Annotated in this window: 64 protein-coding genes, 1 tRNA gene and 5 pseudogenes (1 of these 70 running past the window's edge); 21 read left to right on the top strand and 49 right to left on the bottom strand. The window is 37.3% G+C overall.

Annotation, left to right across the window (positions count from 1 at the left end; translation table 11 throughout):
* On the bottom strand, positions 1-850 hold the 5' portion of the coding sequence (gene yejK / locus JEP40_RS13935) for a nucleoid-associated protein YejK (protein WP_198624005.1). Its footprint begins 155 nt before the window's first position; the window shows 850 of its 1,005 coding nt (coding positions 1-850); it begins with the start codon at positions 848-850; its stop codon lies beyond the left edge, outside the window.
* 154 nt (positions 851-1,004) lie between these two features.
* On the opposite strand from yejK, the gene JEP40_RS13930 reads away from it, so the two are divergent.
* The 5 genes and pseudogenes from JEP40_RS13930 to JEP40_RS19235 all read left to right on the top strand — a co-directional run.
* Positions 1,005-1,232 (top strand): YejL family protein, encoded by a 228-nt coding sequence (locus JEP40_RS13930; RefSeq protein ID WP_004247042.1) that lies wholly within the window; start codon positions 1,005-1,007, stop codon positions 1,230-1,232.
* A gap of 26 nt (positions 1,233-1,258) precedes the next feature.
* Positions 1,259-2,995, top strand: coding sequence for an LPS biosynthesis-modulating metalloenzyme YejM (gene yejM / locus JEP40_RS13925; protein WP_198624004.1), 1,737 nt, complete (start codon positions 1,259-1,261; stop codon positions 2,993-2,995).
* Between the two features lie 84 nt (positions 2,996-3,079).
* Positions 3,080-3,156 (top strand) — tRNA-Pro (locus tag JEP40_RS13920).
* A 226-nt stretch (positions 3,157-3,382) separates the two neighbouring features.
* Positions 3,383-3,658: a hypothetical protein gene (locus JEP40_RS13915; RefSeq protein ID WP_198624003.1), complete on the top strand. Its 276-nt coding sequence runs from the start codon at positions 3,383-3,385 to the stop codon at positions 3,656-3,658.
* Between the two features lie 77 nt (positions 3,659-3,735).
* Positions 3,736-3,807, top strand: a pseudogene (locus JEP40_RS19235) (SHOCT domain-containing protein); the annotation flags it as partial.
* 72 nt (positions 3,808-3,879) lie between these two features.
* On the opposite strand, the gene JEP40_RS13905 reads toward JEP40_RS19235, so the two are convergent.
* From JEP40_RS13905 to JEP40_RS13795, 23 genes are all read right to left on the bottom strand, one after another.
* Complete coding sequence (locus tag JEP40_RS13905; RefSeq protein WP_198624002.1) at positions 3,880-5,418, bottom strand: hypothetical protein; 1,539 nt, start codon at positions 5,416-5,418, stop codon at positions 3,880-3,882.
* Positions 5,419-5,423: 5 nt separating this feature from the next.
* Positions 5,424-6,080: a DUF2612 domain-containing protein gene (locus JEP40_RS13900; protein ID WP_196560514.1), complete on the bottom strand. Its 657-nt coding sequence runs from the start codon at positions 6,078-6,080 to the stop codon at positions 5,424-5,426.
* Positions 6,077-7,264 carry a baseplate J/gp47 family protein gene (locus JEP40_RS13895; RefSeq protein WP_198624001.1) on the bottom strand — a complete coding sequence of 396 codons (1,188 nt, stop codon included), beginning with the start codon at positions 7,262-7,264 and terminating at the stop codon, positions 6,077-6,079. Before JEP40_RS13895 ends, JEP40_RS13900 begins: the two co-directional genes overlap by 4 nt.
* Positions 7,257-7,601: a hypothetical protein gene (locus JEP40_RS13890; RefSeq protein WP_198624000.1), complete on the bottom strand. Its 345-nt coding sequence runs from the start codon at positions 7,599-7,601 to the stop codon at positions 7,257-7,259. The genes JEP40_RS13895 and JEP40_RS13890 overlap by 8 nt, the downstream gene beginning before the upstream one ends.
* Positions 7,598-8,290, bottom strand: coding sequence for a Gp138 family membrane-puncturing spike protein (locus tag JEP40_RS13885; protein ID WP_198623999.1), 693 nt, complete (start codon positions 8,288-8,290; stop codon positions 7,598-7,600). Before JEP40_RS13885 ends, JEP40_RS13890 begins: the two co-directional genes overlap by 4 nt.
* A 2-nt stretch (positions 8,291-8,292) precedes the next feature.
* On the bottom strand, positions 8,293-9,108 hold the full coding sequence (locus tag JEP40_RS13880; protein WP_198623998.1) for a baseplate hub protein: 816 nt from the start codon (positions 9,106-9,108) through the stop codon (positions 8,293-8,295).
* Entirely contained in the window at positions 9,074-9,391 is a 318-nt protein-coding gene (locus JEP40_RS13875) for a phage baseplate plug family protein (RefSeq protein WP_198623997.1), read from the bottom strand. Before JEP40_RS13875 ends, JEP40_RS13880 begins: the two co-directional genes overlap by 35 nt.
* The gene (locus JEP40_RS13870) at positions 9,391-9,918 is read right to left on the bottom strand and encodes a phage baseplate protein (protein WP_196729238.1); all 528 of its coding nucleotides are present in this window, start codon (positions 9,916-9,918) and stop codon (positions 9,391-9,393) included. Before JEP40_RS13870 ends, JEP40_RS13875 begins: the two co-directional genes overlap by 1 nt.
* The gene (locus tag JEP40_RS13865; protein ID WP_198623996.1) at positions 9,915-12,440 is read right to left on the bottom strand and encodes a hypothetical protein; all 2,526 of its coding nucleotides are present in this window, start codon (positions 12,438-12,440) and stop codon (positions 9,915-9,917) included. Before JEP40_RS13865 ends, JEP40_RS13870 begins: the two co-directional genes overlap by 4 nt.
* 86 nt (positions 12,441-12,526) lie before the next feature.
* Positions 12,527-12,985: a hypothetical protein gene (locus JEP40_RS13860; RefSeq protein WP_196560522.1), complete on the bottom strand. Its 459-nt coding sequence runs from the start codon at positions 12,983-12,985 to the stop codon at positions 12,527-12,529.
* Between the two features lie 49 nt (positions 12,986-13,034).
* On the bottom strand, positions 13,035-13,487 hold the full coding sequence (locus JEP40_RS13855; protein ID WP_193014298.1) for a phage tail fiber protein: 453 nt from the start codon (positions 13,485-13,487) through the stop codon (positions 13,035-13,037).
* A gap of 10 nt (positions 13,488-13,497) precedes the next feature.
* Positions 13,498-14,985: a DUF3383 domain-containing protein gene (locus JEP40_RS13850; RefSeq protein WP_198623995.1), complete on the bottom strand. Its 1,488-nt coding sequence runs from the start codon at positions 14,983-14,985 to the stop codon at positions 13,498-13,500.
* Between the two features lie 8 nt (positions 14,986-14,993).
* The gene (locus JEP40_RS13845) at positions 14,994-15,509 is read right to left on the bottom strand and encodes a phage gateway protein (protein WP_161706920.1); all 516 of its coding nucleotides are present in this window, start codon (positions 15,507-15,509) and stop codon (positions 14,994-14,996) included.
* On the bottom strand, positions 15,496-15,867 hold the full coding sequence (locus tag JEP40_RS13840) for a phage collar protein (protein WP_161706919.1): 372 nt from the start codon (positions 15,865-15,867) through the stop codon (positions 15,496-15,498). Before JEP40_RS13840 ends, JEP40_RS13845 begins: the two co-directional genes overlap by 14 nt.
* Positions 15,867-16,325 carry a hypothetical protein gene (locus JEP40_RS13835; protein ID WP_198623994.1) on the bottom strand — a complete coding sequence of 153 codons (459 nt, stop codon included), beginning with the start codon at positions 16,323-16,325 and terminating at the stop codon, positions 15,867-15,869. Before JEP40_RS13835 ends, JEP40_RS13840 begins: the two co-directional genes overlap by 1 nt.
* Complete coding sequence (locus JEP40_RS13830) at positions 16,325-16,756, bottom strand: DUF4054 domain-containing protein (protein ID WP_099660761.1); 432 nt, start codon at positions 16,754-16,756, stop codon at positions 16,325-16,327. The genes JEP40_RS13835 and JEP40_RS13830 overlap by 1 nt, the downstream gene beginning before the upstream one ends.
* Before the next feature lies 1 nt (position 16,757).
* Complete coding sequence (locus JEP40_RS13825) at positions 16,758-17,099, bottom strand: hypothetical protein (RefSeq protein WP_159363873.1); 342 nt, start codon at positions 17,097-17,099, stop codon at positions 16,758-16,760.
* 69 nt (positions 17,100-17,168) lie between these two features.
* Positions 17,169-18,236, bottom strand: coding sequence for a major capsid family protein (locus JEP40_RS13820; RefSeq protein WP_036937879.1), 1,068 nt, complete (start codon positions 18,234-18,236; stop codon positions 17,169-17,171).
* Complete coding sequence (locus JEP40_RS13815; protein WP_198623993.1) at positions 18,236-18,733, bottom strand: structural cement protein Gp24; 498 nt, start codon at positions 18,731-18,733, stop codon at positions 18,236-18,238. Before JEP40_RS13815 ends, JEP40_RS13820 begins: the two co-directional genes overlap by 1 nt.
* Complete coding sequence (locus JEP40_RS13810) at positions 18,733-19,998, bottom strand: DUF2213 domain-containing protein (RefSeq protein WP_198623992.1); 1,266 nt, start codon at positions 19,996-19,998, stop codon at positions 18,733-18,735. The genes JEP40_RS13815 and JEP40_RS13810 overlap by 1 nt, the downstream gene beginning before the upstream one ends.
* Positions 19,995-20,741, bottom strand: a complete 747-nt coding sequence (locus JEP40_RS13805) for a phage minor head protein (RefSeq protein ID WP_232799295.1) — start codon at positions 20,739-20,741, stop codon at positions 19,995-19,997. The genes JEP40_RS13810 and JEP40_RS13805 overlap by 4 nt, the downstream gene beginning before the upstream one ends.
* A gap of 16 nt (positions 20,742-20,757) precedes the next feature.
* Positions 20,758-22,260 carry a DUF1073 domain-containing protein gene (locus JEP40_RS13800; protein WP_198623991.1) on the bottom strand — a complete coding sequence of 501 codons (1,503 nt, stop codon included), beginning with the start codon at positions 22,258-22,260 and terminating at the stop codon, positions 20,758-20,760.
* A gap of 4 nt (positions 22,261-22,264) precedes the next feature.
* Positions 22,265-23,869 (bottom strand): TerL protein, encoded by a 1,605-nt coding sequence (locus JEP40_RS13795; RefSeq protein WP_198623990.1) that lies wholly within the window; start codon positions 23,867-23,869, stop codon positions 22,265-22,267.
* A gap of 62 nt (positions 23,870-23,931) precedes the next feature.
* Between JEP40_RS13795 and JEP40_RS13790 the strand changes: the two genes are divergently transcribed.
* Complete coding sequence (locus JEP40_RS13790) at positions 23,932-24,408, top strand: GNAT family N-acetyltransferase (protein ID WP_198623989.1); 477 nt, start codon at positions 23,932-23,934, stop codon at positions 24,406-24,408.
* 192 nt (positions 24,409-24,600) lie between these two features.
* On the opposite strand, the gene JEP40_RS13785 is transcribed toward JEP40_RS13790, so the two are convergent.
* Complete coding sequence (locus JEP40_RS13785) at positions 24,601-25,611, bottom strand: terminase small subunit (RefSeq protein WP_198623988.1); 1,011 nt, start codon at positions 25,609-25,611, stop codon at positions 24,601-24,603.
* Between the two features lie 109 nt (positions 25,612-25,720).
* Between JEP40_RS13785 and JEP40_RS13780 the strand changes: the two genes are divergently transcribed.
* On the top strand, positions 25,721-26,170 hold the full coding sequence (locus JEP40_RS13780; protein WP_198623987.1) for a hypothetical protein: 450 nt from the start codon (positions 25,721-25,723) through the stop codon (positions 26,168-26,170).
* Between the two features lie 25 nt (positions 26,171-26,195).
* Here the strand turns inward: JEP40_RS13780 and JEP40_RS13775 are convergent, their stop codons facing one another.
* The 15 genes from JEP40_RS13775 to JEP40_RS13705 all read right to left on the bottom strand — a co-directional run bounded on the left by JEP40_RS13775 (position 26,196) and on the right by JEP40_RS13705 (position 35,857).
* Complete coding sequence (locus tag JEP40_RS13775; protein WP_198623986.1) at positions 26,196-26,639, bottom strand: lysis protein; 444 nt, start codon at positions 26,637-26,639, stop codon at positions 26,196-26,198.
* A 5-nt stretch (positions 26,640-26,644) separates the two neighbouring features.
* Positions 26,645-26,998, bottom strand: coding sequence for a M15 family metallopeptidase (locus JEP40_RS13770; protein WP_198624031.1), 354 nt, complete (start codon positions 26,996-26,998; stop codon positions 26,645-26,647).
* 31 nt (positions 26,999-27,029) lie between these two features.
* A complete protein-coding gene (locus JEP40_RS13765) occupies positions 27,030-27,335 on the bottom strand; it encodes a phage holin family protein (protein ID WP_036908815.1) in 306 nt (101 codons plus the stop codon).
* A 63-nt stretch (positions 27,336-27,398) separates the two neighbouring features.
* On the bottom strand, positions 27,399-28,451 hold the full coding sequence (locus JEP40_RS13760) for a DNA-methyltransferase (protein WP_198623985.1): 1,053 nt from the start codon (positions 28,449-28,451) through the stop codon (positions 27,399-27,401).
* 142 nt (positions 28,452-28,593) lie between these two features.
* Complete coding sequence (locus JEP40_RS13755) at positions 28,594-28,791, bottom strand: TrmB family transcriptional regulator (RefSeq protein WP_198623984.1); 198 nt, start codon at positions 28,789-28,791, stop codon at positions 28,594-28,596.
* A 165-nt stretch (positions 28,792-28,956) separates the two neighbouring features.
* Positions 28,957-29,487, bottom strand: coding sequence for an antiterminator Q family protein (locus tag JEP40_RS13750; protein WP_049210189.1), 531 nt, complete (start codon positions 29,485-29,487; stop codon positions 28,957-28,959).
* Positions 29,475-29,786 (bottom strand): Ref family recombination enhancement nuclease, encoded by a 312-nt coding sequence (locus JEP40_RS13745; RefSeq protein ID WP_198623983.1) that lies wholly within the window; start codon positions 29,784-29,786, stop codon positions 29,475-29,477. The genes JEP40_RS13750 and JEP40_RS13745 overlap by 13 nt, the downstream gene beginning before the upstream one ends.
* A gap of 11 nt (positions 29,787-29,797) precedes the next feature.
* The gene (locus JEP40_RS13740) at positions 29,798-30,391 is read right to left on the bottom strand and encodes a DUF1367 family protein (RefSeq protein ID WP_004250549.1); all 594 of its coding nucleotides are present in this window, start codon (positions 30,389-30,391) and stop codon (positions 29,798-29,800) included.
* A gap of 261 nt (positions 30,392-30,652) precedes the next feature.
* Entirely contained in the window at positions 30,653-31,960 is a 1,308-nt protein-coding gene (locus JEP40_RS13735) for a PIN-like domain-containing protein (protein WP_198623982.1), read from the bottom strand.
* Positions 31,961-32,058: 98 nt separating this feature from the next.
* The gene (locus JEP40_RS13730) at positions 32,059-33,432 is read right to left on the bottom strand and encodes a replicative DNA helicase (RefSeq protein WP_198623981.1); all 1,374 of its coding nucleotides are present in this window, start codon (positions 33,430-33,432) and stop codon (positions 32,059-32,061) included.
* Entirely contained in the window at positions 33,425-34,018 is a 594-nt protein-coding gene (locus JEP40_RS13725; RefSeq protein WP_198624030.1) for an ATP-binding protein, read from the bottom strand. The genes JEP40_RS13730 and JEP40_RS13725 overlap by 8 nt, the downstream gene beginning before the upstream one ends.
* Positions 34,011-34,862 (bottom strand): helix-turn-helix domain-containing protein, encoded by an 852-nt coding sequence (locus tag JEP40_RS13720; RefSeq protein WP_198623980.1) that lies wholly within the window; start codon positions 34,860-34,862, stop codon positions 34,011-34,013. The genes JEP40_RS13725 and JEP40_RS13720 overlap by 8 nt, the downstream gene beginning before the upstream one ends.
* Before the next feature lies 1 nt (position 34,863).
* Positions 34,864-35,088 (bottom strand): hypothetical protein, encoded by a 225-nt coding sequence (locus JEP40_RS13715; protein WP_103004846.1) that lies wholly within the window; start codon positions 35,086-35,088, stop codon positions 34,864-34,866.
* 17 nt (positions 35,089-35,105) lie between these two features.
* Positions 35,106-35,561, bottom strand: a complete 456-nt coding sequence (locus JEP40_RS13710; protein WP_098943543.1) for a toxin YdaT family protein — start codon at positions 35,559-35,561, stop codon at positions 35,106-35,108.
* Between the two features lie 47 nt (positions 35,562-35,608).
* Positions 35,609-35,857: a transcriptional regulator gene (locus JEP40_RS13705; RefSeq protein WP_198623979.1), complete on the bottom strand. Its 249-nt coding sequence runs from the start codon at positions 35,855-35,857 to the stop codon at positions 35,609-35,611.
* 105 nt (positions 35,858-35,962) lie between these two features.
* Here JEP40_RS13705 and JEP40_RS13700 point away from each other — a divergent pair, with 105 nt between their 5' ends.
* The gene (locus JEP40_RS13700; RefSeq protein WP_098943547.1) at positions 35,963-36,655 is read left to right on the top strand and encodes a S24 family peptidase; all 693 of its coding nucleotides are present in this window, start codon (positions 35,963-35,965) and stop codon (positions 36,653-36,655) included.
* Between the two features lie 427 nt (positions 36,656-37,082).
* Here the strand turns inward: JEP40_RS13700 and JEP40_RS19270 are convergent, their stop codons facing one another.
* A complete protein-coding gene (locus tag JEP40_RS19270; RefSeq protein WP_414602282.1) occupies positions 37,083-37,280 on the bottom strand; it encodes an ECs_2282 family putative zinc-binding protein in 198 nt (65 codons plus the stop codon).
* 258 nt (positions 37,281-37,538) lie between these two features.
* Between JEP40_RS19270 and JEP40_RS13690 the strand changes: the two genes are divergently transcribed.
* The 9 genes from JEP40_RS13690 to JEP40_RS13650 all read left to right on the top strand — a co-directional run bounded on the left by JEP40_RS13690 (position 37,539) and on the right by JEP40_RS13650 (position 44,670).
* A complete protein-coding gene (locus JEP40_RS13690; protein WP_036937929.1) occupies positions 37,539-37,871 on the top strand; it encodes a hypothetical protein in 333 nt (110 codons plus the stop codon).
* Between the two features lie 12 nt (positions 37,872-37,883).
* Positions 37,884-39,860 (top strand): hypothetical protein, encoded by a 1,977-nt coding sequence (locus tag JEP40_RS13685; RefSeq protein WP_198623977.1) that lies wholly within the window; start codon positions 37,884-37,886, stop codon positions 39,858-39,860.
* Positions 39,860-40,360: a siphovirus Gp157 family protein gene (locus JEP40_RS13680; RefSeq protein ID WP_072069981.1), complete on the top strand. Its 501-nt coding sequence runs from the start codon at positions 39,860-39,862 to the stop codon at positions 40,358-40,360. The genes JEP40_RS13685 and JEP40_RS13680 overlap by 1 nt, the downstream gene beginning before the upstream one ends.
* 47 nt (positions 40,361-40,407) lie before the next feature.
* On the top strand, positions 40,408-40,587 hold the full coding sequence (locus JEP40_RS13675) for a hypothetical protein (RefSeq protein WP_049199463.1): 180 nt from the start codon (positions 40,408-40,410) through the stop codon (positions 40,585-40,587).
* A gap of 28 nt (positions 40,588-40,615) precedes the next feature.
* Positions 40,616-40,786: a hypothetical protein gene (locus JEP40_RS13670; protein ID WP_166540677.1), complete on the top strand. Its 171-nt coding sequence runs from the start codon at positions 40,616-40,618 to the stop codon at positions 40,784-40,786.
* Positions 40,787-41,200: 414 nt separating this feature from the next.
* Positions 41,201-41,413: a hypothetical protein gene (locus JEP40_RS13665; RefSeq protein WP_099659432.1), complete on the top strand. Its 213-nt coding sequence runs from the start codon at positions 41,201-41,203 to the stop codon at positions 41,411-41,413.
* A 1-nt stretch (position 41,414) separates the two neighbouring features.
* The gene (locus JEP40_RS13660; protein ID WP_198623976.1) at positions 41,415-42,590 is read left to right on the top strand and encodes a tyrosine-type recombinase/integrase; all 1,176 of its coding nucleotides are present in this window, start codon (positions 41,415-41,417) and stop codon (positions 42,588-42,590) included.
* A 314-nt stretch (positions 42,591-42,904) separates the two neighbouring features.
* Positions 42,905-43,408 (top strand): hypothetical protein, encoded by a 504-nt coding sequence (locus JEP40_RS13655; protein ID WP_198623975.1) that lies wholly within the window; start codon positions 42,905-42,907, stop codon positions 43,406-43,408.
* A 674-nt stretch (positions 43,409-44,082) separates the two neighbouring features.
* The gene (locus JEP40_RS13650; RefSeq protein ID WP_198623974.1) at positions 44,083-44,670 is read left to right on the top strand and encodes a hypothetical protein; all 588 of its coding nucleotides are present in this window, start codon (positions 44,083-44,085) and stop codon (positions 44,668-44,670) included.
* A gap of 426 nt (positions 44,671-45,096) precedes the next feature.
* On the opposite strand, the gene JEP40_RS19130 is transcribed toward JEP40_RS13650, so the two are convergent.
* The 3 genes and pseudogenes from JEP40_RS19130 to JEP40_RS13640 form a co-directional block, all read right to left on the bottom strand.
* Positions 45,097-45,510 carry a hypothetical protein gene (locus JEP40_RS19130; protein WP_232799294.1) on the bottom strand — a complete coding sequence of 138 codons (414 nt, stop codon included), beginning with the start codon at positions 45,508-45,510 and terminating at the stop codon, positions 45,097-45,099.
* Positions 45,511-46,419: 909 nt separating this feature from the next.
* Positions 46,420-46,541: pseudogene (locus JEP40_RS19125) on the bottom strand (lysis protein); the annotation flags it as partial.
* Between the two features lie 18 nt (positions 46,542-46,559).
* Positions 46,560-46,771 (bottom strand): annotated as a pseudogene (locus JEP40_RS13640) (integrase core domain-containing protein); the annotation flags it as partial.
* Between the two features lie 13 nt (positions 46,772-46,784).
* Here JEP40_RS13640 and JEP40_RS19230 point away from each other — a divergent pair.
* A pseudogene (locus tag JEP40_RS19230) lies at positions 46,785-46,898 on the top strand (ClbS/DfsB family four-helix bundle protein); the annotation flags it as partial.
* Between the two features lie 275 nt (positions 46,899-47,173).
* On the opposite strand, the gene JEP40_RS13630 reads toward JEP40_RS19230, so the two are convergent.
* Positions 47,174-47,530 (bottom strand): MmcQ/YjbR family DNA-binding protein, encoded by a 357-nt coding sequence (locus JEP40_RS13630; protein ID WP_198623973.1) that lies wholly within the window; start codon positions 47,528-47,530, stop codon positions 47,174-47,176.
* Positions 47,531-48,149: 619 nt separating this feature from the next.
* Here JEP40_RS13630 and JEP40_RS13625 point away from each other — a divergent pair.
* Positions 48,150-48,662, top strand: a complete 513-nt coding sequence (locus JEP40_RS13625; RefSeq protein WP_198623972.1) for a DUF1543 domain-containing protein — start codon at positions 48,150-48,152, stop codon at positions 48,660-48,662.
* Between the two features lie 106 nt (positions 48,663-48,768).
* Here the strand turns inward: JEP40_RS13625 and JEP40_RS13620 are convergent, their stop codons facing one another.
* Positions 48,769-48,948, bottom strand: a complete 180-nt coding sequence (locus tag JEP40_RS13620) for a hypothetical protein (protein ID WP_115351004.1) — start codon at positions 48,946-48,948, stop codon at positions 48,769-48,771.
* Between the two features lie 259 nt (positions 48,949-49,207).
* Positions 49,208-50,143 (bottom strand): annotated as a pseudogene (locus JEP40_RS13615) (5'-nucleotidase).
* 760 nt (positions 50,144-50,903) lie between these two features.
* On the opposite strand from JEP40_RS13615, the gene JEP40_RS13605 reads away from it, so the two are divergent.
* The gene (locus JEP40_RS13605; RefSeq protein ID WP_198623969.1) at positions 50,904-52,325 is read left to right on the top strand and encodes an SMI1/KNR4 family protein; all 1,422 of its coding nucleotides are present in this window, start codon (positions 50,904-50,906) and stop codon (positions 52,323-52,325) included.
* Positions 52,326-52,945: 620 nt separating this feature from the next.
* Here the strand turns inward: JEP40_RS13605 and JEP40_RS13600 are convergent.
* Positions 52,946-53,698, bottom strand: coding sequence for a class I SAM-dependent methyltransferase (locus JEP40_RS13600; protein WP_198623968.1), 753 nt, complete (start codon positions 53,696-53,698; stop codon positions 52,946-52,948).
* A gap of 524 nt (positions 53,699-54,222) precedes the next feature.
* Between JEP40_RS13600 and JEP40_RS13595 the strand changes: the two genes are divergently transcribed.
* Positions 54,223-54,534 carry a type 1 fimbrial protein gene (locus tag JEP40_RS13595; RefSeq protein WP_198623967.1) on the top strand — a complete coding sequence of 104 codons (312 nt, stop codon included), beginning with the start codon at positions 54,223-54,225 and terminating at the stop codon, positions 54,532-54,534.
* A 477-nt stretch (positions 54,535-55,011) separates the two neighbouring features.
* On the opposite strand, the gene lpxL is transcribed toward JEP40_RS13595, so the two are convergent.
* Positions 55,012-55,941 (bottom strand): LpxL/LpxP family Kdo(2)-lipid IV(A) lauroyl/palmitoleoyl acyltransferase, encoded by a 930-nt coding sequence (gene lpxL, locus JEP40_RS13590; RefSeq protein ID WP_198623966.1) that lies wholly within the window; start codon positions 55,939-55,941, stop codon positions 55,012-55,014.
* Between the last annotated feature and the right edge of the window lie 131 nt (positions 55,942-56,072).

The following is a 56,072-nucleotide window of genomic DNA, read 5'->3' as shown; positions in this document are numbered from 1 at the left end:
TCATCAATTGACGTAACGTACTGCGATCAGCAGGGAAAGTATCAGCTAATTCATAGCCCTTCTCTTCGGTAAATTGAACAAAATTTTGATCACCCAAAGAGGGTAATTCTTCAGCAAGCTCCGTTAAGGCAATTTCTTCACCAGATTGTAATTGTTCATTACAATAGCTATATACTTGTTCGCGACAAGTTTGACGTGCTTGCTTGTCCATTTCGGAAGCTTCACAAAAGTCATCAACGGCTTGTAATAAACCTTTATTTTGAACTTTAGCGTTTAAACCTTCTTGAGCACCTAAAAAGTCCATAAAGAAGTCAGAGACTTTGCGTCCTACCCGACCTTTTAGAAAAGTTAAATAGCGCAGAGAATCTGGAGCCGTTTCCCATTCAGTTAAGTCAATACGAGCAATAATATCTGCATGAGGAATATCTAAATAACGTGTTGATGAAACATCAAGACTGTCATTCACCCACATACTATTGCAACTACTCAATACAGCAATTAAAAGATAATCCACCGCTAAATAACGATAATGGCAAAAGAGAACTGTGCCCCCTTCTGCAAAAGGATATTTTGCTAATTCATCTTTTAATCTCACAGTAGCTGCACGCGAAAAACCTAAAAAGTTTTCTTCGCCTTTGCGCTGTAAACGTAATGCTTGCGCTAATTCACTTTCTTCATTAAACAGACCATAAGCTTTATTTTTTGCACTGTAGACACGATGCAACTCTTCAATCATTTCCTGAACAACAGGTTCAATGTCTAATACTGAATCGCGTAACACAACTTCTAATGTCTGCTCATCTCGCTTGATAAGCTGATGTAAGACTAATTGACTAATATCTAGACTCATGGTCGTCCTCTTTATTCCTTCACTTTCTCATGCGCGTATTCAAACACTCCCCACTTTCAGTATCAAGGGAAAATTAATTAATTTAATAGCGGAAAAAGACCCAGCAATACGGTAATATATAGCGTTTTATTCATTTAGTAGGAATTCTGATTTTATGCCACAAAAATCCCGTTATAGTGATGAACAAGTTGAGCAGTTATTAGCAGAACTTGTCAGCGTTCTTGAAAAACATCATACTCCTACAGATCTTTCTTTGATGGTGTTGGGTAACATGGTGACAAACTTAATTAATACGAGTATTGCTCCTGCTCAACGGATGCTGATTGCTGATTCTTTTGTTCACGCATTGCGTGCTTCAATTGATGAAGGCAATATTCACTAATAAACATAGAAAAATTATTTATAGACATGGTAACGAAACCTCAGTCCTATCGTGAAAAAGTATCCCAAATGATCAGTTGGGGTCACTGGTTTGCGCTATTTAATATCATTCTAAGCTTATTGCTTGGTAGCCGTTACCTGTTTATTTCAGATTGGCCTGCAACTTTCGCGGGTCGTTTTTACGCAATTGTAAGTTGGATGGGGCACTTTAGTTTTATTGTTTTTGCTATCTATATCCTTGTCCTTTTTCCGCTTACCTTTGTAGTCGTATCTCAACGACTACTTAGAGTGATCTCCTGTGCTCTCGCCAGTGCTGGACTCACTATCCTTATCTTTGATATGGCGGTTTACCAGCAATTTCAGCTTCATCTGACTCAACTTGTTTGGGATCTAGTCATTAATCCAGATGAAGGTGAAATGGCTCGTGAATGGCAACTTATTTTTATTGGCATTCCTGTTATTTTTCTTATTGAGATGCTTTTTGCAACATGGAGTTGGCAAAAATTACGCAGTTTAAATCGTCAGCGATGGGGTAAGCCATTAGCTAGCGTTTTTATTACTTGTTTTGTCTTATCTCACTCTATGTCAATTTGGGCTGATGCTAATTTTTATCGCCCAATAACAATGCAACGCGCCAATTTACCATTATCCTACCCGATGACTGCACGTAAATTCCTTGAGCGTCATGGTTTTATTAATCAATCAGAATATGAACAACGAGTGATCAGTGAAGGTAATCCAGCAGCACAAGGTATTACCTACCCCCTTGCACCATTGATTTATTCAAAAGAAACGTATTCTTATAATTTATTAGTCGTCGTTGTTGATGGTTTAGGTAATGAAGAAGTTCCTGAATTACCAAGCTTGCAAAAATTTGCACAAAATAATCTCAATTTCACACATCATTATTCATCAGGTATTGATAATGATACGGCGTTGTTTGGTTTATTTTATGGTATCTCACCTTCTTATTTAGATAGTGTATTGAGTAGCAGAAAAAATTCTGCACTATTTGATGCCTTAAGTTATAGAAACTATCAATTAGCAATGTTCTCAACAAATGGCTTTCAGACACCATTATTTAAACAAGCAGTGCTATCAGATTTCTCTATTCCAACATCTCGCAATGGTAATAACGATGCCACCATTGATAGCTGGCGCAATTGGATAATAAAAAATAGCCAAACAACACCTTGGTTCTCTTTCTTACAAATTGATGGTCGCACCAATAAAACGTCTCAGCGCATTACATTAAATCAGCAATTAGAGCTTATTTTTAATACATTGCAAGAAACCAAAGTACTCGATAATACCGTTGTGGTTGTCACTTCTAGCTATCATCAAGACAGTGATAAAAAACAAAATAACCAATGGCTTTCTGATAAAACCACCTTCAACTTAAGCCAATCACAAGTGCCTCTAATGATACACTGGCCAAACATGAAACCACAGTTGATTGATAAAATGACTAGCCATCAAGATATCATGACAACTTTAATGCAACATGTTTTACGTGTTATTAGCCCTGCGGATAACTATTCACAAGGTGAAGATTTATTTGCAAGCACTCGTAATCACCCATGGATTTTCACCGGTGATGACGAAGCATTTGTGGTCTTTTTGCAAGATAATACCTTGTTGATAGATAAACATGGACGATATGCTTTATTTGATAAATCAGGAAAAGAAATTAGCTCTGCAAAACCTGACTTAAAATTATTATTGCAAGTTTTTGCCGAACAAAAACGCTTTATTGAACGCTAGACCTACTAATTGCGTATAAAATTACGCCACTTAATTAGCAAAGGGTTGCTTTAGCAGTCAAAAACAGTAATATACAGGCACAAACGGCATGTAGCGCAGCCTGGTAGCGCACCGTCATGGGGTGTCGGGGGTCGTAGGTTCAAATCCTATCATGCCGACCAACAATATTTAAGAAAACCAACCACTTACGGTTGGTTTTTTTATGCATGAAATTTGCGAGGGGTAAAATAGGGGTAAAACTGGGGTAAAACTACAATGGATTATCACTAAGAATTCCTCTCTTATCTCCGTATTTCCACATGCATAATTTTGCAATTTTAAACTTGCAATCCCACCCATTAGCTTATATAAATTACTGTATAAAAAAACAGTTAAATAGGTGGTACCATGATTAAACTCGAAATCAATAATGCTGAATATATTGCTCAGTTAGAAGAGGCTCGTTTATCTGCAGATAACCCTTATGGCTATCTGTTTATGGATATTATCTTTTCTGATCCAATGTTTGATGAGAGCACGTTTAAAATGAAAGATGTTAGACGGGAGCCTATGAGGACGTATATGACGGAGGATGTAGCAAGGGATTTGTTTGAGAAATTGAAAATGCATTTCAATCATCAAAATATGGTAACAACATCAAAAAACATAAAGAATCTTATGTAGAAAAAAACAACTCATCACCACAACCTTCGAATAATAGTGGCGGTGATGATCTGTTATCTAAATTATAAAAATTAGGTAAATTAAAAGAAAGTGGTGTACTGACAGAAGAAGAGTTCCAAGAACAAAAAAGTAAATTACTTAATTTATAATTATCAATAACGGGCACGATGTTGGTGTCCGTGTAAAACAAAAGTAGATCGTGAAATAAGCATATGCAACTATCAATCTAATACATACACTCCTTTTGCTGAACCATATGTACTATCAGTCATCTTTAGCTTTTTCCCATCACTAGATACTTGAAATTCCCAAAAAGCAGCCGCATGAACAGATACTGCAATCTTAATATTTGCTAACGGGGGAACAAGAAAACCAGTGTATGTATCACCACTTCCATTCCTTTGAACATAAACATACTTACCTAATATATTTTCGCTTAATGTAATCTCTGTTACTGCAGATGCACCATTAAAATCCCCGACTTTTCGCCATTGACGCCCTGTGCCTTTGCGGTCATATCGATTATCAGATTCATTTTTAGTATAGCTACTACCGGCGAGCGCATAGTTACCTTTTGGTTGATACTTACCATCCGATTCCGATTTTGAATAGCTGTAGCCAGAGGCTTGATAACTCCCTTTCGGTTGATACTTGCCGTCGGATTCTGCTTTCGTATATGACGCACCAGCTAATGCATAATTACCAGCTGGTTGATAACTTCCTTTAGGCTGAAAAGCATCCGTAGAAGCCTTTTGGCTCATCACATGAACGGTGGATGTTCCTGTACTTTGAGTTACATTACTTTTATCAAATTTATTATTAAGCCCACTGTTTAGCGCCGTGTTGGTCGCGTAATCACCTGACGGCTGGTAACTTCCTTTTGCTTGATAACGGCCATCACTTTCTGCTTTCGTATAGCTACTTCCTGCTATCGCATAGCTTCCCTTGGGCTGATATTTACCGTCGGATTCTGCTTTCGTATATGACGCGCCAGCTAATGCATAATTGCCAGCTGGTTGATAACTTCCTTTAGGCTGAAAAGCATCCGTAGAAGCCTTTTGGCTCATCACATGAACGGTGGATGTTCCTGTACTTTGAGTTACATTACTTTTATCAAATTTATTATTAAGTCCGCTATTTAGTGCCGAATTTGTCGCATAATCGCCTGACGGTTGGTAACTCCCTTTTGCTTGATAACGGCCATCACTTTCTGCTTTCGTATAGCTACTTCCTGCTGTCGCATAGTTACCTGCAGGAGCATAATTACCCTTTGGCTGATATTTGGTGTCGGTTTCTGCCTTTGAGTAGCTATAACCGGATGGTGTGTAATTGCCTAGTGGTTGAAAGCGTTTATCGGACTCCCCTTTTGAATATGCTCCCACATCGCTTGCCGTGGCATCCGCTTTTAACTCTGCCCATGCATTACCAGCAACCGGTTCGATATTGTTATTCTCAATCTTTGACTGCCAGACTTTATTTTTATGATACACAATAGCGCGTATCGCATATGGCTTACCGGCTTCAGCCCATTTTGGAAAACCAAAAGATTGAATTTCGCCAATTGCTTCTGTGATATCGTGAAATATCCCATTCATTTTTTCACGTTCGATATCTTTTGCAGCAGGGTCTGTGACTTGATCGCGTTCATAATCGTAACCATAGCCTTGTGTATAAGACACAGAGCCGTCTGGTTGGATTTCTACGGGTATAGAAGCCTTATCCCCTTGTGTTGCAAAGGGGGTTTTAAAAATAGTTGTCATAGGAATTATGCTCCGAAGTTACTACCTAAGAAGTTTTTACGGTGTTGACCAACGCCAAAGGCTTTTTTAGTCACAATGCGATATTTGACACCCACACCTGAAGGGCGAGGCATTAAGTCGAAGTTTTCGAGAAGAACACGTAAGCGTTCGTCGGGATTGAAGTTGAAAACGTAATACATGTAAGTCATGTCCAACGGGTCAAGGACAAAAACTTTGCTGTCATCACGCCAAAAGAAGCGTTTTAAAAACTCATTAATATTGGTGACCGTAGGACTTTGTGTCAGATTAAAATAACGCATCCGCACTAACATGCGTTTCTGTTCAACGGTCAGTGACAATGTATAATCCGCATTGCGTCTGAAATTGGCTTTAAAATTGGCCTTCTTTTTACCAAAACCAAACCCAATTTTATTTTTATCACTGGGTGGAATATCAATGCCTAACGGCACATCCAGAATGCGTGACCAGATTGAAAGCCCAAAGTCATTCGCCGTATCGATATTAAACACATCTCGGTACCAGTTGTGCCAAAATGACACCATCGACTTTTCAAAATGAGAGGCTTTAAAACTAGCGAGTTTCTTTAAATTTTCGGCATCTTCATACTGCCAAAGGATCGCTTTTAATAGGTCTGAATGAAACTCAAATTGTTGAACGTTCATACAATCACCACTTGCACCGCCCCTTTTGGTAATCGGGCAATTTGATTAATCGCAATCGGAATTAACGCAACATTCCACACTTTCCCATCCAGTGACAATTCAACTTTAGTCACAAATAAACGAGACTCAACAGTATTTACCGCTGAAGCTATCTCAAAAGGCGATACTTCACGTCCAACAATCAAACCGTTATCGCCGTCCAGCTCTCCGCGTGTCCATTGTTCTATGGCACTAGGGATAATAGTCTGCGCATCAACAGCTGATTTTTTAACTGTCACTCGACAAAAAATGGTGATCTCTTTAGGGCGTGAAAATTTCACTTTATATTCTTGCCCACTCACCGGCTCTACAACACCGATTTCAATCTCACCATTAAAAGCCGATCCAATGGTTTTGGTTCTAAGTAATGATTTAGCAATTTCGTTACTATCGCCCCCTTCCACACAAACGTAAATACTGTGAGGTAACAGAGAGACACCATCAATAGTGAGCACCGCATCGGTGTAGTTCTCTCGAAAAGAAAGTGAGTTAACACCCTCTAGCTCATACAGTGAAGAGGTGATCGCTTCCGCAACACTGACGGTATTTTTAGCCAGTGTTTGCTTACGTCGTCGCCTTGCTTTGATATCAGATTCAGCATAACGGCCAACAACAGCATGAGTGGGATTATTGACTTTTTCCCAACCTAATACTGAACTGGCAACCGAATTAAGTTGGCCAGCACCGCATTCAATAGGGCCATATTCAACTGCCCTCATATCCCCTGTTGCTTTACCTGTATTATCAATAATCAAGGGTGAAACTGTTTCGAAGATAGCACCGGCAACACTGGATGCTAATGAGCCTTTGGGAATAATCGTGCCGGGTACGCCACTAAATTCAACGCTGGAAAGATAAGAGTGAGTGGCATTAATGCGCTGGCCACCCATTAGCGCCCATATTGCATCAAGAAAAACACCACCAGCAATATCAGGGTTTATTTGATTTGCTAACTCGGCATTATTCCGTACCATCGCATCACGATTTTCGACTTCCATCGTCGCCAATACACCTTGTGGTGTTTCAGGGGCAAGGTTAATCGATTGACCAAATACCGCACGAAACTCGCTTTCAACTTCATCACGTATTGTGGCCGTGTCTGGAAGAATAACGCCTTTATTATTGATATAACGATAATCAGCCATTCAATGTAAACCCTCCGTATATCGTGCGAATTGTTGCCTGATACTTCAATTCACCGTTTTCCACTGTGGCGCTAAAATGAGTCACTTCAACCACCTCCTCAATTTCGCTCATACGTTGTCTAAATGCGGTTTCAAACATCGGAACATCCGCTTGGCGACCAAATGTCGTTGGCCAGAAAGGGATACCTTTATCTTTTTTATGTAACATTTCACCACGCACAGCCTTGGCAAAATGCTGGCAAAGTTTTTTAACCGCTTCATCTTTTTCGCTAAATTGTAGATTTCCATCAGGGCCAATAAAGAGATCATTATTTTTATCAATTGAAAAGGTTCTCATAGAGGCTCTCCTGTATTCCCTCGGCCGGTTTCAACACCACTATGTTGGTGTGTAGAACCAATATCTTTCCCGTTATGTCGCATGGTTCCCCCTTGTGAATCGCTATTACCATTTACCGCGTAATTACCGTTCACTGTGACATTGCCGGTAAATATCGTTTCAGGGGCATTGACTTCATACTTTGGCGTTTCTAGCACCACTTTATCGTTATGCAGAGAGAGACAAACCGAACCATCCATTGACTGGATCACCAAAGCATCAATGTTCTTTCCATCAATCACCCATCCCTTAATTGTGTCAGGGAAAAACATCGCATCACTAAATGAATGGAGACGCGCAGTATTGGGTTGATCCTCCAAACCACCACGTTGAAAAATAAGGCTAATATCTCTGTCATTGGCTTTTATCCAGCCAAAATCACCGGGCTTAATCGGTGCGCGAATAAAGAAACCGCCTCCCCCAAATCTAAAAACAGGAATGTTGGCCAACGGTGCTCGCCCGACCGTTCCCCCTTCCGTTGTTACCATCATCACCAGTGGTTTGATAACAGCACGATTGGTTTTATCGTCATAACTGACCACTGTTGCAGGGAGCATGTCCTCTGTATTCATCATCAGGTTACGAAAAGCAGACGAGAGCGCACCTGCCAGCGAACCATCGCTAGCAATATCTGTATTGGGTTTATTCATGCTTATGCTCGTTTACAGGTAGCCTGATAAAAGAAAGGATCATCATGTGACTCAACATCAAATTTCAGTTGTTCAATGATATAGTCGCCATTAAGTGCAGAATTGAATTTACTCTCGAGTCGAAGCATGCCCCCTAGTTCTGAGGCACCGTCAATCAAATAAGTGACAGATAGCCCTTTTTCGGTGGCTTTGGGTATACCGACCATGCCTGATTTCATGCTAAGAATACGCAATCGTCCTTTTAATGCTTTATCGTCATCTTTTACAAATAACGTATCATCATCAATAAAAGCCTTAACGTTTCCCGCTTCCTGCAGTCGCTGTACTTGCTGTAATGCTGAACCGCAAAAATACCAATTAGCAATATTCTTATCGGTAGCTTGAAAATCTAGTCTGACTTTACAGTCTTTCGCTACTGACGATGCGATCTCGCTTATTTTCTGCATGGCCCCACCACTGGAAGAAACAATATCACCTGAACTGGCATTATTAGTTTTGGCTTTAATAGTGAGCGTGACATCTGGCGGTGAGGCAATGTCTGCACTGACAATATCCCCCGTAAAGATACGAAATAATCCCGTATTGACGCGACCGACCTCGAGGTAGAGGCGACGAGTTTGTTTGCTTTTATGATAAGGGCTTGTTTCAGTGAGGAGATAATCTCTCGTGTGGGCGTTTAATCCATCGATGCTAATCGTGCATTCATTTTGTAAAGGATTTGCATATTTAGTGCCATTAGCTTTAATACGCAATCCCTCATACCACTGCAGTCGCTCCGCAACTTCAATCCCCACTCGTATTCGTCGTAAGTCCATCATCACTCCAAATAATTAATGATTGTGTTCTATCGAATGATTCATACCAGGGCAGATCATCATTTTCTGTTATAAAAGCTAAATTCGTGCCATCAATTAGATAGCGATAAGGAATAATAGGAGTGTTTGCAACAGCTCGCATACCAATTGCAATAACCTCACTTTCTCGTTCAATATCGAGATACATCGCATGGCGACCGGCTTTTATTGTTAGCGTCCAATTAACACCGTCTAAATTGACGGATAAGCGTTGGTTTGGTATAGATTTTAAAGGAATAGTTTTCATTAGAAGCTCCAATCACCATCTGCAATACGTGTTGCAACAGAGCCTTTTTTCTTAGTCTCAGCATCTGCCTCTTTTGTTTGCACATTCCCCCGATTTACCGTTGATGATTGAGTCGGTTTTTGTGTAGCTCGAGGCGGTAGTTCTCCATATTCAGGCTCAACAGTACGCCACTCAACAAACCGTAGTGACAGTTTTATTGCATCAATCATGTCGGGTATTTCATCATGATTAAAACCTGTTAATAACATAGGCTGGTAAGTTTTAACTCGGGTTTGAATACCGACCAATTTGTGTTCATCAAAAACTTGTTGCATCGATGAGAAGATGTTTTTTATTTCCCCTGTTAGCACCAAATCCATGCCAATTTCGATGGGATTAATAATCACATGATCACTACGAGTTTCACCGCTTTCAACTTGAAACTGTGTCGCTTTATGCTCATCTCTGATGTTGATTTGAATTGGATTAACACTATCAAACAGTGTAGAAAACGACTCTAAATCAAAGATTTTAACCTCTGTTATCATTTTGCTACTCCCGTTGAGTTTTGCTGATTGAAATCGGCTAGTTGATCTTGCAATGCATCTTTTGTTTCTGATGCAATACCTTGGGCATCCGTTGCTTGCGTTTCAATTTTTATTTCCCCAATACTCAGATTATTTTCATTCTTCACACTGGATCGATTACTGATTGCTTGGCTCGTGATAGGGTTCATCGCATTGTTGGCTATCGCATCTAACTGTGCATTGGCTTGAGCAATAGAGTATCTAACCGGTGGCTGTTGTGTCGTTTGGCTTTTTTCTTGAGGAATGGCATATTCAATCTCACCATTATCATTGACTTTTCGCTCTACGTTTTGATTGACAGTGATTTCTTCATCGTCACCGAACCCGAAAAACTCTTTAGCAGATTTCCAACCATTTTTAACTGCATCAAGCCCCGTATTTACCCAGCCAATGATTTTTTTAACTTGCTCCCACATCCATTCAAAGGCTCCCACAACGGCATCCGTCACCGCAGTAAAAACACCCGCAAAGGACTTCCCCCACCCTGCAATCACTGAAATACAATTGATGAGAAACTTAACATAAGCTTTTAAGCCTGATGCCATTAGATCCCAACCGGCAACAACAATATCCGCCACAACACCGACAATGACTTTTAGATACTCAAATAGCTTTTTGAATGTTTCCCACAATGCAAGAATAACGATTTTTAAACGTGGGTATTTTTCTAGAATACGCCCAATCATCGAATCGTTACCGTCGATAAAGTTCATGATGTCGTCATAAACAATTGCAAAAGCTACGGCTAAGAGTGCAATAATGGCAATAATAGCGATAATAGGCCATGTTGCTGCAAGTGTTGCTGATGCAGCAGCTATCATTGGTGGAACGTAATAAAGTGCTACGGCCAAACCAACAGCAGAGAAAAAACCTATCAATAAGTTTTTATTCTCTTTGCAGAAGGAAATAAATTTAGTTAACCAATCTAACCCCTTCGATAAAGCAGGGATCACCATTTCTAGAAAGGAATTCTTTAACACACCTGATGTTTGTTGAAACTTAGACATGGCTGTATTGAATTTAATCGAACTTTCAATACTCTCTTTGCTAATTCCTGAATATTCTTTTTGAATACCCATTGTGCGCTCTAATTCTTTGCGCCCCTTCATCATTAACTCAATGGTTTTATCGTCCGATACTCCCATACCTTCCAACGTTTTCTTCGCTTTATCAAAGCTCATTCCTTGAACTTTGTCCGCTGTCTGAAGCACTTTTTCCATTGAGTCTTTAGTGTTACCAAACGCATTGGCCATCGCGGATAAATCAGCCTGTGCGGATTCTCTAGAACCGCCTAATTCAGCCATTGCACCAGAAAACGCATCAACGTCTGCAGTCGCAACGCCGATTTTTTTACCCAGCTTATCCAGCGTTTCAATCTCTTGAGAACGAGAAACGGATTCGGCAAAAATACTGCCAATACTCATGACAATGCCAACGGCACCTAGCGCCTTTGTCGCAAATCCTGCAACAGAGCTTCCAGCTTCTTTATACTTTGCCTCTGTTTCTGAAAGTTCTTTTTGTAAGTGATCTTGAGCCTTTGATTCCTCGCCAGTGGTTTTAATCCCTTTTGTACGCATTGTTTCAATAAACTGCGTATAGTCGGCATTTAATGCAGTGAGAATAGCCTCAATGGCTTTCTTTCCCTCCCTGTTCTTTTTCTCTGCATTAGTGAGTGTGCTTAACTCATTATTCAAAGCCAGTAATTCATCTTGCATCTGTTGATATTGTGCATTTAACGCATCAGATGAAACATTGCTGTCATTCATCCCTTGTGATAGCTCATCACGTTGAATATCAAGCAAACTCATTGATGATTTCAGTTCATCAATTTTAGATGTTACGGACGTTATTTTTTCAGGTATGTCATTACTATTAAGATCAAGAGTAATTTCGCCATCCGGAATATTTGATATCTGAGAAATAATTGTTTGAATAAATCCACTAAATTTATTTTCAGTGTTATTTAATCCATTTTGAATGCTTTCAATTTCAGCGATTAAATTTGAAGAAATATCGGCATTATCACCCGTTGATAAAATTGTTTCCTTTAAGCTTTTCAGCTCTTCTATCGTCGACGCTATTTTTTGTTGTGCTTCACTTGTATTGATATCTATATCAAGAGAATCATCTAATTGAATATTCCCAATATTATCAATAACACTTTGAATAACATTAGTTATTTCATCTGCGTTTGTGTTTGCGCTTTCTTTAATGCGTTCAATTTCAGCAATGATGTTATTAGCAACTCCTGATGTGTCACTATTAACATTAATATCGACTGAGTTTGATGATAACTCTGTCAATTGAGCTGATAGATTTTGAATAAATTGCGTAAACCCATCAGCTCCCATTGTTGCCGATTGTTGCGCTTTTTTCATCTCAGCAATAATGTCATCTGTCGATTTACTGACTCGATTAAAAGCATCATCAGCTTGTTGAGTATCAAACTCAAACACTTGTACAAACGTATCTAACAGCGACATGATTAACTATCCTTTCGATGAAGCCAGCGCTTCGTTATAGCGATTAGTAATTGCGATCTCCCACAAATCAAACGCCTCTTCTAAATCTATTGACGTTTTGAGTTCTGTGAGCGTGGCGAAACCGGCTGAGATGATGACGGCAAAGAATCCATCAGCGTTTTTATAATCGACGGGAGTGAACCGGTTATTTTGTTGAGCAGGAATTGGAGGAAACCTTGGCTCCCGTCTTTGCCGAAAAAACTGGTGTTATACTTCAGCATTTCGAGTTCAAGACGGATCAATGCTTCTCCATCGGGCACATGATTATCAATCAGAGTGCTAGTTTTTAAGTAGACTTCTTGCCCTTCTTTTTCTACTGCAACGTAAGCCATCATTTTGAGCATGGCTTCTTTGCTGACTTCATAATCACCAATTTTGGGCGCATTTGATAAAGGGTATTTAGCGAGAATTTCACGCCCTATTGTTGCCGGTAGCCGGCTAATAATAAAAGTATGCTCTTCACGGTCAGCATCTGTGATCGTAATTTCTTTCGGTTTAATCAACATGATTAATATCCATAAGAAAGGCGGAAAAACCGCCTAGAATTAACGTAAATTAACGCGCACGAGTGCGGTCGAAGTCTTGGAATACAAAAGTGTATTGTTTTGATTTGTGGCGTCCTGCACTGGCAACAGAACTACCGCGACTACCGTTCGTAATCTTTCCATTTCGCGCTGTAGTCGTTGAACCGTCACCGTATGAGGCAACCATTGTGATAATGTCGCCTGCATGACGTTGTCCGCGACGAGCAGTATTAGAATCCAGCAAGATAGCGAGGTTTTCATCTTCTTCGCTACCAGCTAAAACGTTAATCGTTACCGTTTGAGGCGTAGGCGCTGACCAACTGACTAGATTGCCATTGATATCCATACCGGTTTGCGCAATATCGACCGCAGGTAAATCTAATGGATCGGCATCATCAGCGAACGTTGTTATTTGAATACCGGTCGGAAAAGTTTTGTGTGCTTGAATAACAATACTCAAGCCGGTTGCTGATACATCATTCATATTGTGTTCCTTACACTAAGTTGTGAGAGCCTTCGACTTTACGAACCCAATCGCCTTTACCGTAAATTAATACGTACTTCATGACATATTCAGGCAAATCAGATGGGCCTGTGCTTTCGACAATTTGAGCGTTGTACCAGTACCCCTTGTTTTGTACATCGTGCCATGCCAAATCATCACCAGAAGCGTCTGTCACTGCGATTTTTTGCACATCAGTTAATGTTTTTCCCGCTAGAATTGTACCGTTGTTAATCGCCTTAGTTACCGCCCCTGCAATCACCATCATTGCTCTAGCCTCACCATCTTTATTAGCGGGTACTCCGCGTGTGGCCATTAACAAACTAAACCACTGTTGTGAGATATAGGCCTTTAACCATTGCTCGTTAGCATGGACACTCATATCTAATGGGTTAGCAACACCACCACATAAGAAACCACGTTGATAGAAACTAATATGCGAACCTGATACGGCCGTTTCTCCGTAATAATTCACTCGTAATTTATCTAAGCGATCTGCATCGATATCGGTCGTAATTTGAGATGGAAATGTGACACCAAATTGACGATACATATAGTTTGTTGTCGCATTGGTTCGGTCATAATCCGTGGCTGACATAATGGCCATAGGCAACGCATGAACAAAGAATTTATCCGCTGTTTTCAGGTTTAAGGCTGTTGAAGCCGTTCCCACCAGCGCCCCACTAAAATCTTCAGCATTTTTGTTAGTCACAGATAAATGAAGCTGATACTTCACGTTTTCACCTGCAACGTATTGAGCCAGCTCTACTGCATGCTCTAATGAGAGTTCTGTTAAAAACGTTGCACTACCAAATGAGTCTGAAATTGCTTCAGACGTGATGAACGCCTGTAATGGAGTCTGAGCAGGATTACCAGCAGATGATGTGCCGTGGCTAATATTCATCGCATCAGCAAGCACCGACTGGCGTACACTAATATCCGCACGCTCTTGTACGCCACCGCTAATAACAAAAGCACTATCTAGGGAATTAAACGTGACATAGGCGCTAGCAAATTGAGGTTCATTTTCTGCATTCAATTTCGCTTGCACAGCTGTCGCAACATCCGCGTATGACGTACTTTCAGAGAGATCAATTCCTGTGATTGTTTTTGTCACTTTTCCAATAGTGATATTGAGTTCACCATCGTTAATCAATTTTAAATCGGCTAAATCCCCTGTTTTATCACCGAACAAGGTAGGCGCTCGACCAACTGGTTCATAAGATGCGATTTGCAGTTCTTTGGGCTTGCTTGCCGGTGCTGGACTGACATAGCTGAAATACTGACGCGCAAAATGCGCTTCTGGCGAATCGGCACCTAGTAACTCATCAACTTGTCCGCTGGCGAACTCTAAAACTTTACCTGCAGGGATTTTAGGGTTAGTTGAAAAAATACGAGCCGTGAGCTTGCGCATCGGTACAGCAGACGCGCCAATCACTGCACTCGCGATATCGACATAGCGAGTTTGTTTGATAGACATAACGTTCCTTAAATACGATAGATATCGGGATACAACGCACTCACGGCGTCAGTATCGGGATGAAGTGTGCGATTAAATGTCACATTGAAATCAAATGAAGGGTTTTGTTCGTAGTTGCCTTGGTCATTCAGAAAATAAGGCGTTCGAATACCAGTTGCACGTTGAATGCCAATACCTTGTTTCCGAAGTGCCTCAACAAACGGTAATGAATTGGCGATCATTCTGACAATCGCGGTAATATCCTTGGCTGTATAATTGCCTAATTGCGTCACGAACGCTTGAACTTGGTACGTATTTTCGGATAACTGGTTTTCTTGGTGATTGGCTTTATTGCCTTGAACATTATATTTTCGCCCTTGCCAACCGAGGCCACTTTCATTGATGGGAAAAAACATCACCATATTATCTTCACGGCCCTGCTTGGTAGATTGGAAACCAGCTTTAACAGGGATCTCAATGCCGACTTCTTTTAACTGCAACAAGAGTTGTTTGCGAATAGCAACATCAACCTCATAATCCGTCATAAGTACCCGCCTCAATACAGATCACCGATTTCCAGCCATCTTGTTCGTACCAGTCTGCATCACCCACAACATCGTACTTCTTACCATTGAATACGAGAAAATCAGGGGATGTACCACGTTGCACAGCTTTAATATCATGAGAGGTATATAAACGCCGGTACACTTGGCTTGTATCTAATCCCATTGATTGAACATCTTGGGTATCGACCGCCTGCCAACTGCCACGAACTTCTACTGGATCGTAATAGTAATTCTGGTCATTCCCTCTATCATCAGGCCCACGTTCTTTAAATCGAAACCAGAGCACCTTTTGCTGTGGAATATAACGTGAAGCAATACGATTTAAGTTACCAAACATTATTTATCCTCCACGACAAATGACACGGCTTGAAGCATTTGACCGGTATCGACTAACGGCTTATCGGTGGCTTTGCCTTTGCTATGTCGACGAGCTCTTGCTTTGACCGTTGAATTATCCAGTGCCGGTGTTGTGACTGCTTTTATTGCCATTTTCACATCGCCCGCAACCGTCGCACCGATTTGTGTCAGCCCATTATCCAGCGTGATGTTTCCCTTAATAGAAGCTTTCACAGCACGAAAAATTAACTGACTATAATCCTGCTTTTTATCATTCATGGTCGGTCTTAAAAATGGGCGAGGAGGAATGCCACCAGCGGGATAGCCCAACTCTTGAATAGAAGCAACATAAGCAATAGGTGTTCCATTGGGGTACTTTGAATGCTCAAAGAAGCCAACACTTAATCGCTTTTTAGCCAATTCATCGTAAACCGCTTTTAATTGCGCTAATTTAGTCATTAACGTAATCGCCCTCCTCGTGTAAACCGCCCTCCTACCCCACGAAATGCTGAACGCTCACCGCCACCACCAAAATATTGAGGAACGCTACAACGCTTAATCAGCGCTAGAAACTGCTGGCCAAAGGTGGTCATTTTAAACCAGTGCGACCAATCAGAACCGGCAGGCGGTGCCGTAAATGACACGCTCACCTTATCAATGGTTACACTGGTCACAACACCAGTGGGCGACTCATCATCAGCAATCATTTTTCTGAGTGTTAGCATGTGTGCAACCACGAGCATCCACAGCTCGTTAGTACAAACACCCTTACAGGCAGAGAAATAGTTCAACGCAGATTGAGCAATGATAAATATTTCATCATCACCCACACCGTCAAACTGCGGATAGAGCACACGGAATGACGTTAAAGGGAATGTGCTCGTATCCATATTACTTACCTTTTTTGTTGGTTTTAGGAACGTCTAACTTTTCAGCTTCTAACGATTCAGGAGTGTCAGGGGCTGATTGGTCGCTAGCTTCCATATCAGTGGCAACTTTTTCGGGATCTTCTTTGCGATGCTCAACGGCAATAAAGCCATTCTCACAATGAAGATTAAAAACGTGATTTTCTTTGAGCTGTTTATATTGCTCGTCAGAAATTTCCGTTACACGGCCACGCGGTGTATACATGTGTTTGGTCATCACATTAGCTTGACCGGCAATAAACACTTTCCCGTCTCTCACGGTATAGTTCTGGTCATTTGATAATGTGCAATATGCGTAAAGAGGCATGGAGTGCTCTCCTATTGTTTAGATATAAAAAAGCCCTCAAATGAGGGCGCAAAAAGAGAAGTGGTAAGATTAAATGCCAGTTAAGCGTGTCACCGCCCACGGACGAGTTACAAACACACCTGCAGTCGCATTGGTTGCATCTTCCATATACCCTTTAATTTGGTTGAGTGAACCTAATAACTGGTATTTCACAGGCACAACTTGCAGGATCACCGCACTGGTTGCTGTTGAACCATCATCAATGCTATCTGCGAACATATAGGCCACATCAGCCCCACCATTTGCGCCAACAAATTCAGGAGAGAAAACCAGACGCATATTAGGATAGTTTTCATTTATCCATTGTTTGACTGTTTCACCGCGAGCCACCGGATTAGCCACATTCAGAGCAGAACGAAAGCCCAACGGTAATGTTAAGGTGATTGGCGTATCATCTTTGATAATACCGCCAGAGCTCGTTTCAATACGCGAGAACATATCGGTAATATCAGCAGTAATATCTGCAAATGTTCCGCCTTTCCATTTGCCTTTTGCGGTTTCATAAGCGGGCAAATTAGGCTCATTCATCAAACCAAAGACGCGCGTTTCAGGGCTATTAAACCCGTAGTAACCCACTCGCTCACGCCCTTGCTCTAATGATTCAGTCACTGAATTGCGCTTTTCTTCCATCGCAACAAAGCCAGCAGAAGATTGGCGCGCTTCTTCTAATTTACCGACTTGGAAACCTAATTCGAAACGAACAAGACCACGGCGCTCTTGGTCTTGCGCATAAGACGCTAATGGCACATTGGTATGATCACCATAAAGCTCTGCTTTACCGGTTGGGGTCGCTACATTCAGAATGATTTCTTCATCATGCCATTCACCTGCATTGACGATACCGGTGATTTCATCTAGCACACGAACTCGCGTTGCGGTACGAATGACACCCGGTAAAACGTGTTGCAACATTTCACGTTGAATTAAACCACCCTGCATTGCACCACCGCTAATCGCGGAGTCCATCGCAGAAAAACCACCAAAGCCAATTTGTGCTAATTCCCCGTATGTCCATTTCTGATCAGGGTTAATATTCAGTTGGCCATGTTTTTTGACATCACGGCCAGACATGTGAAATTTAATGTTACTGACTGGCATTATTCACCTTCCTTTGGAGACACTGGATATGGGATTTCTGTTAAACGAATAATGCCCAAGTGAGCACTCTCTGTGGATTCAAGGTGTCGGCTGATAAAACCAATAACGCGATCACCAGCACTAATGGTGGCTTTAGAAGATAGCGAACCGTCAGCTTCATCGAACACAACCGGTGCGTTGATTTTTCCAGCCACTTCTTTTAGCTCGACGAAAACTTCACCCATTGTCAAGAACTCGCCCTGTGTGCCGTTAAGCGCAAATTCTTTTTCGATACGATAGGCTTTAGGGTTAATCATGATCCCTGCAAAAGCCCCTTTACCGCCTACTTGAACGGATTCCACCGAATCATCTTTGTAGGTATAGGCGCGACCGAAAATATTTAGCTCTTCATCCGCTGAACTAAGAATTGCTGAAACAGCGCGAATAGGGCCTGCATGACTAATTTCACCGACAACGCCGGAAATTAGTCCATTTGCTACTGAATTAGGAATTGCCATTATTTCGCTCCCCATTTATCCATAATTGATTTATTGCTCACTGCAGAGTCCATTGTTGAACTCGTTTTTTGAGAGTCAGGAACACGCCCTTGCATCCAAGCATCGAGAGCAATGGCTTCGGTGCCTTTACTGCATTGAATACCCAGTTTTTCAACACCGTACTCTGCAACTTGTTGTTGAGTCATTGCCGAATGATCAAACACACCAAGGAATGGCGTTAACTTATGCGCTAACGAATCACGCGCACCAATTTGTTTGAGTAATTCACCCGTATCCATTGCTGGTTTTGCTTTCTCTAATCGCTGAATTTTACGTTTCAGTGATGCCATTTCGTCCATCGCAGTGATGTTACGGTTTAGGCGTTTTAAACGACGATTAAAGCCATCAGTAGTTGCTTGGTCAAGATGCTCTTTTGCTTCTTCAATCGCTTCGACTGCAGTTTCAATAGCAACCTCGGCTTTCTCAACTGCCTCGGGTTCACCTGATTCTGCTTCTTCTGTGGCGATTTCAGCCTTTTCTACTGCTTCTTCTGCTTTCTTCTCTTCGTCAGGGTCAGAATCAGTTGAAGGTTTATCTTTATCGCCTGGTTCATCGTCTGTCGCAGGCTTAGCGCTGGTAATTGCTTCTTTGATAATGGCTTTTAACGCTTCCAATTGTTCGGGCGTAAAGGCACCCTCATCATTGGTTGGCGTGTCTTTATTTTCATTTTCAGGAGGATTCATGCGAATAAGTTCCTTTGTGTCTATGGTAATAACGGAATGGTCTTGCACAGCAACATCAGCGCCAGTGCGCCCTTCATCAACTAACGCAAGATGGTTGGCTCTAATATGCCGTTGTATGGCGTCATAACGTTCACCGTTAAATTCGCCCGGTGTGAAATCGTAAACACAGCGATAACCAGGAGATAATTCAATTTTCCCTCCATCAATTTGGTTAAGCGCTGAATTAGACAGGATTTTGATATTGCCTCTGAGGTAGGGATATTCAAAATAAACCCGTTCCCCGATGACTCCTTGTATCCCTTTTTTCTCTGCAGGAGTGCCGTCTTTCCCTAGCATTTCATGCTCATCAACAAAGGGCATTAATTTGAAAGAGTTAATTGTTTCTGCGCTGGCCAGTTCTTCTTGTGGTCGATACACCTTGTAAATCTTTTCAGGTATCGGTGCGCCAATTTCAAACCCTAAATAATCAAAAACCCCAACTTTAGAGATGGGGTTATCTTTTACTTCCAGCCAGCCGTTTAAATCATATTGTCGCTTTGTCATGTCTCCTCACCGAAATCTATTACGGGTGTCCAGAAGCACTTACAGTTTGGTAATTGTCCGGGCAAGCCACGCTCACCTGTCCGTTCATCAATCACAGGCGGGTTATCTAAATCAAACACTTCACCATCCAGACGCAGATGTAACTCACGAGGCTCAGCACTTCCAGCCGAATGATGCCAAACCGCCTTACGAATACCAGCAGATTTCATACGCTCATAATTCACTGCTGTCGTGATTTTTCGTGTTTGATCAACAGCGATAAAATTCGCCCTTTTTTCTAGTTTTTCCTTTTCTATATCAATAAGTGGTTTCACTTCATCAAATAACGTTTTAGCGCCTTCACCACCTTGTGAAATTGAACGTAAAGCAATACCTTCCACTCGTTGATGAAATTGCAGGGGAATGGATTTAATTAACGATACGTTTTCTGCCGTAGAGGCAATAATTTTATCTTTGAGGGCTTCGGGCATATCTGGGGTTTTGATGGTGATCCCCCCGGACAACTGTTTGAGAGAATCATCTAAATTACGCTTTGCGCCTATATCGACTTGGGAAACAAATTTATCCGCAATCTCTGTGGATTTTTGTTTAAAAATCTTATCCCATTTGCGTTTTAGCCGATTAAGCCAGATGCGTGTTTGACTGGCAAAGCTGGCATCCATCGTAAAACCTTCAAAGTCGTCATTTAATTCGCTAAACACTTTTTCATAGTCTTTAACCATTGAATTAATGAGGCGTGACATGTCACCTTGATAACGACTAGAGGGTGCTACCGAATACTGCAGGGGCTTCCCTTTCATTACTGCTTGGCGAGATGTTGCCCATTGCGCTCGCTTCGTTCGTACTCGTATTCGCCTCGACATAATCTGCCTCGTTCACTTCAATGCCGTAATAGCTAGACGTTTTATCACTGGCCAGTTTCTTGCGGATATCTAGCCCATCAATCGCCCCCGTTGTTGCATAAGCTGAATCGGCTTGTGCTTGTTTAAGCTCAATATCCGCACTCTCAACAGCCGTCGGGCTATCAAGTGGTGCCCATGTGATAGAGATTTCTGTCACAGGCAAATCCTCGCTACGCATCAACATGTCGTAATGACGCTGTAATAGCTCTTCAAGGTCGTTTGATTGGATACTTTCAAGCTCTTCGCGGTAATTAGCTTCTTCGTATTCACCCGTTGAGTTAAAGCCTTTCGGGGTAGTACCTAGCAGTTTTGTTGCTGGTACATTGGAAGCCGATGCCACCAGCTGATATTGCGTCATAATCGTGGCATCTAAATCCGCTAATGAGGTGTCGAACTGTTGAACCGTATCTTCACTACCTGTCATTTGTACGCCGTAGTTATCGCGCATCTCCATAAAATAGAGCATGTTTTCGCGAATAATGTCCTTATCAGCGCTTTCTGGGTCTGCAATCCCCATCGTAAGTAAACGCTTGGTCATTGCCAGTTGTGGTGCTTCATTGGCTGTACGTTCTGAGGCATAGACACGCTCATAAATGCGCTCAGGAACAGAAACACCAAAGTAGTTGTACATTGGCTTCAATACATTCGGCACAGGGAACGGTACAAACTTAATAAAGTGAGACTTGTGATACTTACGCCCACCAATCACATAATAGGTCGGCTCGTAGAAATCCATGCTGGCAGGATCTTGAATATTGGCGTCCGTTAAATCAGGTGTTACCCATTGGGGATCAATCTGTTTAATCCCCTTGTACATGCCTTTGGTCACACCATCGATATTAAACGGGTTTTCATACCACTCTTTCGGGTTTGATGTCTCAACAACAAATAACGCTAAACGACCGCCATATACACGCCCGAAATGAACCAGTTCTTTCAGCTGATGTGTAATGCGGTATTTTTTATCACGTTTGCGGAGCTTTTTGCTGATAGCGCGATCATCGTCGTTATCACAATCAATATCGTAACCCTGACGTATCGCATCACGCGTGGGCATATTGCAGGCTTTATCCACCAGCCAATGTTTGGCGATAACCGCACACATATTATTGCCGATAAACATTTGTGAGGCATACCATGAGGCCTGTGACTCAGGCACACCGTAAACCTGCTCACCTTTAAATGAGGGCACATAGCTATCAATGCTATCCATCGCAACACCTGCAATTGTGGGTTGGGGTAAATTAATCCCATCAAAGCCCTGTTCTCGCGCCAGCGCAGGATATAAGTCAGTTGTGAATGCTGACCGTTTAACCGGTGCGAGTGGTTCTGTTTTTCGCCTCTTAAACGGCCACCACATAGAATTACCTCTTAGTTGTGAAGAAACTACCGTTTCTTTTCTCAGGAGATTTAAGAATGACTAAGCCATCAGCACAGTTTGGAGACTTAGCACCGTTAGGTTTTTTATCAACGACGATTTTACCTGCTGAGTTTTTTGTGTACGTTGGCTGGCAGAGTTCGGAAGTTAATCTCGATAAAGATGACATCTTTGAAGATAACGAAATAATCTCATCAGGATCATATTTCATACCATTAACAGCTCTATGGGTATTTAAAAACAATGTCCGCAAATGCCACCAAGATTGAGATTTAAAGTTTTGGAAAAAGTCCTTATTCGTAATATTTCTACCGCTGGCATCTTTCATTAAAACCTTATCCGGATTTAGTACACCAGAACTTCCTTTGTAAGCAGAAAAGGTAACAGGATTTAAACCAGCTAACTTCCGTTCTTCATTGACTTGTCTTGAATCACCACGACAACCGGCACCAATGCCATCAGCATCATATAGAACCTCACTACAACCATAATCACTGGCTAAATTGATTGCCTTAACCACGGTTTGGTAGATATCAGCACCTTTTCCACTCCACTCTTCACAAGCATCTACCAATATTCCTTTACCCGATACAAAGGCATTTTTATCTATACCTTCGTCAGCCACATCAAGAGCACCAAGGCGCTTACCTGTTGGTTCAATTCCCAACTTGATATGTGCGTCTATTGCAGACTGTATCCATGCAGAAGGAATAATCACCCCTTCAACGGATGCGTTGTAATCTATATCTATTTCTTGAGCGACTGTAACGGGATCTAAAACTTCAACCTGCTTGTCGTACCATGCTTGGTCTTTCCTTGGATCTTCTCTCCAGTGGAATGTAAATACTGGTATTTTTCCGCTATGTCTGCGGATAGCGAAGCTATTAGCATTTCCATTTGGCGTTGAAATATCTTGTCTGCAGTTAGTTGTGGCTGATAAAGAAGCGTCAATAAGAGATGGCCGTTCGAGGAAAGCGGACTCATCAACAATATAAAAACTTACGCGATCCCCTCGCCCAATACCATCACCACACTCACCCGATATGATTGAGTCAGTATGAGGAAATTTTATTCTCATGTGTGGTGCGTCTTTGTTTCTATTCCAACCAAAACGAAATTCAGCCGGCAGATAAGACATAAAGATACGGGCTTTCTCTAACAGTGATTTAGGTACCCCAATTTTATCGACATACTCTTCTTTACGACTGCCTATACCAACACTAATGCCACGATTGAAATTACATACTGTGCAAGATAAGCCGACAGTTAGCCAACTCATACCCATATCACGCGTCTTTTCTGTGATACCAGGTTCTTGCCCTTTCCATCGTTCGATAAACCATTCAATCCATTCCTCTTGTCTAGGGAATAGCAAAAATGGAATATAAGAAGGCAAACCTCGCTCAGGATTTCGTGGGTCATACGTCATTCCCCAATCAATAATAAATTGGGCTGGATTATCTTTGTAATAAGCGTTGAGTGCTGGTATAGATTCTGGATTTTGGCGAATTCGTGTTAATCGTTCCATTCGCCATTCAAACACCTGCGGGTAGTCAGGATTTTTAAAATCAAACGGGAATGGGATAGGCATAACATAAAATTCTTTTAAAATAAGTAATTATGTATCTCTCGATATTCATAAAGGAAATTAATATGAACCAAATGGTTAACCCATATGATGCATTAGTCAGTTACCAACAAGCGCTTAATGATAAATTGATTAACCCTGATGTATGCAAACTACATACTGACCTGACAGTTCTTTTTGAAGATTTTGGTGAAGAATTCCGTTTTACATATGCTTTAACTGAAGATGGGATTGTTAAAGGAATTGTTCTTTTCGTTCGTGCTGACCCAATTAATGGCATTAACTGTTTTTCAATTGGTTATGCTGTCACTGAGACTTTTCAAAATCAGGGGATTGCTAAAGAAATCATTGAAAAAAGTATTGATGAATTAAGAAATGGGTTTAAAGATTTACTCCCTCAATTTTATGTTGAAGCAATAATTAGCGTTAATAATGAAGCATCTAAAAAATTAGCACTTAAAATTATCAGTGACTCACCTAAAGAGACAATAGACGAATATTCAGGAAGTCCTGCATACCAATTCGTTCGATTAATTAATTAAACTGGCACCTATTTAACATAATAGTGCTTACACGCCCTACCGAAAATCAACTGAGTGTGTTTTCTATGTGTAAGCGCTATTTATCTAAGTTATCTATTGAGATGAGTACAAATTAGAATGAATAAAACGTGCATAAAATAGGTGAGATTTTGCATAGCCCAAATTTTCAATGAAACCGCTGTTTTTATCAATCTACCCCATGATTTGCTTGTATGCGTCAGATGCTTCTTGAGGTGACATGTTAGCAACCTCTGTTTTAATAGGCCCACCATCGGCACCAGTTAATTCCGTCTTGTTCTTCAGCATACCCAAATGCTGTGCAACCATCTTAAGTGCTTCATCTTGATTACGAGTGATAACCTCGACACCAAACTTCCCTTCTTTCACGCCAGCAAATACTCGACGAGCTGGCCCTGTTAAATCACGCGTATCATGAAAGTACGCACGGCCAATACCGGCACCGTTACAACGAGGGCAATCAGGATTTGGATCTAATGTTTCATCGTAACCGTAACCACCCACATCTTGTGGAGGAGGTTTCTTTGCTACGACTGCTTTTTTAGTAACATCTTCAAACTCTATCGAATCACGCCACTGATAATTGAAACCAAAGCCCCAACAATGACGACAACATAATCGACGGTATTCGGTCAGCTCGTTAACGTCTGCAGTTGCAATATCCCACCACATTTTTAATACAGCATCTTGGGTTATCTCTGTTCTGCGTTCCCGTTCTGCTAATGCGTCAGTGATTGCTCGTGAAACCTTAGCATTTCTTAGCATTCGAGTAGCATTTACATAAGCTGTATTTCCTTCGCCTTTATAGCCAGCTCGCTTATATGCTCCCGTTCGATTTAAGTCGATGAGGTATTCACTAACAAATTTAACCTGTTGTTCAGTTAGCCCGTAATTGCGCAGACTAAACGTGTTTTCATTATCGTGCGCATTACTGGATTCATTACTCTGCGCAGTTGGTATATCACTATTGCGCATTGGCTCTTTTGCGCATTCTTTTTTCTGCGCAGTGCGCAATTTCTTGTGCGCAGTTTTTTGCGCATTCTGCGCACGGGATATTTTGATATATCGTCGTGCTGTTGAGTAGTTCAGTTCCTTTAGTTCGCACCACTTTTTAGGAGATATTCCTGTTATAGCATGTTCGGCGAGGAACTGTTGTTGTAGCATCCCCCAATCCGGTTTTGCCATTGTGTTTATCTCCCTAAACTATTACGCAATAATTAAAATAAAAACTATTAATATATAGTTATATGGCATAACATAATTGATAGATATTTTTCATGAAGGATAAAATAAAATGACACGTATTTTATTTATTTTATTTATTCTATGTTTTAGTAATCACGCTATATCAGCAAATATAAAAATTTCAAAAATATCTTTTGATAAAGGCACTCTATTACATAGTACAAAAGAGGTAGAATCGATAATCGCAGAAATCAACTCTTATTCCATACATACTAACCTCAAAGATTCCATCACTGGATATTATAATATGGATAGAACAACACCCTTTACTAATATTACGATCGATTCAGAACCATATAATAATTCAGAAATGTTAGTTATAACAATAAATCAATTAACAAAAGGACAATGTATAACCCTAAACCAATACTACAAACATAGGGAAGAAAACTCCTATGTGACCACCGAATTAACTCCAGAAATAAATGGTTCTATTTATGGTAAATGCAGAGGAAATTGGATTTTTTACAATAATAAAATAAAAATAAAAATACCATAAATAATATATTGTTTTCATTATATTGCTAAATACAATGTTGATAAATATATTCTTGTAACCCCTTAATCATCTGCTCTGACTGTGCAATTCGCTCTCTGAGTAACCAATAATTTCTGATAGCGGTGTCAGTAGGTCGGGCGGTGGTTGCATCATCCATGCCGGAGGTGGTAACGCCTTCGGATTTTGGACACTCGGCTTTGATGTACACCCGCTCAGGATTACGCTCACTAAGATCACGTAATCGGCTAATTTCAGTTTTAGCATTATCGAGTTCCTGCGCATGTTTTACATCGAGATCATGAAGGGATTTTATGCGTGCTTGGTAATTTTGATTGATATTAACTTGCTCATTGAACGAATTAGTAAGTAATTTGTGATTAGCTTTTAACGTTCCATAGTCATCTATTACCCACCAAAGCCAGAACACCAACACCACACAACTACCAGCCAGTAATTTGGTGATATTCATAGACGTTATGCCGGATATGATTTCCACGTTAATTGAAAATGAGGACCATCTTTAAATGAATCCCAATTACCGCCCCACTCAACATCAATGCCAAACTCTTTACTTGCTTGGATCATCGCATCAGCCACTTTTTTAAAGTATGACCATTCTTGCCAAGGTATTGAGCCATTCACAATAGGGGCACAATCCACGGCATGGCCAGTAAGATGCCGACTATCCATCGTTCGACTTTTACCATTAATGACCAACTGACGTTGACGAGCTTCATTACGCTTTCCTTCAATAACCATAAAATCGACATCAGTTAATTCAAGTGCTCGTCGAGTTACTTTCACTAAGTCAGGATGAACACCCTGCATATTCTTTTCACTTCGTGTGCTGAATACAAATTTACTCACCGCTAACCTTCCTTAAAAACCGTTTTTCTAGTGTTTTAATTAACTCAGCTCCAGACCAACCGGCTAAACCAGCAATACCACCAGCGAGTTCTGGAACCCACTCATAATAGCTAGATGCTAGGTACACCATTGCACCAGCAAAAATAGAGACGATAACTTGAAGGAAAAATACTCCCCAACTTATATGCTCCCCATTCAGCGCTTTATATGCACAACTAGCTGCAGTGCCTAATAAAGTCATAACGCTGATAAGGATGCCCACAAGCCAGTTATAATTATTGGGGTCTTTATATGGCATTTTCTTCATACCTCCCCCTTAGCTTGGGGCTTATTAGTTAATAAAAGTCGGACTTAGTCATAATTACTTTCGTAATCTAAACCGTTCTATTTCCAGTGTGGTTTGTTCAAATCGCTCTTTCTCAAGTTCAACCCCAAGAACTCGACGATTTAACTTTAATGCTGACTTTAGTGTTGCACCTGACCCCATAAAGAAATCAGCAACCAGATCACCTTCGCGACTGCTTGAGCGAATAATGTGTTCCATCATTTCTGCTGGTTTTTCACAAGGGTGTTTACCTGCGTAATATTGCACAGGTGGATACGTCCACACATCGGTGTAAGGAACATCAACGGTGACAGAAAAAGGACGACGTAATAATTGATATTGTTCAGCAAGCTCCTGGTACTCTCGACTAAGAGAAGCCTGAACCTCTATCAAATCAGCATGATCACGATTTAAAGGATTACTACTGAATTTTTCACTTGCTACACGATGAAACAACTCCTGCAGTTTTTTGTAATCAGACTCACTAGGAAGTTGCCATTGGCTATAACTAAACCAGTGTGAAGCCATCTGCTTACCTGTTGCCTGCTTTATTTCCTTTGCAGTTATCCCTAATGTTTCACGTGCAAATTTAAAATACTCAATTAAAGGCTTAAATATGTTTTCTTTAAGCGCTTTGCATTGCTGAAGATAGGCACTACTTTTACCCTTGTATGGGCTTTGATAATGTTCAGCAAATAAAATTCTTTCAGTGCTTGGGAAAAAACTGCGTAAATCAGCTTTACATGCCCTGCGCCAAGGCCCTGATGGTTTAGCCCATACAATGTGACTTAGAATATTAAATCTTTCACGGACAAGTAATTCTGTATCTGACGCTAATTTAGAACCGCAAAATATATAAAGACTACCGTTAGGCTTTAATACTCGCCAAAATTCCGCAAGCATTTCATCAAGCCAAGATAAATATGATGTTACGTTTTCCCATTGATTATCCCAATCACAAGACTTCACCTGAAAGTAAGGCGGGTCAGTTGCAATTAAGTCAATACAATTGTCGGGAAGTGTTTTTATATAGCTGAGTGAGTCATCATTGACTAAATTCACACTGTTTAAATTCACAGTATTTTTCATAGATCAGGAGAACCTTTTTTGATAAGCTCACCATGCTTTGTGCACATAAGCAGTGGGCTTTAGTTTGTCCGTGATCTACCAGAACGGGTGAATGACTGTAAAGGTGCTACCAACACTTTTACAGTCGCCCATTTTCACAGTATTAGATATTTTGAAATGTGTTTTCTTTGATATTTTCTTTGATTAGCCCCGCCATCGCCAACTGCGTTAATATCAATTGACAACGTGGCTCAGTTAAACAAGTAAACTGTGCAACTTCGCCAGCTGTTACTTCTTTCGTATGCGGAACAACTTCAAAAACAAGTCTTGCCTCTTCTGTCATATCACTATGTTTTAACATGATATTTTAATACCTTTGGTCAGTTATTGGTCGCGAACACACATGTAACTCTGAACAAAGGAAACAGCAACTCTTATCTGTTTTAGATACAAAAAAACCCAGCGCTTAGGCTGGGTTAGTTGGTGAAGTTACAAAAAAGGCAACTTACCTTGAAATAGTGGCTCATTAGTTCAAAGATGTCAACACGTTTTTGCTATTTCGCTTCTCGATCATCTCTTTTTCTCTATTTTTAAATGCATCTACTAGAGGTTGGTATAATAAATATTCAACAGCATTTAATATTTCTTCTACCTCTCTACGGCATGTAGACATAGATGGCTTTCTTTCTCTTAACATGCCATTTCTACGAGCCATTATTCTTGGTTCACTATTCTTATGATAATGACGAGCTATAGCTCTATCCGATGCACAAAAAGCATATCGACTAAGTAACATATTAAATGCCTGAATATCTATGTGATATATACTGTCAACAACTCTCTGAATAAGTAGACCATCTTCATCACTACACGTAGGCCTATACGGATAATCACGTCGTTCTACTCTTTCCATAAATTGAGCGATCATGCTACTCTGCCGTTTATCTATACGTCCGCTATGTACCCATGTACCAAATCGAGTTAACCAATTTTGAAGCCAAGCTTCTCGTGTTTTATCAAGTTTTAACCCATCTGATATGCTCTTTATACTCGACATGCTCGTAACTCCATTACTTCTTGCTTAGTCTGTTCTAATAACTCAACCTCGGTACCATGAATTTCTTGCCACGATTTAGGCGAAGCGTGAAAGCCAGTTTCATAACACGCTCTATGATGTGGCGGACACAGTGGTAAAACATCTGTATGACTAGCTCGCTGTGCCATTCCCTGCCCTGTTCTAACATGATGTATTTCCGCTCTACTTGCCCCAAGCCCCATATTGCGACAACAAATACAACCCAGTTCCGCTACATCTGATAGCCACTGTCTTTCTTCTTTGGTCTTTGATTTGATCATTGGTCTTGCCTCTATGTGAAACTTAATAATTGAGATACTGCATTTTCTACAGCTTTTTGAGTGGGGAATTGCTTACGAAGGATAAAATTCCAAAGCACATCGAGTGTGGCTTTGTAGAGTTCGCTAAATGCTAGGTCATCCATATTTGCAAAGCTGATTGATTTAGCGACACGACGTAAACTACCGTCAGGCATTTCAAACGTGTCGTAATAACCGGCTTGCTCTACAACCCAATAGCGAAAAGCATCAAATGATTTTGTTGCTGAGATATTTTGTGCACGTTTTTGTGCGACTTCTTCTAGATAGATATCGGATGCTGATAAGAGCGCGTCAGCATTATCCGTGTAATATGAAAGGAATGTGATGTAACCACGCACAAGCTCTTTTTCTTCAGGTGAAATGGTACCGCCAACGGGTTCCCAATATTCATAGCCTAAGTTGAGTAATGCGAAGTATTTACGATGAAATCGAGGGTTACGAGCTTTCTTAAAATTAGCTGAAAGCACATCACCACACTTGATTTTTGAATGCAGAAAATCTCTCGTAACAGGGTTAGCCGGTACAAGAGTATCGTTAGACATTTTGATAAAGCTATGCTGTGCCATACTTGACTCTCAGTTGACACAGCAAATGTTTAGGATTGGGTGTTCAGGCCAATAAGATTATTGTACCAAGTTTACGCAAATTTAGAAATCACACATTATAAATAAATTTTATGACTTTATATCCCATTTAAAGAATAGATGTAAACACCTACAGGAAAAACTACATTTATCAAATCATACCTTTGAAATTTTCATAAAAAATAAAAATCACATAGACAATAATTACATATTAGTTTTTAAAAAACATATATCTTATAAAAACTATTTCTTATTAAATAATAAGACAACCAAACCTTTTAGTCGATTTTCTATATTAATTATTCTATCACCCAATTTATCTAAATATAAGTTAGCCTCATCAGAAGTATTTTTTGTAATATAATCCTGACTCTCATCAATTAATTTTCTGGTTTTATTATACTCTTCCTTCAACCTTTCTTTTTGATCTACCAATAAATTTATTTCTTTCATTAAACTATGTTTTCTTTTAATTATATCAAAAGAAAAATCATTAGGTAAAGTTACATTTTCATCATTTAAATCAACAGAACCAAACAAATCATCTGAAAATATATTTTTATAATCATCACTACGTGATTTTATTTTATATTTATTTAATATTTCATTTTTCTTTTCCTCAGATAATCTCTCTAGCTCTTCTATTGACGAATCCTTCACATTAACTTCACTTAAAAAACTTTTAGCTTTAGATAAAAAAGATGGTTGAGTATACATATTAAATGAATTTAAATTTTTATTTCGAATTTCAGTACTTAAACATTCTAATGGTCCTATTGTTTTTCCATGAACTTTATACCACCAATCATTTTTTACATCATTTGTGATAAATATCACATTTTCAATATTATCATCATGCTCTACTTTATTTAATATCTCATGCCATAGATACAAATCTCCATATTTATCTTTATAGTAAACACCATCAAAAAAAGACTCTGAATCTTTCTTTTCTTTTTCATCCATCCATCCAGGACCAACTTTCACACTATAGCGCTTATTACCTAAATCATTTATTTTATTTATTTCATCTTGTTTAAGAGGTTCAGCAATTTTTCCTATAGAAATCATATCAATCCAGTTTCTTATCTCGTCAGATTTACTGATAAAATCATTATCACTAAGTCTGTTATCTATATTTTCCACAATGAATTTTTTTATTTTTTGCTCTATTTCTTCTTTTAATAGACATAAATCGGAATGTAATTGATGATATTTATTTTTTATCGATCTATCAGAGTCATTACAAAAAACATTAATAGAACCAGTTGTTGAACTCAACTCCTTTTTTATCTCGTTCAAATTTTTTAATGAAGAACTAATAACGCCAAGTCTATTTCGTTGGTACTCTAAACAAATTTGAAAAGGAAACCATAGTCTGTCTTTAATAAGATCTACAACACTAATAAAATCATTTTTAGTTTCTTTTTCACATCTATATAAATTTAAAAAACAGTTTGTATCAAAAATAAATATTGTTTTACGGCTAGAAAACATTTCTTTTTCTGCATCTTCAGTTACTCCATAAAACCCTTTAAATCTATCACGCATAAAGATATCACCTAAATATTATTTATAATATTTATATATTAGTAATAAATATATGAATTGTCATTATGTTATTGCATATGAAATCTCTCTTTTTTGAACTAAAATGCTTTTTCTGCGTAACGACGTCTTTTATCACCTTGCTGTGATTGTTGTTGCATTTTCGACGCTTCTGACGCTGTAATTTGGTCGGTAGGCAGATAGTGGCCATTCTTAAATTCTTGATATATTGTGCCGGTTTCTCCGTGTCTAAATTTATCGATAATGATCTCGGCATAATTTTTCGCAGGGCTATTTGGGTTATATACGGCTTCCCTATATGTAAATAAAATCAAGTCTGCATCTTGCTCTAAGCTACCAGAGTCGCGCAAATCAGCAGAAACAGGACGGCGTTGATTAATTGGTCTTTTATCAACATCACGAGATAGCTGGCTTAACGCAATAGTTGGCGTGTGTAATCGCTTTGCCAACCCTTTTAAAGATGCAGAGATTTTTGCAATTGCTAAATCATTACGTTCCGCTTTAGGTTTTTTAATTAATCCTAAATAATCAACAAAAATTCCTTTCAAATTTGGATATTTACGTTTGTGGTTTTCACTGATTGCACATATTTGTTCAATAGTTAGATTACTCGCATCGATGATATGAATATCTCTATCCATTAAATGGCCTAGTGCTGAACTTAAACGCCCCCATCCTTCATCATCCAATCGCCCACTATGTCTCAATGTTGATATTGGCAATTGTGCAGAACCGGCAACTAAACGCTCAGTGATTTGCTGATTAGACATTTCCATCGAGAAGAACAATGCACCGCCTCCATCTCTGGTCATACCTTCAGTCATCGTTAGTGCAAGCTCTGTTTTTCCCATTCCCGGACGACCACCAATAAAAACTAAGTCTGTTGGGTTAAAGCCTCCTATTTTGTCATCTAAAGCTTCAATACCACTTTTAATCATCCCAACAGCATCTTCCCCTTTGTTTCTGCGTTCTAAAACATCCACATAGCCTTCAAGTAGTGTATTTAAATGCACAGGAAGTAGATTCTGACTACCAATTGTTAGCTGGCCAATTTGTGTTGCAAATTGATGAATAAATTCTTCGGCTTGTTCATGATTATTTGCAGTAGTAATCTCATTTTGATACTTGGAGATTAATTGAATAACCTCTCTAACACGATAATAACTATAAACTTTTGAAGCATAGCCTTTTAAATTTGCTGTCCAAATAGGTGTTTTAGATAGCTCAAGTAAATTTGCTAAATCGCCCTTTTCACCTAGAGCGTCAGCAATAAAAAATGGATCTATTAGAGAGCTTGCTAGTGCTTGTTTTTTAATTTCTTTGTAGACATTACGAAAATATCTCGAACTAAAGGCTTCTTCAGGTAATGTGGCTAATACCTCATACGCATCTTGGCTAGCACCACCAGCTAACAAACCACTAATCACCGCATATTCTAGTTCTCTCTCATGCATGATGATTGCCTCTGCGATATGTTGGCCAGTTAAACGTTAATACCGTTCCACCCTGTAATAATCTGTCCACGGCTCGTTCACCAAGCATTTCTTGTAGATCAACAACGGGCAAGTTGCTTATCAAAATTGTAGGTAGCAAATCTTCGTAGCGATCATTAATCACCTCAAATAGGATATTACGTTCAGAATCAGTGCCATACTGGACACCAATTTCATCAATAATTAACAAATCAGGCGTGCAATATTTTTCCAGCACATCTAGTTCACTAAATTCTGAATTTCCAACCCATGTTCTACGAAAAGCGCGAATGATACGTGAAGCAGTAGTAATAAATACCGTTTCTTGCAATTCTCCGGCGATCTGACGGGCGATTGATACGGCAAGGTGTGTTTTACCAGTTCCGGGCGTTCCGCACAGCACAAGCCCCTCTCCTGCGTTTTTTCGGTCATTCCAAGTTTCTACGTACTGCTGACAAATTTTTAAATTATGTTTTGCTGGCGGTATTGATGCTACGAATGATTCAAATGTCGCATTAGCAAAGCGAGGAGGAATATTCACCGCTGTTAGTAAATTTTGTTCAGACATTTCCACCTCCCACAAACCAATGCGGATCTTGAGACTGATAATCTTTTTCGCTAAATCCAGTGTGGGAGTTTACTTTTTGAGTTTGTACAACCGGCCTTTCAGGAAATAGCCCCTGCCAACCGTTAGCAATTGAATTACAAATCACAGCATTGGCGTCTGTACAAAGCGATAATTTTTTTGCTTGTTGCTTGCACATAGTTTCTGTCAGCGGTTTTTTAATTTCTTTCCTGAAGTTAATCCAATCCTGCCAAACCTCATCACTCACATTTGACGGTTTAGATAATTTTGGATCGAATTTATTTTTCGATTTTTTCCCCTCGAGTAATTCTTGTGGATCATGTTTTGAATTTACTTGTGGATCATGTTTTGAATTTACTTGTGGATCGCCTCCAGATTCTGGACGGTGAAAACCCACTTGAACGCCAGATTCTGGAGGGTCAAAACGTACATTTTTATCGTTTTCTGTACGGTCAGATTCTGAACGGTCAGAATCTGGACGGTGAGAATTTAACAATTTTTCACGCTGTTTTCTTAATTTTGCATTCTCTTCTAATGCGATTTTTTCTAATTTATCGACATTTAAAAAATATAAATTTGAAGCATTACGATTGCCATTTCTACGTTGCTTTTTAACTAACCAACCATCACGCTCAAGTTCATTACACGCATTACGAATTGTGCTAATTCCTGCACCAATTTGACGGCTGATAGTTTCAACACTGGGATAAGCGATCCCTTCATCGCTTGAGTAATCAGCTAGTCGTACCATGATCATTAATTTGGTACCCTTAACACCTGAAACAGCACATGCATCCCATACATAGCCCGTTAATTTATTACTCACTTTACACCCCCAGTGCTTTAGCTATATTACGGCAAGCATTTTGATACTGTTCAGGGGTTAAATTCTTTGACAGTAATTTTTGTTTTTGCTTTTCATACTGTTCCCAAACTAACAGCGCAATAACACGTCTACCCTCAAAAATATCCCTAATTTCTGATATATGGGCAGGTTTATCATTCAGCATAAACCCATTACGGTATGTGATTTTTTCAGTTGATCTAATCATTGGTCTTGCCTCTTGAATTAATGCACGCTGGTCGGGCGTGATATCTCATTTAATGCACGTACTACATTGTTTATTTGGTGTGACATGTCACGACCTTCTAATAAGATTTCAGTCATAGCATCAGCAAAACGCTGAATGGCCACGGTTGCTAAATAGTTTTTTGTATCTCCACGTACTCGAGCTAACCTCGAAGCCGGTAGTGCCATTTCTATCGCTGGCATTAACTCTGCAATCTTTCTTTGAGATGCACGGGAATCACCTCTTAACCAGCGGAATATCTGTTGCCGGTTATTGTTGATTGCTTTCCAATCTGCCCTGCCAGTTTGATCTTCAATTACATGCAATCGACCATTTTCTTGATTAATCACTAATCGTAAGTAAGCTCGACTAATCTCAATAGCGACATGCTCTTGTCCTTGTTCTACTGCCCAGTCCTCAATTTCAGCTCTGATAATATTGATATCAAAATTCATTTTTGCGTCTCCTGTCGCTAAAAAATTGATTATGCATAATCAGTTTTTTAATTTGATACCTGTAATACTGATGATGATGATTTAGGGAGCCCATCAAACTGATTAGGATAAATTTCTGGCGCAATCTCATGGGGTGTCACTTGCCAATTTAAGCATTCACACAGACTTAAAACCTTAGGAGCAGGAACGCCATTTTTGAACCATAAATGCACTGTTTGAGGCTTCGTATTTAATCGTCGAGCAATCTCTGATTGGCTCGCTAAATTAATAATTTTGTTTTTTATACAAGGTGTCATTGTTTTCTCCTTTTTGAATTACAAGTTAATCTTACAATCAAACATGCAACAATATCAAGTTTTTCTTGAAGTGATCCCTACAAGGAAAGCTTGTAATATAATTTTATGAAAAAGAATCCGAATGAAGTATCAGCTACACGTATTAGCCAAATACTAACCGAGCGAAACTGGTCTCAATCAGAATTAGCTCGTAGGCTCGGTGTTAGCCCTCAATCAGTGCAATTTTGGGTGAGCGGTAAAACAGCACCTAGAGGTAATAATTTAACAGCATTGTCTAGTATTTCAGGATATCCAGAGCATTGGTTTTTTATGAGTGATGTTTCAACTGAAGTAATGAATAAGCCAATTATCCGTAAGAGTGATTCTTATCTTGTTGAACTACTTGATATAGAAGCAAGCGCAGGCCCTGGCATTATTAATAAAAGTGAATTTATTGAAACAATTAGAGCTATTGAATATACATCTGATGAAGCACTCCGTTTATTTGGCAACAGACCTAGCGCTAATATAAAAATGATCACTGTGGTTGGTGATAGTATGCAAAATACTATTGAACCTGGAGACCAAGTTTTCATAGATGTTCACATAGATTATTTTGATGGTGATGGCATTTACGTTTTCATTTTTGGTCAAACATTGCACATTAAAAGACTTCAAATGATAAAGAATAAATTAACCGTTATCTCTGATAATCCCAATTACCGAGATTGGGATATTGGTAAAGAAGATGAAGACCAATTCTTCATTTTTGGTAAAGTCCTCCTCAGTCAATCTAGAACATACAAGCGTTACGCTTAAAATCCTTTCATAAAATTCAAATTAAATTACAGGAGCTTAATAGCTCTTGTAATTTTTTACACGCATAATTACAAGAATTATTTGTAAATTAGACTTGCAATAATCAATTTTAACTTGTAGATTTACTAACAACAAAAACAACACAGCAAGTGTTTAGGTAAGTGTTCAAATTCAGTTTTGCTGTTATGTCGGAGGAGAACCACAGCTCTCATAGCGACCTGTCATGATTACCACGACATAATGGCAAATTTTTTAGCAGTACCAGGGAATTAAATTAGTTACCGACCAAAGCTACAAGGCAAGACCTGACAGCCCGGAAAGACGGGCATCTATTGATGAGGAAATTATTGTGAATAAGAAAGCAAGCACAGTTTCAATTATTATTGATACCAGCGAACTTGAAAAAAAAATAACAAAAGTTATTTCATTACTTCCGTCTGAACTTGCTGATAAGTTCCTGTCTGAGCTTTTGAACTTGGACGATAACATCGTGTTCAGTGATTACTCTGGCACAGTGCAGGCAGGGATGTCCAATAATCTCGTCTATTTTCTCGACTTTAACGCTAGTTTCTACAGCAAAATCCTGTCCACAGCCCGGACATTTAATACGGATGTTACTACTCATAATTCAGTTCCTTAAATACGTTGCGGTGACTGAATTATACACAGATTCCTTGCGTTGCGGAATGCAGGAACCTCAACCGCCTGATGAGGATAAATAATCAGGCAACAAATTTTAGACGTAAAAAAACCCACCGAAGTGGGTTCCTTTACCTCGGGTCGCCGACCAAAGCTAACCGAGAGTTCTACTAGCGCGACCAAACGCTAGAAGAGGCAAGACCAATGATAAATCACTGATCGCAGTTATTTTAAAGGAGTTGCTATGAAAGCACAACCTGAAAGCCTAACCGTCACACTCTATATTCACGCTCAAAAACAGTTCGATGGTTCTTATCAATATAACGCCTACGCATTTAAAGCAGATCCTAATGATGGACTAGGTTTCGTTATTGCAGAACACACTGTTGATGTTCCTTTTAAAGAGCCAACTCAAACTGATCTCGTTCACGCTGAAATTGATTTTCTACGCAATGAGCAAGATAAAATTCTTGCTGATGCCCAAATGAAATCAAGTTTGTTAGAAGATCAAATCCAAATGCTTCTCTGCTTGGAAGGCAAACCCATTTCGAAAACTGACGAAGAAATCCCTTACTAAGAGGCAAGACCAATGAAAACTTTTATCTGTGTATTTGAGCCTACGACCGAGGCTCGTACCAACGGTGCTATACCGTTATCAATAGCGTTAAACACTGCTAATGCAAAACTGGCAACAGCAACTGCAGTAGTGAAATTATCTGAAGCATATCCAGAAGCAATGGATAACTTTAATACTGATGAGCCGTTAATTAGCGAATATCTTGACGGTTCTGCATGCCCTACTTTAGATGCTTTCGATGAAAAATTTGCTGTTGAAAATGAGTATGACGGTACTCAATGGAAACCTATCGAATATAGAGAATTTAAAAAGCTGGCCACAAAACCTCGTATTGCCAGCCTGCTGTTATTTGGGAAGACTCAAATAACAAACAAAGAGTTCTCTTTTACATTGAAATATCTTGCTGGCACAGAAGATCCAAAAATTCGTAATATCGCCACAGGCCTTGCTGAAATAACAAAATTATCTTTGATGGATGCTGAACAAACGATGGAAATAGCACAGGCTGTTTATGAGTTTGCGAATGAAGATGTCACTGTTGAAGAAGCTAAGTCGCTAGGAGAAAGTTGGCTGACTGAAGAGCCTAAACAGCAGGAAGATACAACATCAGCTATCAAACGTAACTATACAACAATAGATACTGAAATTGCATTAGCACTGTTAGATGACTTTGACCCTAATAATGTCCTTGCATCTCAAGTAAAGAAGGCCAAAGAACTAATAGATGATGACAACAAAGCATGGAAACGCTGGTCAATGGATTTACGCACAACAGCTGGCATCTTAGATATACCTCGTGAAAAGATTTTCGCGTTAATAACTGAAAGCAAAAAACAGCCTGAGCTATTAGATAACCCCAATGCACGAAAAGAACTTATTGATCTGCATTTAGGTATTAACAAGCCTACAGGCAACGCTGAAAAAGAAGAAATTACTACTAAGTTAAATCAAACAGATAATGCATCTTTAGTATCCAAAGAAAATACAGTTGAGAAAGAAACCAAGCCTAAGCGTTCACGTAAGAAACAAGAAGAAACCCCAAAAGCAGAGGTTTCTCCAGTGTTCGAACAAACTGAAGAACCCGAAGAACCTAAAGAATCTGAAACACCATCAGTGCAACACGATAATTTTGAGCAACGAGCTAGTGTGCTTGATGAAGTTCTTAACGCAGGTGATTCCAATAATCTACATATCTGGAAACGCGTGCAACGAACAGACCCAAGATTTACCAAGCCATTAGAAGGTGTAGGGTTTGCAGGAACTAGCATAAACAGCAATTACATGATTATGCGTGCTACTGAAATATTTGGCCCTATCGGTGAAGGATGGAGCTACGAAGTTATCGAAGAAAAGCTTGTACTAGGAAACCCAATAACTGAACGAGTATTTGACGAAAACAACAAACAAATTGGTGTTCGCTTTCTACGCGATGGAGATGGTTCTCTAAAGTATGAAGAAAATCACTCTATCAAAATTAAATTCTGGTACATAACCGAAAAGGGTAAAAAAGCTGAATTTGAAAGTTATGGAGCTACCCCTTACAGATATATGACAACTAGGGGAATGAAATCAGACCCTGAAGCTATTAAAAAATCACTAACTGATGCCATCAAAAAAGCCCTATCAATGCTTGGCTTTAGCTCTGATGTCTTTATGGGAATGCACGATAACCCAGAATACTTAGCAAGTAATAAACTTGAATTTGAAATTAAAAACGCGAGTGAAAAAGCTGAAGATATCACGCGTATTCGCAAAGAATTAGACGAGAAATTTACTAAACATACGGAAGTGATGCGTAGTGCTGTTACTGAGAATGAATTGCGAGGCATTGCATCCACATTAACGCGCGAAATTTCTGCACATATCAAATCAGCTCAAGAACGTCGTGACAACGATTACGAGAAATATTTATCCGGCCGTTTACGTCGATTAAACCAAATCGAAAAAGAGTGTTTAGACCAACTGAAACAGAAAGAAGAGGCAATCTAATGACCAAAACTACCGCTATCGCACTGGCGACTAATTACGAAAAATTACAGCAACTCGTTGAAACAGGAGAATTCTCTCCTGAAGATATCGCAGATACATTGGAAGGTATCGAGGGCGAGCTAGGTGACAAATTGGATGCAATTATGCACCACGTTCGCAATATCGAAGGTCAAGCTAAAACACTTGATGAGGAATCTAAACGTTTATCTGATCGTAAAAAATCATTCGAAAACCAAGCTAAAAACCTAAAGAAATATGCTCTTAACTGCTTATTAGCTTCAGGATTAGATAAATTAAAAACAACAAAAAATACATTCACTGCTAGAGCTGGTGTTGTTCGAGTCATTATCGACAATGAGGCTTTATTACCGGATGAGTTAGTTGATGTTCAAACCATCACTGCGCCTGATAAAAAAGGCATCAAAGAAGCGATTGAAAACGGAATTGAAATACCTGGTGCTCACTTAGAAGTCGGTGACCGATCATTAATGGTTCGTTAATTCATAATAGCGCCCTTTATCGGGCGCATTATCAGGAGATAAACGTTATGGCCATGAAGTTAGAAGTTGTCATTACTCATGATGAAACAACAAATAAATGCAGTATCGAATGGTCTACGGCATCAACAAAAAATGTCACAGAGCAAGAACAGCAAGCACTTTCATCGATGCAAAAAGCGTTATTGCTACAACTGGGGCATCCTATAAATACAGCTATTATTCATTAGTGTGACATGTCACAAAGAGGCAAGACCAATGCTTAGACACTCTCAACAAAAAGACCAAGCCGTAAAGATCACATTACCTGATGGATCATACGGTTTTGTTTCGACTGATAGACGTTGCCATGTTTCATACGACTTTCCAGCACACGTCAAAATTGAACTTCAGCAAACCATCGCTGAACAACAAAGGAGTGAACAGTGATGTTCGGTTTATTCCTTTTGATATGTAGTTCAGTGAATTGCCAGTTCGAGCCCTATGGCTACATTTACCCTGATGAACAGGATTGTTTAATTGATAAGGAGCTACTCGCTACCAAAGGGAAAATTGCAGAGTGTTATCCAGTGGAAGGAATTATTCGCGTAAAAAGTTGATTAAGCATAATCAGTTTTTACTTTTCGTTATTATTAACATTGTGGTTTATTCAAAACCAATGGATAACCACAATGAAATTATTAAAGCCTTGGGAACCAGGTTCTCAATTATTAACAAGTTTTGATATTAAATTAGGCCGGTTAGCTTCTAGTGTAAGAAATAGACCATGTACTGAAGCTGAAATCAAACACTCCTGTGATATAGCAGACCGGCTTATTTTATTGATGATGAGGCAAGACCAAAATGAGCGGAAAACTGATGAAAGCTAGTGCATGGGCTAAACGAGAATTTGAAATAGGTTCTATTCCAGATAATAGAACCATAAAAAAATGGGTAGAGACTGGCATATTAAAAGGTAAAGTCGTTGATTGTTCTGTTTGGGTATATTCATCAGAACGTTGGGGTATAGAGTCCGTTATTTCTTCATGTGTTGATGAGTTAATAAGGGCTTCTTGATATGGCCAGTAGACCAAGAAGAAAGGAATTTAGGTATTTACCTGACTTTCTATATTACGATTCATCTAAAAAACAATATCGCTTAACGCTAACTAACGGTATTCGCAAATGTATTGGTGCTGATAAAGCAAAAGCTATCGCAATAGCCAGAGAATACAATAATATCATGCGACCAGAAAAATCCGTTTCTGTAAATTCATTAATTGTTGATTCAGGAGGGCAATATGGTGAAGCTCTTCCCTTCTCTGAGCATTTAGATAAATTGTTTTCTCGGATCATCAATGATGAACAGCCATCTAAAAGCACGTTGAATGACTGGAATAATGACCTAGAAAGAGTGAAATCCTTTTTTAAGGATATTCCATCAAATGAAATCTCACTCGAACACGTTAATGGATTTATTAATGAATACCATGCTGAAGCTTCTGCCAATGTACAAAATCGAAAAGTAGGTTTTTTAAAGAAGATTTTCAGTTATGCAATAGATGAATCTCTTATGTTCGATAACCCAGCAGAACGTAAGAAAATGAAAAGAGTCGATGGTAAAAAACGTAGAAGATTATCTTATGATGACTTTCTTAAAATTCGGGCATCTGCAGAACCTTGGTTAAGAACAGCAATGGATCTCGCATTACAGACAACGCAAGCAAGGCTTGAGGTATCACGAATAAAATACAATATCAAAGCACCTAAAGAAGGAATATGTGGGTGTGTTTGGTATGAAGAGCCTAAAAATGGGATATATGGAATGATCTATATCCATAGGCAGAAAGTACAGTATAAAGAAGCTTCTCACGTTGCTATTCCCATAGGAAAGGCATTAAAAGAAATCATCGATAATAGCCGTGACAATGTGGCAAGCCCCTATATTGTGCATAGATTACCTACTCGCATCCCAAATAAGGTAAGTAAAGAAGTTAATCATCCAACACAAGTTGCACCTGATTACCTTAGCCGTGCATTTTCAGCGTTACGTGATCAAGTAGGCGTTACCAGTCATTTGCCTTTAGATGAAAGACCAACCTTTCATGAAATAAGAGCATTGGCGGCCTTTATGTTTAAACAACGTGGTTTTGATCCTCAAGCTCGAATGGCCCACAGTGATGCAGAGTCAACCAAGATTTATACAGAAAATCATGTACAATGGGTTGAAGTGCCACATTGTGAAATAGCATAAGTTATATTAGTTTAGATTTAGTTTAATACAACTATGATATAGAGCCGATTCTAATTTGAAAAGCTGTTCTATATCATAAGTGAACTTTACTCCTTCTATAAAGTTATCATTAAGCAATATATCCAGAGGGTTAATAAATTTTATATATATTATTTAACAAGCTAATGCAAATAGCCAATTAATTTATCGATAGGAGCTATCATCTAGGTACAACATATATTTTATAATGAGTGAGCGTAGTTTAAACATATTTACCTAAATATCGTATAATATATAAAAATAAGTGAATTTCTTGAAGGGATAAGGGAATGGAAATGACAAGACAAGAAACAATTGATTCTTACAAACAAAAAGGCTTTACAGTAATATCCCATAATTATTCAGGAATTGATACTGATGTTCTAATTAAGAATAACATTGTTGTCCGTATTGGGGGTGACCCTGGTTATTCTGCATTTGCTAAACTTGCTAAGGATGCTACTTCTGGCCTAAAGAATGTAGTTAAAATACATACTCATCTCGAGCCTTTAGGGCCGGTCAATAATTCAAATCTTAATAACGAATACTCAATCACCGAAATGGAACTATTAACTCCAATGCCTCAATCTGAGAGTAATCCTTATGAAACATGGATTGTTTCCGCTTTAAATGAAATAAGGAAGGAAAACGATCCTGTATCTGACCCTTATAATTTATCTAATGACTTGAAAATATTGTTTAATTATGCAAAAGAACATAATTTCAGCATTGATTTACTTAAATCAGCCAATGTAATGAAGCGGGGAAGTGATTTTATAATACTAGACCCATTTATTTGAATATATAACAGGAAAGAATTCAAGATAGGCAAGTGCTCATTTATAGGTCAGATTTAGTTATATTCTATCTACAAAACCTATTAGCTCAAACCAGAGCTAACAGGTATGAGTATAGTGGTAAAACTCCCCTTAACCCATTGATTCTTATAATGCATATTTTGTATATTTAGCACTGTATGTAATTACATGCAAATGTATTATTTATATTTATAATCAAAGTGTTAGACAACTTAAAATCGGTTTCATGGGGTGTCGGGGGTCGTAGGTTCAAATCCTATCATGCCGACCAAAATTCTTTAGAAAAACCAACCTCTTACGGTTGGTTTTTTTATGCCTGAAATTTGCTTGGTGTAAAACTGGTGTAAAACCCCCATCAGATTTACCCTAGTTAAAGCTCAATTCTCGCCCTGTTTCTATGCTATAATTCACCTTAAATTCATTAATAGAGCTTATCAAATAAAAAATCTAGCCATGAGAGAAGGCAAAACAAACACCAAGGCTCAAGTAGTTCTCCTTGTGTTCGCTGTGTCGTTAGTCGATATGGTTTGTCTGGCAAGTGTCATCTTGTGAAATACGAAAATGACGGAGAGGATTTTATTGAAGGTGAGTACAATCGAATTAGTTAACCTATTTTTGAACAATCACGTAGGTCTATAAAAAATACGGATAATAAAATGAAAAAAATAATACTCATACTTGGTGTTATCACATTGACCACACTTTTGAGTGGATGCATATTTGCGTGGCATGAATCGGATACACTTTCATATAAGATAAAATCAGCGTTGACAAATAAATTTGTTGACGAAGAATACACGGATAACATTAAAAACAAACAAGGTAATTTAATTAAAATTAAATATACTGAAATGTTAAATAAAACATCTAGTAGCAAAAGTGCGGATTATGATATATCAGCCATATACGATAATGATAATGCATACATAAATAAAACTCTGTTTTATAGCATTAAACATATTCCAGTAAATAATGGGGCTGAAAATGATATATATCTACCAATAATCAAAGGCTACAAACTGAGTAACGTATCTATCTATCCCAGCTCAGTGAGTATCTATGGTACTTTTTTAACAGACTATAACCATGAAGGGAAATTAAAACCAGCAGTGAATGGACAAATAATTAAATTTAAAAGTGAAAGAAAGCATATTGCAGTGGATATTTTACTCTGCTTTGAACCCATTTCATTATATATAAAATCAGACGATATTCGCCCTCCACAAGGTGGAACTCATAGCTAATAAATTTATATAAAGTGGACGAGTTCGTTAGTGAGAACAGTCCACTCATAATATTACAATTAACCCTCTTCTTTCCGTCTACTCCCCTCTTCCGCTTTCTGCGCTTCTTCCATCTGACGCATTCTCACGTTATAAATGGATTGCTCTGGCATCTGTACACGAACGGAGATAAAGCGACCATCAGGAATATCAATTGAATCACCGTCATTGAAACCATCAATTTTATTATTAGTAAATTCTGGCGCATTAGGATGAGTACAATGATACGTTTTGACAAGAATAGAACCATTCTTGTTAATTTCAGAGTCTACCTAAATAAGTGGTTGTTTATTTACATCGAGTGGAATTTCAATACCGCCATCGACTCCCCCCAGCCTGCATCTGAGTTAAAACCCAGTACACCTTCAATGAGATATTCACCCTGCGCTACTCGAGTAACCGTAGCACCTTCGGATTCGTCGTTAGTGGTGAATACGCCATTAGGATTGATGTCGATGATTGGGGAGGCTTTTTTGATAAAGCCGTTTGTATCAGCTCTTGCATTTGCCGTAGTCCAAACTTCCCATGTACCAAGCCATGCGCCTGCATCTTCTTAATGCTATCGAGCGTAACAATTTCACCGCTCGGCATCTCAATTTTTGTCTGCCCAGTCTGAGTCATCCACGTATTCATTGCATCAAGGAAATACTCGACATAACTATTAATAGCGACCTTTGTTCTAGCTGCATTACTATTATTATCGGGTTCAGTGATATGGATTGAGAATGTGGTGTTAGTTGCTGTGGCTAATGCTGGTTGTGCTAATACTAATTCAGTGTTGGAATTAACGGATTTAATCATATACGGAATATTAGCATTTCCCGATTTAATTAAAATAGCCATTCCGATATTAATTAGGGATTATTATTTTTAAATTTAGTACCAGTGCCTTTGGCAATAGCGATAGCAATCCCTGACACGGTGCTAACAGTGCCTATTGTGCATATCATAAATAAGTTTTCCTAGAAGCATAAATGATTGGTTAACTAAATATTGAAATAATCGCTGAGTTCGATGCTGTATAAAGCATAATTTGTTTTATAATCATTACTCCCACTCAGCCCATATAACGCACTTTCCACTGCCCACCATTCAATGAATGACGTTTGTATAATTAGATTATTATAATTAAATCTACTAATTTAATAAAAAAGCAATTTTTTATAATAGATAATTTCAGTATGTTATTTCATTATAACCAAATGATTAATAAATAAATAATTTATTTTTATGATATTAATTAGATCCACATCACTCTCGATAATTATTTTTAATGTTAATATATAAACTTATATTCTTACGTGAGGACGCTAGTTTTTTTGTTATAGATGTTTATTTCCCCGCATGACCTTACATCAATAATAAAACCTCTCTGACACTCATTTAAACAAGGAGGTATTATGTATTTTTTATACACAATTATCGCTGTTATATTCTTGATTTCGCTCGCCACCACAAAATCTAGCTCAAAGAACAAGCGAAAATAAAATCTATTAAAACAATAAATTAAATAAAAAATAATGTCCAATATAATCGAATAGCTTGTGTTATCTTATTATTTTTATTCCTTTTGTGAGATATTTCAGAACACCAACACACTAACTGTAAAAATATTTTTTATCGCATCTTATTCACATTCACAGCATTATAAAAACAATGATATTCTGTTATAGCCAGCCATTAGCCCTCTCTTCACTGTGCTGGGCTTTTTTAATTTACACACTCAGTTTTAATGTAATTTTGCCCCCTTTAATTATTTGCTCTAACTCTGCAATTCGCTCTCTGAGTAACCAATAATTTCTAATAACGGTATTAATAGGTCGAACAGTGGTAGTACTGTCCACTCTCCATTAATTGAGACAAACCAAATTAGAGTTTTCTAACTGTTTTCGATAGTCCTCCGGTGAGAGGTTATTTAAACTTTCATGCGTTCAGTTTTGGTTATAATCTTGCTACCAAAACCACACCATTTCTCTACTTGAATGAGTGATTAAAATAAATAAGCATTTAAAAACTCTCGATAAAAAGAACCATTAAAGCATTCGATAAATCCATTTTGTTGTAGCAAACTACAGTACACAAACTGGATGATCGACCGGATGATCTCATTTAACACATCTTCGCCTTACGCCAACGCTAATGGAAGATTAAGAACGTGGGCAAAAAATAATAATATCAATTTAAAATAAGTTTCAGCGTAAAAATTACACACAGTATTTAAAATAAGAGTAATGCTGGTACTCGCTGGAACGACTAAGTTATATAATCCAATAGTTATCAGTTTCTAATGTCTTGTTAGTTTCTTTGTTTTTTACAATGGATAAAAATATGAACGACAAATAAGAAACAAAAGTTAGACAGAATTCAGTGAAGACATATATAATAGAAGATATGGAAATAGCTTAACTCATATAATTAGGAAGTATTTGAAAGTTGAGTAAGCTATATTAATAAAATTATTAGTTTATTGTGTCAAATTATAGCTTTCAGCAATCAAAGATTTTAATTCTCTGTCATCAAATTCAGATGAAAGACTAATGGAAATCCAATGCTCCTTATTCATATGATAGGCTGGATATACTCCTTTTTTTAATCGTAATGATCCTGTTAAATTTGGCATAACTTTTAAATTAATAATATCAATTATATTGTTATTACCATTATCAGATAATTTACTTTCTAAAATATCCATTATAGCTGCGAACCATTTCGAATTCCCCTTATGCCTAAAAACTATGTAATTTGGATATTTAATCCATAAACTCTCAGGTTCTACATCATAGTTTTCTTTAATAAAATTGATTAATTCTTTTCTATTCATTATAGCCTCAGTTCATAAACTATCTAACTATAAATATAGCCCTATATACCTTAAGATTCCATTTGTTTTTTATTTTTCTTTTTTGTATCTGTCATCTGCTCTCTTGATTTTTCCTATTTTTTATAGGGTGATTATTCAATGCTCTCAATTATAATAATAGCGTGAGCCTCCTTCATATATAGATAATTTAAAAAACTTCTTATTAATATTGACATGGTTTATATTTCTACATATAAAAGGGCCACTTAGGTAGCCAATAAAAAAACATCTATTTTTAATAAATTAAAAATTTCCTTTACTACGTTGCTGCTTAATATAAATGTTCTGATTAGTCTTAATACTATTTAATGTGCTATCAGAATATGGATCTTCTTTATGACTTTTACTTTCTTGAGATTCTATTGTTCCCGTTGATGAACAAGCAGAAATCAAAAAAACACCAAAAAGTATAAGTAATCGCATATCTACTCCAAATAATATTTTTAATTAATAGTAAATATTTAGAGTAAAAATGAATAATTTAGTTCATAAAATCAATCGTCTTTATTTTTGCATTTGTTCTTAATATGGTTATATAATAAATTACACATCGATAACAGCACAAAAAATGGATGCAATAATGAAATTATTTATGTTCTATGTTGGTGGCAATGCCGGTAAGTCAAATATCGAAGTTCACGATATTCAATTTGTTGCAGCAGAAAAACCTATAGATGCTTGGCCTGCGTTAAGAGATGCATGGTTTGGTGACAAAGATAAAGTACATATTGATGGTTATGCTGAAATCACTTGGGTTGATGGATTTGATATCAGTCTTAGTAATAAGACTATCAATAATAGTAATAAGTTATATTTTGTTAATGTAGGTGGTTATCATCCATCAAATCTAGCTGAACTGCACGAATTTGATTTATTTGTTGCACAATCAGCAAATGAGGCCAAAGAAAAAGCCATCACAACGCTTTTAGTCGATAGCCAGCAACAACATAAAGATAATTTAAAAGATGTTGATGATTGCATTTTATTGAGCAAAATCGGTGATTACTACATTCAGCTAATACCAAATAATTCGGGTGAACATTTCAAACCTTTATGGCAAGGTTATCAACCGATTGGTATTGAGCAAAATTAATAATGATTTTTACTGCGCTGTAAATTCTCAGCGTAGTAAATTTCCTGAATTATGCAATCATCAACTCATTTTAAAATAAATTTATATTAGTTGCTTGTTACTTTTATTATTTAAAATTCATTAATTTTTTAAAATAAAACCCTTTTTTCGTTTTTGGAAATTTATTTCCATTATATATTTTTCGTTCATAATCTCGACCTGCATAGTGATTATCACCATAAAATTGACCATATAATGCAGTTTTAGGGCATACATCATCAGAAAAAAATCTATGATTATTATCCATTTCAATTTTCCTTATTTAATTTTAATTAATTAGATACCTCTTAAGATAAAATATTTATAAATATTATTAAGTTATAATAAATATAAATTAGCTAACACCATACTACTTCTATAAAAATAGATCCAATTTTGTTCTTATTTTTATTTAAAAAAAACGAATAAAGCAATAAAATTAAAATATTTTAACTAAAGGCCATATTAGACAAAATAATAAAAAAGTGTATGATATAAATATCACACACTTTTTTTATTATAATAATTTATTTATTATCTATATCTTTGTTCGCTATCCCAAATGGGATATGTACAGAAGGAAGTTCAGATGAGGATTTTAAATGTAACTTTTGATCATCAAAGAATATATGTGGTTTTAAAATCTTTAGTACATTCGCTTTCTCTACTCCTCCCATAAAAAAGGCTTCATTAACAGAAATTCCCCACGCCCTCATAGTATTAATAACTCGCTTATGAGACGGTGCATTTCGTGCAGTAACGATAGAGATCTTAAGTAATGGAACATAACTAGGATCTTGTTTTACTTTTTCTAATTCTAGTTTTTGAATATCTGAAATGCGCAGTAGAAATTCCTTTAACGGCCCTGGGTTATGAGGAGTATCAACCATTTTGGCCTCATGAAGATGAAATTGTGATAATTCTCCCGATGTTTTGTAAATAACCTCAGCCTCATCATCAGCGATGACACCATCAAAGTCGAAAGCAATTCTTAATTCATCTGCATTATCATCATTAATATGACCCGCTAATATTTGTCCTGCGGGATAGTTAGCTTTAATTGCTTGTATAATATCATCATGATCTGCTGATAAAAATAATTCAATATCAAAAGCAGGTATATAAATATGAGGTGATTTTCCTTGAAGAAATACAGCCCTGGTGATCCCTAATTCATAATGCTCAATAGAATTCATCACTCTTAATCATGTATCAGGATCATTTCTAGATAATAAAATGACTTCAACCAAAGGATCATCAATCCTGATATTATTTAGCTTTAAAAGTCGGCTAATAAACGGAAATGCAACACCTTTATTTAATGGAATATCTTGCATTTCTCGCTGATATCTTCGATAAGACTCCTCACCTTCAGTACGAAATATATTATCTGACTCTTCTAAATCAAATAACGCACTAGAAGATAGCCCTATGACTAATCTTTTTGTTAAATCATATGCCATAGCGTCAATTCCTTATTAAAGCTCTTTACTATTTATACTATCATTTTTTTTATAGCGCTGAGATAAGAAAATCTGCACATAAAGTATGAATAAGGCAGTGTCACAATCTTTACCAAAAATTTATTCTCTCCCTTAATATAAAAACCACAAACGATATTGATTATCATTTGCATTTAAGTATTGTTACTATTATGGTAGTGGTTGTCACAAGTAAGGAGAAAACTCATGGTTAAGAAAAAAATACATTTACGATCTCGGCACGCTAAGGATTTAATCAATAAAATAAAAAAAATGAAAAGCATTGAGAATGTAATGAATACTAAATCAGAAAAAAGTGATCTTATTGTTATAATTGATAAATTACCAACTTTAGTTTCTATCAACTAGATTGTTTTGTTGGTTTTTAGTGTGAATAAGTAGTGACCATAACCTTAGTGGGGTTGACATATCAAATGATAATGATTATCTTTTACCTTGTGAATAGTTGAGTGTTTTACTCGGTTTTTCACAACGACATTGCTCACATTGCTTCTAGTATTTATTGACCAACTCTCCTAGCGTTGGTCTTTTTTTTATCTATTGTAGATTTATTCTTATTTCACAATAAATAAAAAAAGCTATTTTCTTATTAAAGAAAATAATAGTTTATAGTGTGATTTCAATAAGAAAATCATTTTATATTTGGTTTTCTATCCACAATAACGGATTGTTAAATAAACAATTTAGAATGAAACCACATCATTAATAGGGACTTTACTTTATGGGTTTTATTTCATCTCTTTTTGAAAAAGAAAACAAATTGACATCGTTACAGCAATGGGAACAAATAAATAAGAAATATGCAGATAATCCTATTGAGCGTATCCGCGAAAAATTAGTACTTGTTGCTATTGTTGATCATGAATACAAAGCATTTGGCGCTGATAGCCATAACTATCAATTAAACCCTCCACTCTCTATAGAAAAGAGTGATCAGTTGCAAAAAAAAGCTGGATGTAAATTTCCACAAGATTATATCGATTTTATCACTCGAATTGGTAATGGCGGTACAGGTTCTTATGGTGGAGCAGGCCCTTATTATGGGCTCTACGATTTTGATGACGCGATAGATAGACATGATATAAAAAACTATGCGTTACCCTGCTTACTTAGCCCTAATATGGATATTGAGGAATGGAAAGCATTATGTCATGTACCTGATGATTGCAGTGATGAAGAATTTGATAATATTTGCGATAGGCTTCACCAAGGTACACTCTATTTAGGAACCTGTGGTTGTGAATACGATCTTCTATTAGTAGTGAATGGTGATTATAAAGGTCATATTTTATATACATCTGATTGGGTAAATTCAGATACTCCCTACACATTTTCCTATGAGACATCATTTACACAATGGTATGAGCGTTGGTTAGATGAAGTTATTTTAGGCTATGACACAAGTTGGTTTGGTCATCGTATGGGAGGTAATGAAGAAGTTTTACTTTGTTTTGCCAACGATAATGATGATATTATTAAAAAAATTAATGCTATCAACTCATTAACTAAACTACCTGAATTATCAAATAGAGCTTTGTATTTTTTAGAGCGCCAACTACAAGTTGAAAATATTGAGTTATATAAAGCATCTTTAAATGTCTTAGCAACTTATTTTAAAGAACATGCTTTACCTTATATTCAACAAGCGCTAATTGCTCCATATAATGAAATAACAGATATTGCCATTTCTGTTATTTACTTCAAATATAAAGACCAATATGCACAGTTTAAAAAAAGCCTTATCTCTATTCTTAAAGTAACCAATCACGAAGATACATTGCGTTTTATCGGCTACATTTTAACGGAAATAAATGCTGTTTTTGTTGAGGACTTTCAGCCTTTCTTTACTCATCAAAATATAGAGATCATAAGAAGTGCTATTTATGCTGCCTCTCATGATACTAATTTAAAACATAAAATTTCAGAATTTTTTGAACTAACTATCTCTGATAACCCAGAAATCAGCTTAGGAGCAATTCAAGCATTATCTAGTTCAAATTATATCAATAGTGAGCTATTGGGTTATTTAAAAAAAGCTTGGAAAATGTATCCTGAAGAAAAAAGTCCCTATATTCGCAATAATATCTCCTCTTATATCGCAAAGGTATACCCAAACAATATGATTGATGTAAAACAATGGTAGTTAATGGATAGACACCCTATCATCTTCTTTTACCCATCTTAATTAGGCAATAATCAATCATTATCATTGCCTAATTTTCATCCAGAATAATTATAAATACGTATTTTTGTTATTCTAAATAATTAAGAAATTTATCAATGCTTCAGCTAAATGTATATAAATTTTATTGTTAAATTAACATAATTATTAGTTATATGATCTAACCCTACGTTCCTAATAAATTAAAAATCCATTAAAAACAATTAATTACATTACATAAATATTAAGTAACTATTGATTTTTTTCAAAAAATGCTTTTAATTTCACACTTATTTTTATTATTTTTTTTAAAACTTTGTTACAGATTGATATCTTTTTTTCCCTTACTATTGGTTTCAGTATTTCATCACTGATAGATATTTAATTTTCCCCCGCCTAGTGCGGGGATTTTTTTATCTCAACAATTCACTTTAATACCGACAAATAAAATTACGATCCCTTTCAAATTAAACGTTCTCTTGTTTTCTTTTTTCATAGCAAAGACAACATTTGATCTTTTCAAAAAAATAGCAGAGAAACTAACAATGACATTAAAAAGACCATTATTTTTATGGCCTTATTGTCAATATTTTATTTAATTTCTATTTATAAGCTTCAAAAGTAATAATTTCTGTTTCGTTATTTGGTTTGCATAAATATTGATAATCTCCAGAGATTGTTATTTTGCCAAAGCCAATAGATTCAAGTATCCGTTTAAATTCATACACGCCATACCATTTCAATGTAAACACTTCCCATTCACTTTCAATTATTTTGCCATTTCTCCATTTATCATAACGGTGATGAGATACTGTTAATTGATTAATATAATCTATTTCGGCATTTACTATCTGTAAGGTAATTAAATCCCCTTCTGGCGTTTCAAATTGTCGGCTAGAACATTGGCCTTTAGTAAAGGTATGCGCCAAACTAATATCAATAAGTAAACGTCCACCTGAATTTAATGCGTTATAGCATTGTTGAAGTGACTGTAGTGCTTTTGCTTCGCTATCTAACAATAAGAAAGTCCCTGTCGGAATAATTATTGCATCAACAAGTGTCTCAACTTGGAATGTCATCAAATTATCTTTAGTGACTTTATTTTGTGAAAAGCCATTACTTCTTAGGTTTTCCATACAAAAATACAGCATCTCATCTGAGAGATCAAACCCTTCTATATTGAATCCAGCCTTTAATAAAGGGATCAAAATACGTCCCGTTCCCACTGCTGGTTCTAAAATCTTACCATTAACATCCTTAAGACGTTCTTGATAGTATTCTACGTCACCAAAACTACATCCTATAGATTTATCTATCTGGTAAACTTGGGCTGATAGCAAATGATAACTCTGCATAAATATTCTATTCTCTTTCTGTTATTTAGTTTTAATGATAATAAAGTGATAAATTAAGATATCAATACTCAACTAGATAAAAACCATCAAATAAAGATATACCTTTTTACTTTGATAGTTATTTCATCGAAATATTTTGACAAATTTTTTGTTATCCTGAAATAGCTCAAATTATTAATTTTTTGTTTTAACAACAAAATGTATCATGAAAAAATTAAGTAATATACCTAATATTAAATAAAGTTAACTTGTTAACAAAAATAAAGCTAAATTTATCAAATTGATGTTATTCAACTAGTTACGAAAACCTCTTATAATTTCAATTATTATTCTATTATTGAAACTTTCAAAGATTAATTCATAAATATTTATGTAGTTGTCATTAACCATCAATGTTTTTTACAGATTGATATGTTTTTTTCCTCTAATATCCCTTCCATCAACCCAGTACGAAAAATACAGATCCTTCACAAAAGAGATCAATCACAAAGTTTTGCCAATAAAATAATATTAAGGAATATAAAATGAAAAAGAATCTTATTATCGGGACTTGTTTAACGCTTTTATTATCAGCCCCTACCTTCGCAAATAATAATAAGGTTATTGGTTCAGGAACAATTACTTTTACAGGCTCTATAGTAGAAGGGAATTGTATGATTGATTCTATCGGGCATATATTTAAAACCAACTGCTGGAATGGTGTTGAAATGGAAGAAATACAGTATAAAATTAAGCCTAATGAAATGTTCAATACTAAATTAAATGAAAATAAAGGCTCAATGAGTATAAATTGGATTGGTGAAAACTTAGCTATAATGGATATAGTATATAATTAAGATCAACCACTTCTATAATCCTATATTTTAACAAACATTAATCTCCAAATATTTTAGAAAAAATATTTATTATTAAATAATGAGTATATATTTTTCGAACATTAGAAGTTATTACTATATTTATATAAATGGTACTTTTCTAGTATGGTCATAATATATTAAGCAGGTATATTTAACTTATATACCTGCTGACTCTGTTCTTTTTCTTATCTTTTTTTTCTTACTTTTTTATTTTCTATCCTATTTTTTGTTGTATTCTTTTTTATTTTCTATCCTATTTTTTGTTGTATTCTTCGTTAATCCATACAAATGTAAGGGTTGACAAATTAATTGATAATGATTATCTTTTAGATTGTGAATGATTGAGTATTTTACTCAACTATTTTACAACGACATTGCTCACATTGCTTCCAGTATTTACTGTGACCAACACATAATGTGTTGGTCTTTTTTTATTTACTTATTGCTATAAATAGGCTAGTGATAGAAACTCGCTTCACCTGCAGGTCGAGTTTTAAATCGTCTATGGGCCCATAAGTATTGTTCTGGCGCCCTCATGATTTCTGTTTCAATCAACTTATTCATTCTATCTGTATCGTTTTGAATATTCTCACTAGGGTAATTAGCCAGTTCTTCGCCAATAATCAAACTGTATTGTTTGCTTTTCTTATTTTCGTTTCTAACCAACGTTACAGTCAAAGCAGGTGCTCCTGATAATTTGGCTAATATTGCAACTCCTTTTGAAGTCGATGTTTTTTCGACACAAAAGAAAGGAGAGAACGTAGTTCCTTTCAAACCAAAATCCTGATCAGGAGCAAACCAAATTGCCTTTCCTTTTTTTAACTCCATAACCATAAATTTTAAATTACGCCTATCTATCATCCCTTTATCAGAACGGCATCTCGCTTTAGTTTGAATATATTCCATTGCTTTATTATTATGTGGCCTATACATGGCATTAACTGGGAAGCAAAGCCCCATAATACGCCCACCTAACTCTAGCGACATGGAATGTATGCCGATTAATAAAATACCTGCATTTTTCTCATTAGCATTTGTAAAGTTGAATATTCCCTGTACTTCAAAAAAGTTTTTTAAACGGCGATCACTCCAAAACCAAGCCATTCCTGTTTCAAATAAAGCAACACCAAGTGAAGATAAATTATCCATGACAAGTTTATTTATTTCATGTTGATCTTTATCAGGAAAACATAACTCTAAATTTCGCTTTATTATAGAAACTCTTCTTTTTACAAAAAAACGAGATAATAATCCTAAACGTTTCCCCAAAAAAAGTAACCAAGAATAAGGTAATTGTACTAATAGAAAAAGAATAAAAACACCAAACCAAGTTAAAAAATATTTTGGGTGTAACAGATGCAATGAAAAAAAATTTTTAGCGTACACTAGTTTGTCCTTTGAGCACTAAAAGCGTTTAAGCCACATTGAATTAGACAGCATTTTTTTTAGATAAGTCATTAAATATTAATTTTATATTTTTCTTTAAATTATTTTTTATGATTTATCTGATATTTTTC

The sequence above is a fragment of the Proteus vulgaris genome (assembly GCF_016239305.1).
In the GTDB taxonomy this organism is placed as follows: Bacteria; Pseudomonadota; Gammaproteobacteria; order Enterobacterales; family Enterobacteriaceae; genus Proteus; species Proteus vulgaris_C.
Note: the sequence above shows the minus strand (reverse complement) of the source record. Positions and strands in the feature narration are given on the sequence as shown.

Bases quoted from the DNA above. Each gene is read 5' to 3' on its own strand.
- JEP40_RS13825 (WP_159363873.1), bottom strand. From the start codon at position 17,099: ATGCCTCTTTACGCATATTGCACATTATCAAATGACCAGAACTATACC.
- JEP40_RS13740 (WP_004250549.1), bottom strand. From the start codon at position 30,391: ATGGCACAGCATAGCTTTATCAAAATGTCTAACGATACTCTTGTACCG.
- JEP40_RS19130 (WP_232799294.1), bottom strand. From the start codon at position 45,510: ATGATTAAATCCGTTAATTCCAACACTGAATTAGTATTAGCACAACCA.
- JEP40_RS13770 (WP_198624031.1), bottom strand. From the start codon at position 26,998: ATGCAGGGTGTTCATCCTGACTTAGTGAAAGTAACTCGACGAGCACTT.
- JEP40_RS13915 (WP_198624003.1), top strand. From the start codon at position 3,383: ATGATTAAACTCGAAATCAATAATGCTGAATATATTGCTCAGTTAGAA.
- JEP40_RS13670 (WP_166540677.1), top strand. From the start codon at position 40,616: ATGCTTAGACACTCTCAACAAAAAGACCAAGCCGTAAAGATCACATTA.
- JEP40_RS19270 (WP_414602282.1), bottom strand. From the start codon at position 37,280: ATGAGTAGTAACATCCGTATTAAATGTCCGGGCTGTGGACAGGATTTT.
- JEP40_RS13665 (WP_099659432.1), top strand. From the start codon at position 41,201: ATGAGCGGAAAACTGATGAAAGCTAGTGCATGGGCTAAACGAGAATTT.
- JEP40_RS13865 (WP_198623996.1), bottom strand. From the start codon at position 12,440: ATGTCGCTGTTAGATACGTTTGTACAAGTGTTTGAGTTTGATACTCAA.
- JEP40_RS13885 (WP_198623999.1), bottom strand. From the start codon at position 8,290: ATGAATAAACCCAATACAGATATTGCTAGCGATGGTTCGCTGGCAGGT.
- JEP40_RS13810 (WP_198623992.1), bottom strand. From the start codon at position 19,998: ATGACAAAGCGACAATATGATTTAAACGGCTGGCTGGAAGTAAAAGAT.
- JEP40_RS13850 (WP_198623995.1), bottom strand. From the start codon at position 14,985: ATGTCTATCAAACAAACTCGCTATGTCGATATCGCGAGTGCAGTGATT.
- JEP40_RS13795 (WP_198623990.1), bottom strand. From the start codon at position 23,869: ATGCCTATCCCATTCCCGTTTGATTTTAAAAATCCTGACTACCCGCAG.
- JEP40_RS13705 (WP_198623979.1), bottom strand. From the start codon at position 35,857: ATGACACCTTGTATAAAAAACAAAATTATTAATTTAGCGAGCCAATCA.
- JEP40_RS13785 (WP_198623988.1), bottom strand. From the start codon at position 25,611: ATGGCAAAACCGGATTGGGGGATGCTACAACAACAGTTCCTCGCCGAA.
- JEP40_RS13735 (WP_198623982.1), bottom strand. From the start codon at position 31,960: ATGCGTGATAGATTTAAAGGGTTTTATGGAGTAACTGAAGATGCAGAA.
- JEP40_RS13730 (WP_198623981.1), bottom strand. From the start codon at position 33,432: ATGCATGAGAGAGAACTAGAATATGCGGTGATTAGTGGTTTGTTAGCT.
- JEP40_RS13840 (WP_161706919.1), bottom strand. From the start codon at position 15,867: ATGTTTGGTAACTTAAATCGTATTGCTTCACGTTATATTCCACAGCAA.
- JEP40_RS13745 (WP_198623983.1), bottom strand. From the start codon at position 29,786: ATGATCAAATCAAAGACCAAAGAAGAAAGACAGTGGCTATCAGATGTA.
- JEP40_RS13895 (WP_198624001.1), bottom strand. From the start codon at position 7,264: ATGGCTGATTATCGTTATATCAATAATAAAGGCGTTATTCTTCCAGAC.
- JEP40_RS13780 (WP_198623987.1), top strand. From the start codon at position 25,721: ATGACACGTATTTTATTTATTTTATTTATTCTATGTTTTAGTAATCAC.
- JEP40_RS13600 (WP_198623968.1), bottom strand. From the start codon at position 53,698: ATGCAGAGTTATCATTTGCTATCAGCCCAAGTTTACCAGATAGATAAA.
- JEP40_RS13805 (WP_232799295.1), bottom strand. From the start codon at position 20,741: ATGTCACGCCTCATTAATTCAATGGTTAAAGACTATGAAAAAGTGTTT.
- JEP40_RS13675 (WP_049199463.1), top strand. From the start codon at position 40,408: ATGGCCATGAAGTTAGAAGTTGTCATTACTCATGATGAAACAACAAAT.
- JEP40_RS13905 (WP_198624002.1), bottom strand. From the start codon at position 5,418: ATGACAACTATTTTTAAAACCCCCTTTGCAACACAAGGGGATAAGGCT.
- JEP40_RS13660 (WP_198623976.1), top strand. From the start codon at position 41,415: ATGGCCAGTAGACCAAGAAGAAAGGAATTTAGGTATTTACCTGACTTT.
- JEP40_RS13625 (WP_198623972.1), top strand. From the start codon at position 48,150: ATGAAATTATTTATGTTCTATGTTGGTGGCAATGCCGGTAAGTCAAAT.
- JEP40_RS13815 (WP_198623993.1), bottom strand. From the start codon at position 18,733: ATGGCAATTCCTAATTCAGTAGCAAATGGACTAATTTCCGGCGTTGTC.
- JEP40_RS13900 (WP_196560514.1), bottom strand. From the start codon at position 6,080: ATGAACGTTCAACAATTTGAGTTTCATTCAGACCTATTAAAAGCGATC.
- JEP40_RS13830 (WP_099660761.1), bottom strand. From the start codon at position 16,756: ATGGATACGAGCACATTCCCTTTAACGTCATTCCGTGTGCTCTATCCG.
- JEP40_RS13605 (WP_198623969.1), top strand. From the start codon at position 50,904: ATGGGTTTTATTTCATCTCTTTTTGAAAAAGAAAACAAATTGACATCG.
- JEP40_RS13870 (WP_196729238.1), bottom strand. From the start codon at position 9,918: ATGATAACAGAGGTTAAAATCTTTGATTTAGAGTCGTTTTCTACACTG.
- JEP40_RS13690 (WP_036937929.1), top strand. From the start codon at position 37,539: ATGAAAGCACAACCTGAAAGCCTAACCGTCACACTCTATATTCACGCT.
- JEP40_RS13820 (WP_036937879.1), bottom strand. From the start codon at position 18,236: ATGCCAGTCAGTAACATTAAATTTCACATGTCTGGCCGTGATGTCAAA.
- JEP40_RS13790 (WP_198623989.1), top strand. From the start codon at position 23,932: ATGAACCAAATGGTTAACCCATATGATGCATTAGTCAGTTACCAACAA.
- JEP40_RS13875 (WP_198623997.1), bottom strand. From the start codon at position 9,391: ATGAAAACTATTCCTTTAAAATCTATACCAAACCAACGCTTATCCGTC.
- JEP40_RS13685 (WP_198623977.1), top strand. From the start codon at position 37,884: ATGAAAACTTTTATCTGTGTATTTGAGCCTACGACCGAGGCTCGTACC.
- JEP40_RS13855 (WP_193014298.1), bottom strand. From the start codon at position 13,487: ATGAATGATGTATCAGCAACCGGCTTGAGTATTGTTATTCAAGCACAC.
- JEP40_RS13620 (WP_115351004.1), bottom strand. From the start codon at position 48,948: ATGGATAATAATCATAGATTTTTTTCTGATGATGTATGCCCTAAAACT.
- JEP40_RS13880 (WP_198623998.1), bottom strand. From the start codon at position 9,108: ATGATGGACTTACGACGAATACGAGTGGGGATTGAAGTTGCGGAGCGA.
- JEP40_RS13715 (WP_103004846.1), bottom strand. From the start codon at position 35,088: ATGATTAGATCAACTGAAAAAATCACATACCGTAATGGGTTTATGCTG.
- JEP40_RS13930 (WP_004247042.1), top strand. From the start codon at position 1,005: ATGCCACAAAAATCCCGTTATAGTGATGAACAAGTTGAGCAGTTATTA.
- JEP40_RS13595 (WP_198623967.1), top strand. From the start codon at position 54,223: ATGAAAAAGAATCTTATTATCGGGACTTGTTTAACGCTTTTATTATCA.
- JEP40_RS13775 (WP_198623986.1), bottom strand. From the start codon at position 26,639: ATGAATATCACCAAATTACTGGCTGGTAGTTGTGTGGTGTTGGTGTTC.
- JEP40_RS13700 (WP_098943547.1), top strand. From the start codon at position 35,963: ATGAAAAAGAATCCGAATGAAGTATCAGCTACACGTATTAGCCAAATA.
- JEP40_RS13760 (WP_198623985.1), bottom strand. From the start codon at position 28,451: ATGAAAAATACTGTGAATTTAAACAGTGTGAATTTAGTCAATGATGAC.
- yejM (WP_198624004.1), top strand. From the start codon at position 1,259: ATGGTAACGAAACCTCAGTCCTATCGTGAAAAAGTATCCCAAATGATC.
- JEP40_RS13845 (WP_161706920.1), bottom strand. From the start codon at position 15,509: ATGACGGATTATGAGGTTGATGTTGCTATTCGCAAACAACTCTTGTTG.
- JEP40_RS13835 (WP_198623994.1), bottom strand. From the start codon at position 16,325: ATGACTAAATTAGCGCAATTAAAAGCGGTTTACGATGAATTGGCTAAA.
- JEP40_RS13755 (WP_198623984.1), bottom strand. From the start codon at position 28,791: ATGTTAAAACATAGTGATATGACAGAAGAGGCAAGACTTGTTTTTGAA.
- JEP40_RS13650 (WP_198623974.1), top strand. From the start codon at position 44,083: ATGAAAAAAATAATACTCATACTTGGTGTTATCACATTGACCACACTT.
- JEP40_RS13680 (WP_072069981.1), top strand. From the start codon at position 39,860: ATGACCAAAACTACCGCTATCGCACTGGCGACTAATTACGAAAAATTA.
- JEP40_RS13860 (WP_196560522.1), bottom strand. From the start codon at position 12,985: ATGTTGATTAAACCGAAAGAAATTACGATCACAGATGCTGACCGTGAA.
- JEP40_RS13765 (WP_036908815.1), bottom strand. From the start codon at position 27,335: ATGCCATATAAAGACCCCAATAATTATAACTGGCTTGTGGGCATCCTT.
- JEP40_RS13890 (WP_198624000.1), bottom strand. From the start codon at position 7,601: ATGAGAACCTTTTCAATTGATAAAAATAATGATCTCTTTATTGGCCCT.
- JEP40_RS13800 (WP_198623991.1), bottom strand. From the start codon at position 22,260: ATGTGGTGGCCGTTTAAGAGGCGAAAAACAGAACCACTCGCACCGGTT.
- JEP40_RS13710 (WP_098943543.1), bottom strand. From the start codon at position 35,561: ATGAATTTTGATATCAATATTATCAGAGCTGAAATTGAGGACTGGGCA.
- JEP40_RS13630 (WP_198623973.1), bottom strand. From the start codon at position 47,530: ATGAATAGAAAAGAATTAATCAATTTTATTAAAGAAAACTATGATGTA.
- JEP40_RS13725 (WP_198624030.1), bottom strand. From the start codon at position 34,018: ATGTCTGAACAAAATTTACTAACAGCGGTGAATATTCCTCCTCGCTTT.
- JEP40_RS13750 (WP_049210189.1), bottom strand. From the start codon at position 29,487: ATGTCGAGTATAAAGAGCATATCAGATGGGTTAAAACTTGATAAAACA.
- JEP40_RS13655 (WP_198623975.1), top strand. From the start codon at position 42,905: ATGACAAGACAAGAAACAATTGATTCTTACAAACAAAAAGGCTTTACA.